The following is a 57,671-nucleotide window of genomic DNA, read 5'->3' as shown; positions in this document are numbered from 1 at the left end:
GGCCTATTTTGGCTGGCCGCGCGCAAGCGAAGATGCGGCAGAGCAAGCTGTCCGGGCGGGACTTGCGGTCGCAACAGCGGTCAGCGGCCTGTCGTCAGGCGCAGGAGGCCTGCTGGCAGCACGCGTCGGCATCGCCACCGGGCTTGTCGTGGTGGGTGATCTGCTCGGGGAAGGTGCTGCGAAGGAGGAAGCGGTCACTGGGGAGACGCCTAATCTCGCGGCCCGTCTGCAACAGGTTGCGGAGCCCGGTACGGTCGTTATCGCCGACAGCACGCGCCGCCTGGTCGGCGATCTCTTCGAATTTGTTGAGCTCGGTTCCCTTCGGCTCAAGGGGTTTGCCGAGCCGGTGCAAGCTTGGCGGGTCATCGGCGAAGGCCGGGTAGAGAGCAGGTTCGAGGCTTTGCACGGAGCCCACGTCACGCCACTCGTCGGGCGCAGCGAGGAGCTCGATTTGACGCTGTCACGGTGGCGGCTTGCCAAAGGACGGGCTGGACAGGTCGTCCTGATTTTTGGCGAGCCAGGAATCGGAAAATCACGATTGGTGCTCGCGCTGCGCGAACGGCTACAGGCCGAACAAATCACGCTCGTTAGCTACGCCTGTTCGCCGCATCACCTAAACAGCCCGCTCTTTCCCTTCATCTCGCAGCTCGAGCGCGAGGCACGGTTCGCAGCTGAGGATGCCGCGGAAACACGGCTCAAGCGCCTCGAATTACTCCTTGGCGAAAACGGCGAAGGGCTGTCTAGCGATGCAATCCGGCTTCTTGCCGATCTGCTCGGCATTCCAACTGAGAGGCCGAGTACCCAGCCAGAGATGTCGCCGCAGCAAAGGAAGGCGCTCCTGTTCCGCACATTCCTGGCCCGGCTCAATCGACTTGCCGCTCGTGGCCCGGTGCTGATGGTGCTTGAAGACGCGCACTGGCTCGATCCCACCTCGCGCGAGCTGTTCGATCAGATCGTGGATCGTCTTCAGGACCTGCCAGTGCTGGTCGTCGCCACATTCCGCCCGGAACTCCCACCGCCATGGACCGGGTTTCCGCACGTCACGTTGCTCATGCTAAATCGCCTGCCACAGGCGCAGGTGGTTGTACTCGTCGACCGGATCACCGAAGGCAAAGCGCTTCCCGCCGAGGTCCTCGACCAGATTCTGGCGCGGACCGAGGGTGTGCCGCTCTTTACCGAGGAGCTCACGAAGGCCGTTCTTGAAGCCGGGATTCTCCGCTACACCGGCGCTCGCTACGTGCTCGCAGGGGCATTCCCGTCCTTGGCGATCCCGGCGACGCTCCACGATTCGTTGATGGCGCGGCTTGACCGTCTTGCCCCAGTCAAGGAGGTCGCCCAGATCGGAGCCTGTATCGGCCGTGAGTTCGATCACGAGCTGCTTGCTGCGGTCGTGTCGATGCCAGGTGGGGAGCTCGCTGCGGCGCTTGACCGCCTGGTAGCGGCAGAACTCGTTTTCCGGCGCGGCCTCGCGCCTGCCGCTACCTATGTCTTCAAGCACGCCCTGGTGCGCGATGCCGCCTACGAAAGCCTGCTCAAGCGGCGCCGCCAGGAGCTGCACACGCGGATTGCCACATCGATCGAAGCGCTCTTTCCGCAACTTGTCGAAGCACAGCCGGAGCTCGTCGCCCGTCACTTTGGCGAGGCGGGATCGGGCGAGAAGGCCATTCCATACTGGCTGAGGGCCGGCCGCCTCGCGGCCGCCCGATCGGCGAATATCGAGGCAATTGCCCATCTGCGATCGGGGCTCGAGTGCACCAAAGCACTTCCTCCTGGAGCATCACGCTCGCGCTTCGAACTTGCCCTGCAGCTTGGGCTTGGCGGCCCGCTGATTGCAACAAAAGGATTTGCTTCACGCGAGGCAGAAGCGGCGTTCCAGCGCGCACAGGAGCTCAGCCGCGAACTGCAGAGCGAGGCTGATCTCTCCGCCGCGTTGAAGGGGCTCGGCCACGTCTATCATGTGCGCGCCAACCTGCGCGAGGTCACAAGCCTCGTCGAGGAGACGGAGGCGCTAGCGAAACGAAGTGGTGACCCCGTGCGTCAAGCCGAAGCCGATCATCTTGCGGGAGTGCTCTCGTTCCACCTCGGCCAGTTTCAATTCTCGCGCGACCGGCTCACAAGAAGCGCCCAAGCCGGCGAATATCGCGGTCGCTATTATTCCGAGGTTTACGGAATCGATATGAGCGTATTTTGCCGTGCCTACATGAGCCATTGCGACTGGCATCTCGGCTATCCCGTTCGCAGCCTTAGGATTGCTGAGGAAGGGCTCGCCGTGGCGCGTGAGATTTCACATCCATTCAGCGTCGCGCTCGCGCTCAACTATCTGGCGATGCTATATCAATTCCGGCAAGAGCCCGATGCCGCACTGAAAGCCGCTGCAGAGTCACGCGACATCTGCGCCGAGTACCGCTTCGACTACTATGGCGCATGGGCCAACCTCGTTCGCGCCTGGGCCATCGCTGAATCCGGCAGGCTTGAGGAAGGTCTTGCGGACTTTGATGCTGGGCTTGAGGATTTCCGGCGTACAAGTGCGGGGCTACGTATTCCGCACCATCTTGGCTTGCTCGCGGCGCTTCATCGCAAGGCCGGAAACGCCATGGCCGGGCTTTGGGTCATCGACGAAGCGGTCGCAATTGCGGACGCAAGTCTCGAGAGCTGGTGCGCCGTCGAACTTCACCGGGAGCGCGGTGAACTGCTGTTGCTGGCAGCCGGGGAGGAGGCCGAAAATCAAGCGGACGCGGAGTTCGAGGCCGCGATTGAAATTGCCGCTGCCCAGGGAGCAAGGCTGCCCGAGCTTCGCGCAAGCGTTGCGCGCGCCAGACTCCAGGCGGCACGCGGCATGCGGCGAGAGGCGCGCGACGCTCTTGTGCCGATCTACAGCTGGTTCAGCGAGGGCTTGGAAACACGCGATCTCATGGAAGCTCGCAAGTTGCTGGCAGACTTGTGACGAAGTTACCGCAATAACCACTCGATCTAGGTTCCGGACAAGATAGAGCTCTCGCAGGTTGGCTTTGGGGTCAAAGGGCTATCTGGCCGAACCGGCCCGTCGCGGTGCAAACCGGACATTCGGTTCCAACCCCGCATCGCGGAACGGCTCAATCAGCCGAGATTAGGCGACCGCCTTGCCATTACGTCGCGATCGGCAGTGCAACGTATACAAGACCGAGAAGCCTAGCCAGATTTCACGCACGGCCCTATCATTGAGGTCACCGCTCAGAGAAACATTAGGGCTGACGACCAGGAGGAGTTAATCATGCCAATGACGTTACGGCGTTCTTTGCAATTCGCTCTTGCTCTCGTCGCCTCGGGTTTCGCCGTGAGCCAGATGCTCCCACAGACTAAAGCCGAGGAAGCCGGCTGGATCACGCTCTTCGACGGCAAAGACCTCGAACAATGGGATCAGGTCGGACAATCCAACTGGCATCTGGCGGACGGCACGGTGACGGCCGACAAGATGGAGGGCAAAGAGGCCGGGTATCTCGTCAGCAAGAAGCCGTACAAGGACTTCACGCTGCGCGTCGAATTCTGGCCGAGCGACGATGCAAACAGCGGCATTTATTTCCGCTGCCTCGATGCCAAGAAGATCACCGATCGCACCTGCTATGAAGCGAACATCTTTGACCAGCGCTCCGATCCGAGTTACGGCACTGGCTCGATCACACGCTACGTCGAGATCAATTCGATGCCGAAAGCCGGCGGCAAGTGGAATACGTTCGAGATCACGGCGAAGGGTCGCGACATCACGGTCTTGCTCGACGGAGAGAAAACGGCCGAACTGCGGAACGGGATGTTCGATGAAGGCTTGATCGCCCTGCAACACGGGGCGGGAACGATCAAATTCCGCAAGGTGCAGATCAAAACTTTGTAAGGTGGACTCCGCGCTATGGATAATCGCTCTCGGAATCGGATGCGCGACGCCCTCACGCAAAGCGAGCGGTTCGTATATCAGCGGCTTAATCCTCTTCAGGTCAAAGCGCGAGCAGGTGTGGAAGGCAGCTCTTGGCGCAAACCGGACCACCTTTGATTGGCTTCGATTTTCTCGTCCGTAGTTAGCTCAAACTTGCCCATGATGGATTGGACCGAGAGTTCAATTGTTTCAATTGGTTAGAAGGCGGCGTGTGCACCGGGAGATCAAGAAAAATCTTGCGAAAGACAATGTGGGCAGGTCTTCCCAGTGGTGGGGCCGCATGTAGTCAGCGGACGGGAGCGGCCGAAATTTTCTGAGGGCAGGGGAGACAGGCGAGCACTGATGGGTAGTCTCAGCTATCCGACGTGGAAATTTCACTCCTTCCCTGCGCGTCCGCGCCGGAGCGCGCAGACAACCGGACCCGCCCACCGTTTCCGGCCGGCAGCGTTGACGACACCACGCGGCGGGACACGAACCGGCTTGGACTGACGCTGGGAGGTTATTACGGCCTTATCGGGCTCTTCATGTTCTCATGCTGGACGTTGGCCGATCTTTGGAATTGAGCCGATTTTGCTGGACGAGCCCGCGAACGGCGCGCCGCCTTCTATGATTTCTCGCTGAACCATCCAGACGGCCGTGTGCTCGACGGACCTGCGCGCGCCAGGCATGCGACGATCAATCATAACGGGAGAGTTCGAGGTCTGCGGTCTCGATCTCGGGTATTCGGTCGGAGATCAGATCCGCAATAACTCGCGCCGAGCCGCAGCTCATCGTCCAGCCCAATGTGCCGTGGCCCGTATTGAGAAACAGATTGCGGATTCCCGTCCGTCCGATGATCGGTGGCCCATCGGGGGTCATCGGCCTCAAGCCAGACCAGAAAGTTGCGGTCTTGGGATCCCCGCCGGGGAACAAGTCCATCACGGAGCGCTCGAGCGTGCGCCGCCGCGCCAAACCTAGGTCGCTGGTGTACCCTGAGACCTCGGCCATTCCCCCCACCCGAATGCGCTCCCCCAGACGGGTGATTGCGATCTTATAGGTCTCGTCCATCACGGTTGACTGAGGCGCGCGCGATGCGTCACTGATCGGAATCGTCAGTGAATAGCCCTTGATGGGGTATACCGGAAGTGAGATTCCGGCCTTCTTGAGCAAGAGCGGCGAATGACTTCCGAGCGCGACGACTATCGCCTGAGAACGAATGACGCCCCTGTTTGTGAGAACCCCACGCGCTTGTCCGTTCCCGACTTCCAAATCCTTGATGGTCTCACCGTAGCGGAAGGTCACTCCGAGCCTGGCAGCGGCTTTCTCAAGTCCATTGGTGAACTTGAAGCAATCACCGGTTTCGTCGTTTGGAGTTCGAAGCCCACCGACAATGCGATCGCGAGCATGATGCAGTGCCGGCTCGATCCGGATACAACCGTCGCAATCAAGGACCTCATAGGGAATGCCGTCTGCTGAAAGTCTCTCGATGTCCTTCGCTGAGGCGTCGAATTGCCGTTGAGTCCGAAAGAGCTGCAGCGTTCCCTGCATGCGATCGTCAAAAGTCAGCCCGGTCTCTGCCCGTACCGCAGCAAGCGCCAGGCGGCTATACTCCGCAAGCCTCAACATCCGGCTCTTGTTACGCGCATAGCGACCGGACGTGCAGTTTGAGAGCAAGCGAAGCAGCCAAGACAGCATCGCGCGGTCGAGTTTCGGGCGAAGGATCAGCGGTGAGTGCTCCATTAGCATCCACTTGAGGGCTTTCAGCGGAATCCCCGGAGCCGCCCAAGGTGAGCAGTATCCAAACGATATTTCGCCCGCATTCGCATAGCTTGTTTCCAGCGCTGGTCCTGGCTGGCGATCAACGACTGTTACTTCATGTCCGGACCTTGCAAGCTGATATGCGGTCGTGACGCCTATCACCCCCGCACCCAACACTGTGACTTTCATGAATCCACTTACTCGCTTTGCGATAATCCGGTGAGGTCAGTGTTCAAGCTTTGCAGGCGCTATCGCCTCGGCCGATACCACTCAGACATTGGCTTCCACCACTCAGAAATCCGAAACCTTTCCGACCGCAAAGCCAGCGAAGCGATCTGGTCGGTAGGGCTTCGGATCAACGATTGGCGCCGCCCCAGTCACGATATCCGCGACCAGGTGCCCGGAGCCCGGCCCGATACCAAACCCGTGTCCGCTGAAGCCCGCGGCCAATATCAAGCCGGGGAGGGTTGAAACCTCTCCGATGGCCGGCACGCCGTCGGGTGTCGAGTCGATATAGCCGGCCCATGCAGCGGTGATTTTCGTGTCCCTCAGTGCCGGTAACAAGTCGAGGGCGCGCCGGTGCGTGAGTTGAATCGTGCTCCGATCGGGAGCCGGATCCAGAATGCGAACACGCTCCATCGGCGTCGGGCCGTCGAGCCGCCAATGACGGAGCGCTTCATGTCCCGACCTTACACCCTCGAGGCCGCCGGGGAGCAGGCTGCGCCAGCGTCGCAGGAACATCGGGAGGAATTGCGGAGCGAAGCGGAGCTGCTGCGCGGTCGGATCGACGCGGCCTCGACCACTGATGGCGAGCGTATATCCGCCATCGCCGCGCTTCGTCACGGAAACGCTGGAGGTATGCATTGCATTGGGTAAGCCCCTCGCGCCCTGCGATACCGAAAGGATGGACGAGCGGATCGATGCGAGCGGAAGACGGATGCCCAACTGGTGGCAGAAGGACGAGGACCACGCGCCACCTGCCAATATGGCGACCTTGGTGCGGATCGTACCGCGCTCGGTCACGACCGCGCTCACGCGGCCGCCCTCTGTCTCTAACCCACGGGCCGCGCACATCTGGTGCACGGTGCTTCCACCCCTGAGGATGGCCCGCGCCACCGCAGGGGCTGCATTGACGGGATCGGCGACACCGTCGGTTGGCGAGAAGACGCCGCCCGTCCAGGCTCGCCCGGTGGCTGCCCCTCGCGAATTGGCTTCGGTCGCATTGAGGAGGCGAGTATTGACGCCGACGCCTCGGGCGAAGTCGCACCAGCGCGCCCAGCCCTCAAGTTCGGTCTCATTGTTGCTCAGGTAGAGGAGGCCGCAGCGCGAGAAAACGGTGTTCTCGCCGCTTTCAGCGCCAAACCTCTCCCACAGGTCTAGGCTCTTGGTTGCCATCGGCAGCTCTCGGGCATCGCGGTTTTGCTGCCGGCACCAGCCCCAGTTTCTGCTGGATTGCTCGGCTCCGATCCGCCCCTTCTCAACGAGAGCGACGTTGAGGCCACGCATGGCGAGATAGTAGGCGGCGAACACACCGACGATGCCGCCTCCGATGATCACCGCGTCGGCGCTGTCGGGGAGATCCGGCGATGTCTCGATGTGGCTGAGTGGCGCGGGCATCCTGAGTTCCTGATTTCGATATCCGCATCCTAAGCCGCGCGTCGCCGTGGACGGCACCGGATTCGATAGTAGCCCAGCATTTTATGCTGTATCCTCGGTGGGCTACAAAATGCCGTTCTGCCCCAACCGTACTCGTCAGTGATGGATAACGGCCGAAGGAGAAGTAAGCTTTTAGCTCACGTTACCAAATTTTCTGCTGTGCGTTGCTCAAGGAGGGGTGAATGGAGGGGTCAATGAAGCTGGATCGGATCGACATCAAAATCCTCCACGAACTCCAGAAGAACGGGCGCATCACGAACGTCGAGCTTGCGGAGTTGGTCAATCTGTCGCCCAGCCCATGCCTCATGCGCGTGAAAAGATTGCAGAACGAAGGCTACATCGACGGTTACTCCGCCCAGATCAACATGCGTAAGCTGGGCCAGACGCTCACTGTATTCACGGAAGTGACGCTGAAGAACCACCGACAGATTGATTTTGCCCGCTTCCTGAGTGCGGTCGAGAAAGTCGACCAGCTGATCGAATGCCATCTGGTCTCGGGAGGTTACGACTACATGCTCAAGTTCGTGGCGGCTGATATCGGCGAGTACCAGACGATCATGGAGCGCCTCACGGACATGGATATCGGCATCGACAAGTATTTCAGTTTCGTCGTGCTGAAGTCGCCGATCGTACGCTCCCACATGCCGCTAACCAGCCTCTTTCCGCTTTGATTTCAGCCAGCGGATCAATCTCTTAGCGATGACAATAGGTTCGCACCTGCTCGGCGTCCTGATGCAATGTGTCGAGCCAAGCCGGGTCTAGCTTGGGTACCGAAGAGAACAAAAGCCGACTATAGGGATGCTCCGGCGCCTTCAACCGAGCCGGCGCGATCTCCTCGACCTTCTGACCGCGATACATGACGATGATTTCGTCGCAGATCGCCTGAACGACCGAAAGATCATGGCTGATAAAGATGTAGGACAGTCCGAGCTCCTGCTGCAGGTCCTTCAAGAGCTGGATCACCGCGGCCGCCACCACGGTATCAAGCGCCGAGGTGATTTCGTCGCACAGGATAAGGGTTGGTTCGGCAGCGAGCGCGCGCGCGAAGTTCACGCGTTGCTTCTGACCGCCTGAAAGCTCTCCCGGCCGCCGATGGCGTATCGACTTGGGGAGCCGGACAAGGTCGAGAAGCTCGCCGATGCGCGCATCGCGCGCTTTACCCCTCGTGCCATTGTAGAAGGTAAGAGGTCGCCCCAGAATGTCTTCCACCGACTTCGCTGGATTGAGTGCGGTGTCGGCATGCTGAAATACGATCTGTATCTGGCGAAGTTCGTCGCGCGTGCGGCTGCGGCCGGCTTTCCCCAATTCCCGGCCATTGAACATGATGTCTCCGGCATGGGCTGGCAAGATGCCGGCGATTGCCCGAGCAAGCGTCGATTTCCCGCAACCGGACTCGCCGATGATGCCCAGATTTCGACCGCGATCCAGCCTGAGGCTCATTGATTTGACGGCGCTGACCAATGGTTCCCCGTCACCTAGACGAGAGCCGTAGCCGACCGTCAGCTTGTCCACCCGAAGCAACACCTGCTCTGTCGCCTCCTCGCTTTCTGGTGTTCGCTCTTGCGCCCTCGGCCTGAACGCGGCCAGGAGCTCGCGCGTATAGGGGTGGCGCGCATCTTCAAGAATCTGGTTGGTCGAACCCGTTTCCTGGATTTCACCGTTTCTCAGCACGACGATCCTGTCGGCGATCTGGGCGACGACGGCCAGATCGTGGGAGACATATACGCCTGCAATCTGATGTTGCGTCGTGACAGCCTTGAACGCGCGCAGCACCTCAACTTGTGTGGTGACATCAAGCGCTGTCGTGGGCTCGTCGAAGATGACGATCTTGGGCTGGCCGATCAGGGCCATGGCGGCGGCCAGGCGCTGCAACTGACCGCCCGAGACCTGGTGGGGATAGCGGTTGCCGATCGTTTCCGGCTCCGGCAATGACAGCGCCTTGAACAGCAAAATGGCTTTTGCTCGTGCCTCGGTGGCCGTCATGAGGCCGTGAATTCGCGCCACTTCGGTGACCTGATCCATGATGGTGATCGCCGGATTGAAGGCGGCGGCAGCGCTCTGCGGCACGTAGGCGACTGCCGTGCCCCGAAGGCTGGCCCGTTCGGACTCCGAAAGGCTGACCATGTCGACGCCATCCAGCCGTACTTGGCCGTCCGTTATTCTGCAGCCCTGCCGGGCGTAGCCCAGGAGCGTCATGGCAATTGTCGTCTTGCCTGAGCCGCTCTCGCCGATCAGAGCGACGATCTCGCCCTCCGCGATATCAAGGCTGACGCTCTTGATGATCTCGATCTGCCTGCCAGAGTCGGTCGTCGCTTCAACCCTCAAGTTGCGGATCTCGACGAGATTTCGCGTCATTCGACACTCCGATCGCGGATCCTGGTCGGCAGATTGTCGATCAGAAGATTGACGCTGATGGTGAGGCTCGCGATGGCGAGCGACGGGAAGATCACCGCCGGCGCCGCAAATGGCAGGCCTCCGATATTCTCTCGCACCAGCGCGCCCCAGTCGGCGTAGGGCGGTTGCACGCCGAGCCCGAGAAAGGACAGACCGGAGAGCAGGAGCACGATGAAAACGAAGCGCAGGCCGAGATCGGCCAGCACGGGGCCGAGAATGTTGGGTAGGATCTCGGAGGCGATGAGATAGGCAAGGCCTTCGCCTCGAATACGGGCGACCACCATGAAGTCCATGGTGTTGACGTTGACCGAGAGCGCGCGGGCGAAGCGATAAGCGCCGGGGATGTAGATTACGGCCAGGGTCCCAATCAGCGCCGGGATCGACGAGCCCACCGCGGCGACCACGACGAGGCCGAACAGTTTGCTTGGAATCGAGTTCAGCGCATCGAGGAACCGGCTCAGCATCGTGTCTAGCCAGCCTCCGGCAACAGCCGCTGTCATACCGAGTGCGACGCCGGAAAAACAGGCGATGGAGACAGCGGCAAGCGAGATGCCAAGCGTGTAGCGCGCGCCCATCAGGATTCGCGAAAAGATATCCCGCCCCAGATAGTCGGAGCCGAACCATAATTCTTTGCTCATCGGCCCGAAATAATCCGTATCGACGATCTCGCCAACGGAATGCGGGATCAACTGCGGCGCGAAAAGCGCGATGACACCCCAGAGAAGGATTACGCCCAGGGCTGAGAGGCCCACAAGATTGACGCGATAGCCAAATCGAATCGGACTCCGGTCGGACGAAATGGATTTGGTCATCGGAGCCTCGGATTGGATAAGACGGCGATGATGTCGGCCGCCGTTATCAAGGCCAGATAACCAACGCAGAAGATCATCGCGCAGGTCTGGATCAGTGGCAGGTCGCGGGTGGAGACGGCATCGACCATCAGCTTTGCTATCCCAGGATAGTTGAAGATCGTCTCCACGATGATCACGCCGCCGAGCAAATACGACAGCGAGAGCGCGACCGAGTTGACGATCGGGCCAAGCGCATTGGGCAGCGCATGTTTCAGGACCAGTCTCGGGCGCGAGGCTCCCTTGAGGAGCGCCATCTCCACATAGGGGGTGTTCAATGTCTCGACCACGGCGGCGCGGGTCATGCGGATCATCTGCGCGGAAACGCCGAATGTGAGCGTCACGACCGGCATCGCATAGGCCCGCAGCAGGTCATGGAATGACTTGATCTCGTTGGTGAGGGACAAGGCCGGCAGCCATTTGAGGTAGACTGCGAAGAGCAGGACGGCGAGGGTCGCGATCATGAACTCTGGTACCGAGATGATGCCGATCGTGGCGACGGTCACAAACCGATCGTAGAGTGTGCCGCGCCAGATCGCGGCAGTGATGCCGAGCGTCAAGGCGAGAGGCACGGAGATCGCGGCGGTCAATCCGGCGAGCTTCATCGTATTGGCAAAGCGTCCGCGTATCAGGTCGGCGATCGGCACGTTGTTGGCATAAGACCTTCCGAAATCGCCCTGAAAGAGGCCGGCGACCCACCTCAGAAATCGAATGATTGCCGGATCGTTGAGGTGCATGGCATTGCGCAGACCCTCGACGGCTTCTGGCGTCGCCGACTGTCCGAGCAGGATCGTGGCCGTATCGCCAGGCAACAATGCGGTGGCAGAGAAGACCGCAAAGGAAACGATCACGAGTGTGATCAAGGCGATGAGCAGCCGCCTTATCACGAGCGCTGAAACCTGTTTTCTCACATTCGCGCTCCCGCATTCCATCAGCCCGCGGTTCCGTTATCACGACCGAGGGCAGGGACTTCGCTAAAGGCCGATCAAGTGGTTAGCCAGACATATTCGGCGAAGGCATAGCCCATCATACCGCCGAGGGGGCTGGGCTCCAGACCCTTCAGCTTGGTCGTGATAGCGTCCACACTGGAGATGTAAGCAGGGATGATGGTGCCGGCTTGTTCCGAGATCATGGCCTGCATTTCGTTGTAGATCTCGCGGCGCTTGGCCTGATCCAGCGAGCCACGGGCCTCGACCAGCATCTTGTCGAATTTCTCCGAGCTGAATCGGCTCTCATTCCATGGAGCATCCGACTTGTAGAGCAGGGAGAACAGGATGTCCGGCGTTGGACGCGGGTTGATGTTGCCGAAGTGGACCGGCGCCTTCAACCAGTAATTGTTCCAGTAACCATCGGTGGGTACGCGTTTCACGTCGAGCTTCATGCCGATCTGAGCGGCAGTCGCCTGAACGATCATGGCCATGTCGATCGCCGAATTGGCTGCATCGGAGGTGATGATCTCGATGGACTGGCCGAGGACACCGGCCTTCTGGAAATGGAATTTGGCCTTCTCCGGGTCGAACGCTTTCGGTTTGAGGGCTGCGTTGTGAAAGAAGTTGGCGGGCGACACCGGTTGGTCGTTGCCGACTACACCGAAGCCGCGCAACGCGGACTTCACGATCTGCTGCCGATTGACCAGGTATTTCATGCCCTCCACGAAATCGCGGTTGTTGCCGGGCGCCATGTCCATACGAATGTTCAGGTCGGTGTAGACGCCCGAATTGCTCGTAGACAGCGCGAAGCCATTCACGCCGTCGAGGAGACGCACCGATCGCGGGTTAATCGCGGCAGCGAGATGAATGTCTCCGGAGAGCAGCGCGTTGATGCGCGCGTTTTCATCCTGAATGGCGAAAAACTCGAATGAGTCGACATTCGGGCCTTCCTTGAAGTAGTTGGGATTTCGTACGCCGATAGAGCGCACGCCAGGTTCGAACTGCTTGCATTTGAAAGCGCCGGTCCCGATTCCAGACGAAAAATCGGTCGTGCCGTCGGCCACAATCATGAAGTGATGCATCGACAGGATCGTCGGAAGATCTGCGTTGGGGCTCGCCAGCGTGATCTCAACCGTATTCTTGTCGACGCCCTTGAAGCCGGTCATTTGTGCGGCGATCGTTGCGACTTTCGATCCCGTTGCTTTATCCTGATGACGCTTCAGCGAGAAGATGACGTCATCGGCGGTAAGCTCCTTTCCATCATGGAAGGTAACGCCTTTTTTCAGCTTGATCGTCCAGCTCTGGGCATCGCTGGTCTCGATCGACTCGGCGAGCTCCATCTGGGGTACGCCGGCCTTGTCGAGAAATGTCAGGCGGTTGTAGAAGGAGCAGCAGCGCACATAGTCGGTCGAGAGCGAGGCTTTGGCCGGGTCGAGCGTGTCGGCGGTCGAGGAGGACCAACCCGCTGCCTTCAAGGTGCCCCCTTTGACGGGCGTCGCGGCTATCGCGTCTGACGCGCGTCCGACAATCGCGCTGGCGGCAGTCAGCGTCACGCCGCTGACCAGCATCAGCTTCAAGAGATCGCGCCGCGACGCCCCCCTGCGGATGACGCTCTCTACCATTGCATCGTCTGAAGAGGACCAGTTCGTCGTCTTGTGGCTCATGTCAATCCCCTCGTTGCTGGCCGACGGCTGATGCTGCGGTGAGCGGCAGATTATTCTGCCGGCCATTGTGGTGGACGCCGCCTGTCTGGTCGAAACGATCAGGTTGCGGCGTCTCTTCTGGCTTACATTCCTTCCCGCGGTCGGAGTTTCGCACGTTGGCTCCTCGGCGGCGGCCGAAAAGGGCGGGCTTGCGGCACAAAATTGCGAAGATGCGGCGATTTGTGGTATTTCAGACCTGTCGTCAGCTGGGCGCTTGTGCATGCCTACTAATGTTGCAGTGCGGCGCGCACATCGGCATCGGCCAGTGTTTCGTCAAGAGTCTTGGCGGTGCGCTCGATGATGGCTTCGATGTCGGAGTCGGAGCAGCAGAGTGGCGGGGCGTAACCCAGCACGCCCGTCTGGAAGGCCCGGATGATAAGGCCGTGTTTCCAGGCGCGGTCGAAGATGCGCCTTGCGGGTTCGGCCGCGGCCGGAAGCGGCGTCTTGCGCTGCTTGTCGGTGACGAGTTCGATGGCGGCCAGCATGCCGCGGCCGCGCACGTCGCCGACGAGCGGATGATCCTTTAACGATTGAAGACCTGCGATCAGGCGGGCACCGGCTTTTTCGCCATTCGCGAGCAGGCCGCTCTCGTAGAGACGCAGCACCTCCAGGGCGACTGCGGCACTGACGGGATGGGCGGAGTAGGTGTATCCGTGCCCGACAGCGTTTGAGCCCGCCCCGTCGGCGATGGTGTCGTAGACATCATCCGACAGGAAGACAGCACCCATCGGCACATAGCCTGAGGTCAATCCTTTGGCGACCGTCATGAGGTCCGGCACGATTTCGTCCTCGCTGCACGCAAAAAGCGGACCCGTCCTGCCGAACCCGGTAATGACCTCGTCCGCCACGAAGAGGATGCCGTAACTCTGGCACTGCGCGCGCATCGCTTTCATCCAGCCCTTCGGCGGCACGAGCACGCCGCCTGATCCCTGAATCGGCTCGGCGTAGAATGCGGCGACGCGCTGCGGGCCTCCGATCTCCGCAATTTTCGCATCGAGCGCCGCCAGCGAGGCCGCGATGATGGCGTCGCCATCCTGTCCGGCAGGATTGCGATAGACATAATGCGAGGGGATCTTGTGCTGCCAGCTGAGCGGCACGCCAAAGCCGGCATGGAAGGCGGGTAGCGCAGTCAGCCCGGCGCCGACCGTCGAGGACCCATGATACCCTTGCTCGATGGAGATGAATTGGTCGCGCTGCGGCTCGCCTCGTGCATGCCAGTAGTAGCGAATGAAGCGTACGGAGCTGTCGACTGCGTCCGAACCGCCGAGGGTGAAGTAAACGTGGTTCAGGTCGCCCGGTGCCCGCTGCGCCAATTCCGCCGCAAGCCGAATCGCCGGCTCCGAGCCAAGGCTGAAATAGCCCGTTGCGTAGGGAAGCTCGCGCATCTGCTTCGAAGCAGCCGCAACGATGCTCTCATGACCAAAGCCGGCGTTGACGCACCAGAGACCGGCGAAGCCGTCGACGAGTTGGTGACCGGAGGCATCCGTCACCGTCGCGCCTATTGCCGATTTCAGCACCTTGACGCCGGCTGCCTCATGGCCCCGATAGGAGGTGGCCGGGTGGATGAGATGGGCCCGATCGAGCTCGATGAGTGAATTGCTGAGCATTGAGGTCTCCAGTTATCCGAAAGCCTGGCTGGCAAGGGCGAATGTGGTGAACGGGGCGGCGCCGGATCGCCGAACGACAGGGCGCTGCATGGCAATGCCCTCGTCTACGCGGGCGAGTCCCTGATCCGCCAGCCAAGGCCCGAGCTGGGCGGGCTCGGCTGTATCCACACGAACGAAATGGCCTTGCCGGCCGGCCATCAAATAGGCGAGCAGAGCCTTGCCATCCTCAGCGCTCGCGGCCACCACAGGGCCGATTACCTCACCCCTGCCAAAGCAGCGCAAAGCAGCAAATCCAGCAATCCCCGAGTTGTCCCCGAGCACCGCGAGACGGCCGACCTTCGCAACAACACGAAGCAGTTCTTCCCGGTCTGCGCCGAACGCCCTTCTGTCGAGATCAACGATCGCGGATATCTCCTGCGGCTCTGCCGGCCGGACGTTGGGGGGAGGCTCGACATGTCGGACCTGACCCTGATGCTGGACAATGCTGCCGGTTTGGCAAAAGCCGAGCTTTTCATAGAGTGGCAACCCTTCGGGGGTTGCAATGAGCCGCAACGCGCGCGAACCCGCCAGCGCGATGGCTGCCTCCATAAGCTTGCGGCCCAATCCGTGCCCGCGGGCAGCTTCATCGACGATCACCATGTTGATGGTCGCGACATCTTGCTTGTAGGGCGTCATCAAAATCGTCCCGAGGACAGTCGAGGCCATTGCGTCCACGGCGACGATCCCCGCGCTGAGATAGAGCGCCATTTCCCAGTCCTCGCGGCGGTGTGGCCAATTGGCTTGACGCGAAAGGCGTGCGGCACCTGCAAGATGCTCGGCGCGGAACGTGGTGAGCGAGATGGCGCTCGTGGTCATCGACTCGTTTCCTCTGTCCGGCTCCAGTCTCGCGTTTCAGCGGCGAGCAGATCGTCTGAAGCGCATGGCGCGAACGGTATCTTCCACCGCAGCCGCCGGAGAAACCGCATCTTATGCCGCGCGGCCGCTCTATCATTTGCAGTCGTGACATCGCGCAAGCGCGCCAGGATGAGGATGATGAGCCACTTTCGCCCGAAATATGTGACTTTCGACTGCTACGGCACGCTAACGAATTTCCAGATGGCAGAAGCAGCGCAAGATCTCTATGGTGCGCTTCTAGACAAGCCGCAGATGAGCGCTTTCATCAGGGATTTCGCGGGCTATCGGCTCGACGAGGTTCTCGGCGACTGGAAGCCCTATGCCGAGGTGGTCCACAACGCGCTCGAGCGCGCTTGCAAGCGCAACGGCGTCGCGTTCAAGGTCCAGCATGCGCAGGCGGTCTACGATCGCGTGCCGACCTGGGGACCGCATCCAGACGTTCCTGAGGGTCTTGCCAAAGTCGCCAAGGAGATTCCGCTCGTCATCCTCTCCAACGCCATGAATGCGCAGATCCCGTCCAACGTCGCGAAGCTCGGCGCGCCGATCCATACGGTGATTACGGCCGAACAGGCCAAGGCCTACAAGCCCCGCATGAAGGGCTTCGAATACATGTTCGATGCGCTGGGCTGCGGGCCGGAACACGTGGTGCACTGTTCCTCCTCGTTCCGGTATGATCTGATGACGGCGCATGACCTCGGCATCAAGAACAAGGTGTGGGTCAATCGTGGTCATGAGCCCGCCAACCCCTATTACGGGTATGTTGAGATCATGGACATTGCCGGCCTGCCGGGCGTGTTCGGCCTCTGACGTCACGGGATCTGCGGTGAAATACGTCTCTTACTGGCACGACACCGCAACAGTCTTCGGCGGTGGCGCTGAAGGTCCTGTCGAGGGGCATTACGACGTTGCAGTGATCGGCGGCGGCTTCACGGGCCTCGGAGCTGCGCGCCAGCTCGCGAAGGCGGGAACAAGTGTCGTTGTGCTCGAAGCAGACTGTGTGAGCAGCGGAGCCTCAGGCAGGAACGGCGGTCATCTCAACAACGGTCTGGCGCACAGTTATCTTGCCGCGAAGGCGGAATTGGGCAGGGAGCGAGCTATCGCGCTCTACCGTGCGTTCGATGCCTCCATCGACACGCTCGAGGCGCTGATCGCGGAAGAAGACATCGATTGCAGTTTCCGTCGCGCCGGCAAGCTGAAGCTCGCCTCCAAGCCGAAGCACTTCGATGCCATCGCGCGGAACTACGAAGCAGTCCATCGCGAAGTGGATCCGGAGACTGCGTTGCTGTCTGCTCAGGATCTGAGCTCCGAGGTCGGCTCGCCCTTCTTTGGCGCGATGCTCTCGAAGAAGAGCGCGATGATGCATATGGGGCGTTATGGCGTCGGGCTCGCCGAGGCAGCCAAGCGCCACGGTGCTGTCATCTTCGAGAAGGCGCCCGTCACCGCGCAGGCCCGCGAAGGATTGCGCCATCGCCTGACGACCTCGCGCGGCAGCGTCACCGCCGATCAAGTGTTGCTGGCGACAGGCGCCTATACCACACCTAATTTCCGCTACTTCCGTCGGCGCATCGTCACCGTCGGCAGCTTCATCGTCGCGACACGGCCGCTGGACGCAGGCGAAATCGCGGCCACGATGCCGGGCAACCGCACCTGCGTCAATTCGATGAACGTCGGCAATTATTTCCGACTTGCTCCCGACAACCGTTTGATTTTCGGTGGACGCGCGCGATTCTCGGCGACATCCGATCAGCGCTCCGACGCAAAGAGCGGTGCCGTGCTCGCGGATGGTCTCGCGCACATCTTTCCGCAACTTGCCGGCATTGCGATCGACTATTGCTGGGGTGGGCTCGTTGACATGACCAGCGACCGCTATCCGCGCGCCGGCTACCAGGACGGACTTTGGTATGCGATGGGCTATTCAGGTCATGGTGCGCAGCTGTCCACCCATCTTGGCATGATCATCGCCGATGCGATGCTCGGACGCGACGATCAAAACCCGATGAAGGGCCTCGACTGGCCTGCGGTCCCCGGTCATTTCGGCAAGCCGTGGTTCCTGCCGCTCGTCGGTATGTATTACAAGATGCTCGATCGCGTTCAGTAACGCGAGAACGAGATCTCTCCGACTCACCCTTGGACACGATCCGGGAGCATCGCCGGCTGAGTACGTGTCGCGCGGCTGGCTGTCGGCGCGAGAGGGCGCAAGCGGCGCGCCCTTCAGCCCGCCACCGCTAGCCCAGCCCGCCGATATGGAAGGTTTTCATCTCCAGATATTCCTCGATCCCGACCTGCGCTCCTTCGCGCCCCAATCCGGATTGCTTGACGCCGCCGAAGGGGGCCACTTCCGTCGACACCATGCCCGTGTTGAGACCGACCATGCCGGCCTCGAGTGCCTCCGCAACGCGCCAGGATCGCTTGAGGTCTGTGGTGTAGAAATAAGCGGCGAGCCCAAACGGCGTTGCATTTGCGATGGCGATCGCATCCCCGTCGGTCTCGAAGCGGAAGAGCGGCGCGACCGGGCCAAATGTTTCTTCGTGCGCCATCACCATCTCGGTATTTGCGTTGGTGAGGACGATCGGGGCTGTATATTGTGCACCTTCGGGCAGTGCAGCCGGTCGGGTGGCGATACGAGCGCCCTTGGACAGCGCATCGGCGACATGGCGGTTGATCTTGCTGATCGCCGCCTCGTTGATCATGGGTCCAATCGCCACACCCGGCTCGAGGCCGGGGCCCACCTTCATGCTGTTGACGCGAGCGACGAGCTTGTCCGCGAAGGCATCGTAGATGCCCGCCTGCACGAGGATCCGATTGGCGCAAACGCAGGTCTGGCCACCGTTGCGGAATTTCGACGTGATCGCGCCCTCGACCGCAAGGTCGAGATCGGCATCGTTGAAAACGATGAAGGGCGCATTTCCGCCAAGCTCGAGGCTGATGCGCTTCACGCTATCGGCGGCGCCGCGCATCAGCAGCGAGCCGATGCGGGTGGAACCTGTGAACGAGATCTTGCGGACGGTTTCGTTGGCCATGATCTCGGCGCCGATCTCCGTCGGCTGGCCGGTGACGACGTTGATCACGCCCGCCGGGATGCCAGCGCGCTCGGCGAGAACCGCGAGAGCCAGCGCCGAATAGGGCGTGAAATCGGAGGGCTTGATCACGACCGTGCACCCCGCCGCGAGCGCGGGTGCTACCTTGCGGGTGATCATGGCGTTCGGGAAATTCCAGGGCGTGATGATGCCGCACACGCCCACCGGCTCCTTGAGAACGACGATGCGTCGGTCGGCCGTTGGTGATGGGATCGTCGTGCCGCCGATGCGTCGGGCTTCCTCCGCGAACCATTTGATGAACGAAGCACCGTAGCGGATCTCGCCCTTGGCCTCATCCAACGGCTTGCCCTGTTCGAGCGTCAGAATGCGCGCGAGATCATCCAGATGCGCAATGATGAGTCCATGCCAGGCCTCAAGAAGCGCGGCGCGCTCGGCGTTCGTTTTTGCGCGCCAGGCGGAGTAGGCCTTGCCGGCAGCCGCAATCGCGGCCCGGGTGTCATCCCGCCCCATGTCCGGCACCGTGGCAAGAACCGTCTGCGTCGCCGGATCGGTCACGTCGATTGTCTTGCCCGAGAGCGCTCCCTGCCATTCACCACCGATCAAGCCCTGCTGGCGGAAGAGCCCGTTGTCGCTCAGCTTCTGCATGTTCCGATCCTCGTCTGTTAGGAGAGCCTTGAAAGCACTGCGGCGGTAATGGCATCGGTCCGCTCTTTGCCTTGAATCGTACCGATGCCGTCGGATGTGGTCGCCTCAAGCGCAGCCATGACGCGAGCCGCAGCTTCGCGCTCGCCGAGATGATCGAGCATCATCGCCGCGGACCAGATGGCTGCGATCGGGTTGGCAACGCCGAGACGGGCGATGTCGGGTGCTGAGCCATGAACGGGCTCGAACATCGAAGGAGCGCTCCGGCCCGGGTTGATGTTGGCCGAGGCGGCAAAGCCGAGTCCGCCCTGGATGGCCGCGCCGAGATCGGTCAGGATGTCGCCGAAGAGATTGGAAGCGACGACAACGTCGAGGCTCTCCGGCGCGAGGACCATGCGGGCGGCGAGCGCGTCCACGTGGTAGCTTTTGACTTCGACATCCGGGTACTCGGCGGCAATGCGCCGCGTCATCTCGTCCCAGAAGACCATCGAGAATTTCTGTGCATTCGACTTGGTGACCGAGGCAAGCTTTCCGCTTCGCTTGCGCGCCTGATCGAATCCGAAGCGCAAGATCCGCTCCACGCCGGCGCGCGTAAACACGGCCGTTTCGACGGCCACCTCGTCGCAGGTCCCCTGATGCACGCGCCCGCCCGCGCCCGCATATTCGCCTTCGGTGTTCTCGCGGATGCAGAGGACATCGAACTCGGTCGCTTTCAGGGGGCCGTTGACACCGGGGAGCAGCCGGTGCGGCCGAACGTTGGCATATTGCGCAAACTCTTTGCGAATCGGCAGCAGGAGCCCATGCAGCGACACGGCGTCTGGAATTTCCGCCGGCCAGCCGACCGCGCCCAGCAAGATTGCGTCGAACTTCCGAAGGGTCTTGAGGCCGTCGCCAGGCATCATCATGCCCGTGTCCCTGTAGAAGGCGCACGACCACGGAAATCTGGTGCCGTTGAGCGCGAAGCCCGAATGCGTGGCGACAGCTTCGAGCACCGCCCACGCGGCGTCCGTCACATCGCGGCCAATACCGTCGCCCGGAATGAGTGCAATTGCGTAATTCTTCATGGAGCTTCTACAGGTGGATCAGCACGCTCTTCGAGCGGCGGTTGGCGTGATAGGCCTCGCGGCCAAGGTCCTTGCCGATGCCGGAGTGCTTGTAGCCGCCCGTTGGCAGGATGTGGTCACGCGATCGGCCGTAGCCGTTGACCCACACTGTGCCGGCGGAAAGTGCACGTGTGATGCGCAAGACGCGTGAAAGATCGCGGGTGAAGACCCCGGCGGCGAGACCGTAGGTCGGGTGATCGGCGAGCACCAATGCCTCTTCCTCGGTCGTGAATGTCTGCAGCGTCAGGACGGGTCCGAAGATTTCCTCGCTGATGGCGGGAGACGATTGCTTCACATTTGCAAGAACCGTCGGCGCATAGAAATAGCCGCTGCCTTTCATCGGTTCGCCACCCGCAAGACACTCGGCGCCCTCCGCGCATGCTGCCTGCACGATTGCGTGAATCCGCGCGCGCTGCCTCTCTGAAATGATCGGGGAATAGGTCGTTGCGGCGTCCCAGGTAGGGCCTGCGCGAACGGCTTTCATGCGGGCGAGGATAGCTTCAACCAGCGGCTCGGCTACCAAGGCATGCGCGATCAGCCGCGAACCGGCGACACAGGCCTGGCCGGCGTTGGCGAGCATGCTGCCGGCAATCGCGGCCGCTGCCTGCTCGAGATCGGCGTCCGCAAACACGATCTGTGGGCTCTTGCCGCCGAGCTCGAGCGTCATCGGCTTGACGCCGGTGCGCGCAACGTTGGCCATGATCGCCGCGCCTGCGCCCGTCGATCCCGTGAAACTCACTTTGGCGATGTCGGGATGTCCCGTAATGGCGGCGCCGGTCGTCAGCCCGTCGCCGAGCACGACGTTGATGAGCCCCGCAGGCAAACCGGCCTTGACCGCCAATTGGGCGAGAAAAACGGACGAGAACGGAGTCATTTCGGAAGGCTTCAGGACGACCGCGTTGCCCGCAGCGAGGGCCGGTCCGAGTTTCCAGCCCGCCATCGAGATCGGAAAATTCCAGGGTGTGATGGCGCCGACGACCCCGAAGGGCTCGGTCATGATCATGCCGAGATGCTCGTCGTCGGTGGGCACGAGATCGCTGCCCTCCTTGTCGGCGAATTCAGCAAAGAAGCGAATTTGCTCAGCAGTGACCGCGATGTCTCCTGCAACGAGCTGACCGACCGGGCGGGTGGATGAAACCGCCTCGAGCTGGGCGAGTGCCTCGGCCTCGCTCTCCATCAGATCGGCCCATCGCCGCAGCACGTTGGCTCGCTCGCGCGGCCGCCCGCCGCCCCAATTGCTGGTTTTCAAAGCCTTCGTGGCGGTCTGGACCGCCTCGTCCACGATCTCCTCCGAGGCGATGGGGCATTCAGCGTGGAATGAGCCATCCGACGGCCGGCGCATCGGAAGCAGGCCGGGAGCTTCCAGCAGCCGATCACCGATGAAGTGGCCGACGGGTAGCGAGATCTGCTCGGGGTCGAAGCTGAGGCTCATGTGACGGTGACGTAGATCTTGCGGATGGTCTCGACCGTCTTCCACACGCCGATGAACCCGGGCTTCATGACGAAGCTGTCGCCGGCTCTGAAGGTCAGAGGATCGCCGCCGTCGGGCGTGATCTCGACTATGCCCGAGATGATATGACAGAACTCGAAAGTCTCGCCCTTGATGGAGCGTGTCTCGCCTTGGGTCGCCTCCCAGACGCCGGTATGCACGCGTTCACCCTTGGCCACGTCCTGCGCCCAGGTCTTGAAGTGGGGCGCGCCAGCAATGAGCCGCTCCGGCAAGGGCGTGGATTCTTTGGGGGCGAAGGTCGGATTGGGATCAATCAATTTCAGCAGCATTCGAGTTCCTCTCAGTAACCGCGAGTCCGATCCACGAGCCCGATGGGATCGAGGCCCAACTCGTATCGGTTGATGTTGTCGATGACCGCACGTGCGGCAGTTTCCGCCTGAGTTACGCCTGCCACATGCGGAGTGAGCAGCGCCTTCGGATGAGCCCACAACGCATCATCGGCGGGCAGAGGCTCAGGCTCGGTGACGTCGATGATTGCGCCGGCGAGCTGACCTGAGTCCAACGCAGCGAGCAGTGCGGGGTGATCGAGTTGGGCTCCGCGCCCTGCGTGGACGAGCGCAGCTCCCTTCGGCAGCCGCGCAAACAGGTCCCGATTCAGGATCCCGCGCGTCTCCCCGGTGAGAGGCAGCAGGCAGACGAGGATATCGGTCTCCGCGAGCATTTGGCCGAGACCGGCTTGCCCGCAATATGTCGTGACGCCGTCGATCCTCTTGTCCGACCGGCTCCAGCCGCTCAAGCGAAAGCCGAAAGGGACCAGGCCCTCCAGCACGGCGCGGGCGAGCACGCCAAGGCCGAGCAGCCCGATCCGGCGGTCGGCAGCCTGCTTCTGCGGCAGCGCCCGCCATTCGCGTCGCCGCTGCAAATCAATATAGGCCGGGAGGTTGCGGTGGAGCGCCAGCACCGCCAGCGTGACATACTCTTGCATCATACGAATGATGCCGTCTTCCACCATCCGCACCACCTTCACCCCGGACGGAAGCCCCGCCAGCGGAAATTGGTCGACGCCGGCCCCAATCGAGAACAGGATTTCAAGGTTACGGTAACGATCAAGTGCTTCTGGCACCGTCCAGCTGACCACATACCGCACATGGTCGGGATCAACGGTGGCCGGGTCGATTGAGAAGGGAAGGTGCGGGAGCTCGCGGGCGAACGCACTGCGAAACACCGCCCCACGCTGCGCGTCGGAATTAAAGAGAAAGGTCATGGATCTATCTCGAGACGCAGAGAATGGCGAGGTTCGCTGGACGGAGCTATCGTAACGGGCGGCGCTCTAGTTTCATGCCGAATGCGGTGGCGATTTGGTGGATTGTTTGGTGTGGCGGCCGTTCTGAAATGTATTCTGCCGCGACGCTTGGTTTATGCTGAGATTGGCTGATGCCTTGGAACGAGTCCGAATTGCTACCATTCGAGCGGCGTCGAACGCCGATCAGAGGAACGACATGAAAAGTCGCGTTTCCACGTCGCGGACGATCGATGCGTTCCAGGCGCGGGCGGTCGACATCGACACGGTCGACCTGGACCAGCTTCATGCGCTCTCGATCGGCGTCGGCTGGCCGCACCGCGCTGAGGACTGGCAGTTTCTGCGAGACGTCGGCCACGGCATCGTCGCTCACGATGAGATCGGACGGGTCCTGGGCTCGGCGATGTGGTTTCCCCATGGCTCGGATTTTGCCACTGTCGGCATGGTCATCACCTCTCCCCGGCTTCAGGCGCGAGGCACCGCACAGTGGCTCATGAAGCGCGCTTTCTCCGAGTGCAAGGGACGCAATCTCCGCCTCAACGCCACGCGGGCAGCGCGGAAGCTCTATGTCTCACTCGGTTTCCGCCCTGAGAGCACTGTCTTCCAACGTCAGGGCGAGGCTCGTCGGTCCGATGAGATGCCAAATCCTCCGGAAGGAGCAGATCTACGCCGTCTGGGCGACGCGGATCTCGGGGCTATCGCTGAGCTCGATGCGCGCCCGTTTGGTGCATCGCGTGTGGAACTGCTCACGGCCCTCTTCCATCAATCCATTGGGTTTGGGCTCTACCGAGACGGTCGCCTCGAGGCCTTTGCACTCTGCCGTCCGTTTGGGCGAGGCCATGTCGTGGGTCCCGTCGTGGCGTCAAACGACAAGGACGCGATCGTGGTGGTTGCGCCGCATGTGACTGCTCATGAGGGGGAGTTTCTGAGGGTTGATACACATCTCGCCGACGGCGAGTTCTGCACTTTCGTGGCTTCTTCGGGCCTCGCCCTCTTCGACACCGTGACGACGATGTCGCTGGGGGGAACCTTCCTTGATCCCAATGAACGTTCTGGAGGCATGCCGCGAACCTACGGCCTTGCGAGCCAAGCGCTTGGGTGAGCCCCAGATCGGGTGTTGGCAATCTTCGATCCCATTGCGAAGCGGGAATCCCGGCGCCGGCCAGAGTGTTTGCGCCGCGGCCTTCTTGATCTCGCTCGGCGCAGGAGGATCCCGACCCTCCACCCATATCCACAAACGATGCTGGTCGTTGGCGTCTCGGTTCTCATTTTGCCGACGGATCGGCTGACCGATCCGCCCGCTCAGGCCGCTGCCTCAGATAGCAATTGAGATGGTTGCAGGTCCCTGATTTGAACCTAGTCGCCACGTCCTCACGCTGTACCAACCCGCGCCGCAGTTAGACTTCCTACGACGATGATTCCTTACGTTAGCTCAAATTGGCCGATGATGGATTGGAGCGATTCATGAGCCCGCATAGAAGCGTCGAATTTTCAACGCGCCGGGCTCCCGATTGATCCTGCTCAATTTGAGTAACCGGCCGGACTACACCTTGCCTTCTATCGGAAGCCGCCCGTTGGGTTGCTCGTCGGCTACCACCTCTTCCGAGCCAATCCTGCAACTATGACGTATTCAGTTGGGCCCGGCGCGCATGGATCAGACTCTCGACCCTGTTCGCGGCAACGTTCAATGTCGCCATATCGGCGGCATCTTGGTCTCCGCTTGCAATCTTGAGCCGCTGGTCGCTCAAGATGTCATCGATCCGGCTCTCAATGTCGGATAATTCATCCTCGTGCTGGGCCTTGCGAACCCGGCGAGCCAGGGCATAGAGCGCGTCGAGCGCCGATTCATCAGGTTTCGACGTCCGCAAGCCGATAAACCTCCAGGCTGCGGCAAGGACCGAAGCCAGTCCGCCAAGGATCATCGGCGTCAGGTAGATCGCATTGCTCCATTCGTCCAAAAAGCTTTCTTGGGTGCCGTTGAAGTATTCCGCTGCACCAGCGTGGACCGGCAGGAAGGCGTCTGGATCCGTATCAGGGGCGGTGACCTGCGCCAGGATCGGCAATTCGCCGATGAGGTCCCGGCGCGCGGCGAGAAGCGATCTTGTCAGGTCGGCTATGGTGTCGGGATTGAGCTTTTTCTGCGCGACCAGGTAGAAAGGCACCCGCAGTGTCGTCAGGTCGTCATCCGGGACTGCCGGCGAACCGCGGAGCGTGCCTTTCGGCACGTCGAAGCTTTCGTAGGCGCGATGACCTTCCGCAATCGCGCCGGCTGCTTCAACGGGAATGAGCACCGGCAGGGATTTCGGATTTTGCGGGAAGAGGCTGCGCGCGAGCGACAGGTATTTTGGGGTCAGGGGAATGACGAGCAGAAGCGCGTCCACGCTTCTGGAGTCGACTGCCCGGCGTGCCTCAGGCAACGAGACATCCTTGAATTTCACGTTTGCGCGGTCGAGATCATATTGCTGACGCAGTGCGTTAACGACGGCTCTGTTGATCTCTCCGCCGACCACGCCAACGCGGTGGCCTTTTAGGCTCGCCATGTCGGTCAGCGGCGAACCGGGAGGGGCCACAATCAGCACGACCGCGTGTGCAAGCACCAGGACTGCCTGGGCTTGCGACAGGTCACCGACGTCGCCGCGGACGACGGCGAGGTCGGCCTTGCCGGATGAAAAGGCATCGGCGGCTTCGAGCGCACCCGATTGATTGACGATCCGCAGCCTCACCGGCGCTGACGTGGTGGTCAGGCGACCTGCGATGGCCGACAGGACCTTAGCGGCTTCGCCATCAAGCGATCCAACTGCAGCGGTCAGCGTGACCGGTCGGATGTACCAGAGATAGGCGAACAGCCCCGCGCCAATGGCCAGCAGGAATGCGCCGCTCACCATCACGATACGAAGCCAGGCCGGTAGTCTGACGGCGCTCATCGCGTAATTCTCCGACTAAAGCTAAGGCTTGCGCTGAAGCGTGATCAACGGCACCTCTCTGACACAGCCGTGTCTTGTCTCTGAATTGTATTCCGTTCTGTCGCGGGTCAGGTAATGGATCACGGCATGAAGCTGTTCGAGCGCTGGCGCCGCCTCAGAGTTACAGGAATATCAAGCCCCATTCGACGCGGTGAACCGACTTTTGGCTTTGCTTATGATGTGTGATCTCACGCGGCGATAGGCGCGCCTCGCGTGCGGTCACCGGCGAGATGACCTGCGAAATGACCTGCGACAGGTGCGGGGCTGACGGAGTATCAATCTGCATTGAATGCTTTCCTCGCGAACCGACCAAGTGCGCCGCCACGCCCTCAGGCCTCGGGGCGAACGCGCGCAATGGATGTTATTAGAGAGCACTTTCACCGATCCGCTATGCAATTTCTGCCCAGGCGCGGATTCCGTTGGCAGCATGCCGTGAGAAGTCCCTCGCAGTCGCACCGAAGCTGATCCATCGTCCATTGGTCCGCGACCAAAGCTCGCGGTTGCCGAATTCGCATAGCGGGCCGCCGAGTCCTCCGTAAGTTGGTAAGCGGACGAGAAGTGGCTGGTATGCCAGCTCGCTCAACAATGGCAAGTGAGCATTTGATGCAAAAGCGATTGATCCAGAGCGTACGCACTGATGAAGCGCGAACTTCTTCGGTCGGATCCTGGAAGTTAAATCGTTGTCGGCCCCACTCGCCAATCGTTTGAAGTCGTTTCAATCAGGTGCCAAGGAGAAAAAAATGGAGATCACTCGTCGTAATCTTGCGCTGGGAGGCATGGGTCTGCTGGCAGGCGCGGCTGCAACACGATCAGCCCTTGCGCAGGATTCCTTCTTTGGCGTGGGGCAAGGCCTGGAGGAGTTTTGGCTCGCGAGCGACGCCTACGTTTTCGGCTATCCGTTGGTGACGATGGAGATGACCCGCCGGGTTCTCACCAATGTCGCCGAGCCCGTGGGCACGAAGGCGCCGATGGGGCAGATCATCAAGATGCGCCAATATCCGGATGCCTCGTTCAAGGATGTCACGGCACCGAACGCGGACACGCTCTACACGACTTCCTTTCTGGATGTCGGGAAAGAACCGTGGGTTCTCAGCATTCCGGACATGAAGGGACGCTACTTCCTGATGCCAATGCTGGACGGCTGGACTACGGTGTTCCAGGTGCCGGGCAAGCGCACCACCGGCACCGGCGCACAGACCTACGCAATCACCGGACCTGGCTGGAAAGGCACACTGCCGGATGGCGTGAAGGAATACAAGTCGCAGACCAACATCGTGTGGCTGCTCGGCCGGATCTATTGCACTGGCACGCCAGAGGACTACGCGGCCGTCCACAAGCTGCAGGACGAGTGCAAGCTCGTTCCGCTCAGCGCCTATGGCAAGCCGTACACGCCACCTGCGGGCAAGGTCGATCCCTCGATCGACATGAAGACGGCTGTCCGCGAACAGGTCAATCGCATGGACGCGGTGTCGTATTTCAAGCTGCTCTGCGAGCTCATGAAAACCAATCCGCCATACGAAGCGGACGCCCCGCAACTTGCCAAATTGGCCCGCATCGGCATCGTCCCCGGACAGGATTTTGACGAGAGCAAGCTCAAGGCGGACTTCCTGAAGCGTGTACCGGAGGTGTCGTTCGACAGGATCATGCTTCAGTTCAAGGTCAACAACGCCGTTAAGGACGAGAACGGCTTTGCCTTCACAACGAGAACCGGCATCTACGGCACCGACTATCTGATGCGGGCCCTTATCACCGCGATCGGGCTCGGCGCCAATCGTCCGCAAGACGCGGTCTATCCGACCTCGCAAAAGGACGCGGATGACCGAAAGTACAATGGCGCGAACAAGTACGTCATGCGATTCCCCAAGGGGCATCTGCCCCCGGCGGAGGGCTTCTGGTCGCTCACGATGTACGATAGCGGCTACTTCTTTGTGAACAATCCGCTCAATCGCTACTCGATCAGCGCGCGGCAAGACCTCAAGCAAAATCCGGACGGGTCCACCGATCTCTACATTCAGAAGGACTCTCCGGGCAAAGACAAGGAGGCAAACTGGCTTCCCGCACCTGAGGGAGATTTCATCCTCATGCTGCGCATGTACTGGCCGCAGGAAACCGACCCGTCGATCATCAACGGTACCTGGACGGTTCCGGCCGCCAAGAAGGTCACTTGAGAAAACTCGAACGCATGCCGGCCCTCGGGTGGGCCGGCATGGCCGAATGACTCGTGATCCAACTGCACCGTCGCCAACAAGAAAGGTGAGCGACGGTGCAGAAGCACGAATCTCGACGAGAGGCGTAACGGGGCAATCGTGTGAAGCGCCTCCGGTGGACCAGCGGCTTTTGCATCTGCGGAGGATGGCGCGCCTCGGCCGATGGAGATGAGCACTATTGGTTCGCGGTGGCGCTATGAAGCCGCCAGCGCTCTGCGCGCTCCGATCTCCAAATCCGCGATAGGCTGCGATTTTCTCATTCTACCTCGGGACGCCTGATTGTTTTGGCGGCTAGTCTGCCCAGCTAGCAATTCTTCGACGTTCTCTGCAGCGGACGCCGGCGTGCCCAACATGGCAGCATGAACGCTGCGTATGGTGGCGTAGAGGAAGGCCGTGGTCAGCCCAAACAGCAGCATGCCGTTGAGAGCTTCGAGCGCCCCCAACATCTACCAACGGTCAGAAAGATGGAGGCTTGCATGGCCGAAGGTCGTCATCGCACCAATTGAATACAGCATCGCCGAGCGCTCGTCTGGAAGAGCGCCGAGCCAGAGGTAGGCTCCGGCCCAGACAGCGGCCCCTATAGCGCGCAAGGCGGTGGCCGACAGCACGGTCGCTCCCGCCACCGCTACAAACGTCGCCAGATGGCCACGAACTCTTTTCGCGCGCCTTAAACTTCGCTCAATGCCAAGTTCAATCGCTCCGAGACCGATGACATGCATGACGGATACAAGGACGATCAAGGGGAGTCCCCACAGCCAGTCCGTGATCCACGCTTCTGACGCGAGAAAACCCATGTTTCTGCTAGCCTCGAGCCGAACTGTCGGCGTCGAGCGAGTCAGGAACGCGCACGACGATCAGCTACCATAACTGCGCCACTTCGGCGCGCGGCCGCATGCTGTGGGCGGCGGCAATCACGCTCGCGCTCCGTGGCGCGTTGACGCTGAGGACGAGACGAGTGGAAGATACAGGTACTACACCTGCTCGACCAAGGCTGCTGCAAGGGCCGGACCGGAACGGGCGGCAGCTACGTGCCGCCCGGCACGAGACGCATTCAATAACAAGGAGGATAGGGATAATAGCCGCAATAGGGCCGGGCGTAGGCGGCTCCGATGGCGGCAGCTCCGACGGCGGCGGCCCCGGCATACATCGCGCCCCGATATGCAGTGCGCCGCGCGACGCCCGCAAAGGAAAGCGGTGTAAAGGGGCGCCCGATAATATCGATGAAGATCGAGGCTGCGCCATCGGCACCGGTGAGATCGCCCTCGAGTGTCTGGACGGTGAAGATCAGCTTGTCCCCATCCAGCTTCGGATTTTTCAGGACGACCACGGCATCCTTGACGGAGCCATCCTTGGCGTTGAAAGCCGAAACAGTCGCGTTCGGAGGATCACTGGCAAAGCTGTCCTTGCCCGTGCTCCAGTCGGCGATAATGTCAGCCGTGAGCTGATGGCCGGCGGCGCGCACGGGCCGGTCTGCGAATATGATCGAGTTCGGCGTGACGCCGGTCAGCACGAGGCTGTCGCCTTGCAATGTTGCGCTACGGGAATTGAGAACGATGAGCGATGGCACAATTTGAGCATGTGCAGAGGAGGGCGCGCCGATCGTCTTCAGTTGTCCGTTGGGCGCGCTCTGAGCCCGCGCAGTCCCGGTGTCGAGCAGCAACGTCGCCGCCAGCAATGCCATACAAATGTGCACGGTCTTCTTGTTTCGCATCTCGTTCTCCTTGCGATCCGCCGGGGGCTTCCGGCACGTTGGTCGGTACGGACCGTAGGCACCCCAAAACCGGCCGCCTATGCAAAATCGGCAAAACGTGCCGCTGTCCAACTATAGCTTGTTCAGCACGGCCCGGCGCATGCTCTCGCCCCTGCTCGCGGCAACGTTCGACGTCGCCATGTCGGTTTCATCCTCGTCCCTACCTGCAATTTTAAGGCGCTAGTTGCTCGAGGTGTCATCAATCTGGTCTCGATCTCGGATAACTCGTCCTCGCGCTCCGCCTGCTGTCATCGAGCAGCTCTTCCGAACACAGCTGCTGAGCCTTGCGCTGAAGCGTCGTCAGCGGCGTTTCTCCGAAAGCTGCACGGTAGGTCGCAGCAAAGCGTCCGAGTTCAACGAATTGATGCTCCCGCGCGATGCTGGCGACACTTGCAGTGGAGGCATCGGCGCGCCGTAACGCGGCGCGGGCCTTGTTCAGCTTGCGCAACAGGAGATATCGCATCGGGCTGACGCCGAGAAACTCGTGACAGCACATCCGCAATGTGCGTTCGGCTACGCCGATTTCGGCGCAAAGATCGGGCAACGTAATCTTCCGGTCGACGGATTTGCGCAGCGCTGTTTCGAAGCGGGTCATCAAGGCTGTGTGGTTGGAGCGCGTCCTGGAACTGTTTTCCGTCCCGTCGCAGGTGAGGCAATGGATCACGGCGTGAATCATGTTCTGTTCGAGCGCCCTTGCCACGTCGGGCTGTTCAATCAGTTTGTTTGCGGGAGTCGCCAGGTAGCAGGCGTGTCGGAACAGGCATTGAAAACGAGACAGGTCCGCGCCGAAGGGATGGAGAAGTCTGGTGGAGCGCGGGGGCAGGATCGGCAGACCGGTCAATGCCGCACCACTGCTTGCGAGTTGATCCAGGGGCAGGGATATCAGGCCCCAGTGGCATTTCCCGCTCGATAGCTGGTGCATCTGCTGGCCTGGGCCATGAAACGCGATCTGGTCACTTTGGAAAGCAAACCCGTCGCATTCCAGGCTCGTTCGGCCAATCGGAAAAGACAAAAAGACCCTATCGGCTGCGAGCGAAATGCAGGCAATGCGCGGCAGCGATTCGCGCAGCCGCATGATGACGAGATGGTCCAGTTTCAGCCGCAGCAACTCCGCTCCGAAATCCCCGGGACCAGTGATCGTGAGAGTGACACCGATATCGCCAAATCCGGCCTCGTACGCTCCGGGATCGTCAAACTTTGAAATGGAGCGTTCAGCCATGTCCCCTTGTCCCATCGGACGGGCGGAAGGCTCTTGCGACCATTTGAAGCTCACGGGGCCCGTCGATGAGGCACCATCAGGCAATCGATAAGATTCGACTATGCAATTCCGGCGCCATGAGAAAAATGGGCGCTTCAAAGAGCGCAGAAGGATATTTCGATCGCAAGCTTCGCTGGCGCAATCGGCCGGTCGATTTGCGCGATCAGGTAAGGCAAATGCTGCGCTAGAGCATGATCCGGACCCGAAGGGCCGCGTTAGTGCAAAGTGTGCAGCGGTTTTCCCTCGCGACAAACGCGGAACGCGTTCGCGCGGAGATCATGCTCAAACAACAACCTGAAGCGCGATGACGATTCATCCCAATCTCATTGCGCCTTAGTGAAGCCGTCCCACGATGACATCGACTGGCAGTGTTGTGGGACGCATGAGATGGACATGGGGATCCTGCGCGGGCCGTCGCAGTGTTTCCGACGGTAACTCTCCGAACAGCGTGCGATAGGCGACCGAGAAGCGCCCGAGCTCCCAGAACCCGTAGTTGGTCACGATATGGGTAACGGTGGCCTTGGATGCGTCAGCGCGCAGCAGCGCGCGCCGGACCAGATGCATTCTTCGCAGCGTGAGATAGCGGATGGGAGCCATGCCAAGATGTTCTTCGCAAGCTGATCGCAGCGTCCGCTCGGAAACGCCGGTCGCAGCGCAGAGTTCAGTCAGATAGATGGCGCGGTCCGGGTTTTCAGCCAGATAATCCTCGAGCCGCGCGATAATCGCGTCGTGACGCCGCCTGCCGGCGGTAATCTCGATGCCGGCGCCCTCGGCAAGGCATCGAACCATCAGATGAGACAATTGTTGTTCGAACCCGCGACGCAGCTCCAGCGAGTCCAGAGCGTCCGGTGTGTGGGCCAACTCGCCGACGGTCTGATGCATCTTCAACAGGCGTGACATCAACTCCGGGCGAGGCCGAACCACGCGGGTTGTCAATTTCTCCAGAAAATCAGCTCCGATGACGGTCGCGAGGGTTGCATTCATATCCTCCTCGGAGAGAGACATCCCGCCCTGGCGAAGGTTCGCGCCGGAACGCTTATGCGACACGTCGAACTTGTCGATGATGATATCACCCGGCGAGACGTCCATGCCGCAGTGTTGAATTGGAGGGCCTTCCAATTGCGTCAGAAAGCTGATTGACCTGCGGCCCGGCCGGACGGCTAGTTTGTTAACTTGAGGCAGATTTACCTCGTATCGACTCATCCAAAGCCGATTCAATCCAATCTGTTCTATCTTCAGATCAAACTCGCCACGCTTTGTCGGAAATATGTTGAGCTCGCATCCTCGAACGGCACTCGGGCAAAGCTGGGGATCTTCGATCCTCATCGTCCTAATCCAAAACACTTGCTACTCCCGCAAAATTTAGATTTTGTTAGAGAGATCGTTTGGAACGTAACGCCGTCTTCAAGAGTAAACTACGATTAATATCACGCACAACCTCTGATCAATGTGACAAAAGGGCCAGCTTTCGTCGAGTGTCGCCGCATCCGGTCACCGATAGATTTCGGCTATCGTGGGGGATCATGGATGGTCGGAGTCAACTGACCGAGGTCGGGCACTGGAGTTCTAACGCGGTCCTTTGCTAAGCATTTGATGCCTTGGGCCGGTGTTGCCTTTGTTTGTGGTGGCTGAGGTCATGCAGTGAAAGGCGAGCCTCGCGGACCAGATCCACCAGCGAGATCGTGAAGAAGCTGAGTGCAATAACGAAGAGCAGGGCGACCCCGTATTCATGCCGAAACTGGAAGAAGCTGCAGACAAACGCCAGGATCACCAGCAGCGAGGTGACGATGGCGCTGATCGACGAGAGAATTATCGCTTTGTTCAAAAGCACGGCCCGGCGCTGGAGATGCGGCACGTCGGGGTGAACTGCGGAAATGTCGTCGTCGATTGTAGCGTGCAGTGCCTGTAGCCTGTCGACGATGCGGTTCATCCGTCCGATCAGAACCGAAACGAAAGCTGCAACTGCGCCAAGGAGAAACGCTGGCGCCGTCACCTGCGAAATGACCTGCGACAGGTGTGCGGCAGTCGGTGTGTCGGTCAGCATCATGATGCTTTCTACCGCGAACCAGGTACGCGCGGCGCGACCTGCAGGCGCTGTGGGGACGTAACGCTTGGATTGAAAACCGAATAGCGCGCGCCATCAGGGTCGACTATGCAATTTCGGCAAAGTTGCCGCTGGCTGGTCGTAAGTTCTTGTCCGGCCTCGCCGTTCCCGACTACGCCAGGTAAACGCGTATGTGTGCAAAGCGGTTCTGCCATGGCACCCAGTCATTCAGCCGTTGAAGGCGCGATTTTTCGCTTACGGCAGGTTCAGCGCGCCGATTTTGCATAGTCTCATCGGCTTCGCGCATGCTCAGCTACGAAAAGCAGAGGGCGGCTCAGGACCAAGCGCCTGCCCGCGATCAACGAGGTTTTGCGAGATGATCAGGAAGCGAATGCGTGCACCAGCTCTGGCTGTCCTCTGCGTCTTCGGCGCATGGTCTGGCTCTGTGTCTTCCGCAGGCGCCCAACAGGCATCGTGGACCCAGATCGGCATGCTGGCGTGCAAGGTCGACCCCAGCATCGGGTTTGTCATATTTGGCCATCAATCGATGTCATGCCGCTTTACGCAAAACCCGCCGTTCCCGATTCAGCTCTATGAAGGCGCACTTAACACCGTCGGAATCGATATCGGCGTTTCGGCCGGAGGCGCACTTGCTTGGGCGGTTCTTGCCCCGACGGCAGGCCCTCGAGTCGGAGCTCTCGCCGGCGAATATGTCGGGGCGTCAGGTGATATCGGCCTCGGCTTGGGCGCCGGCGTCAATGTTCTTGTCGGTGGCTCGGGGCGGTCATTTGCGTTGCAGCCCGTTTCCGTAGAGGGATCAGTCGCCATCAATGTCACCGTCGGCCTTTCCGGCCTGCAGCTGCGTCCGGTCTATTGAATCTCCGCGCCTCTTGGTGTGACGGATGGGACGCGGCTCCAGTTCGTGCCGAAAGCGCATGCGGGGCGAACTCGCAGAGATAGGCGACCCCACAGGGAAAACAAATCGGAAAGACCGGTGCCAACTGACCTCTTGAGAACATGGTATGTTTCGTTTGAGGTGCCGAAGACGGTGCGCAAAGCATCGGCGCACCGACGTTCGAGACAAAGTGAGAGCTTTCCGACCGAGCTCGACGCCCAGAGGTTTGCTCGCCAGAAATTCGAGCAAGGATACATCGTGACCGCGGGCACCATCAATCCCTGCACGCCACGACGGGCAATACCCCCGACGCTCATTCGCGATTGGCTTGCGGAAATGTCCGAGCCGCCATTTGTCGAGCCGGCCTCATTCGAGGACACCAAAGAGGCAGATCTGCCGTAGGAGCCGCTGCGATGCGGTGCCCTATGCATTGACAGATTTTGCATAGACCGTTCCGGCGTATTGTCGGCGCGCTGAACGCGCGCCATTGCAATCGTTTCCAGGGACGCGCCGCTCTGATTGTCTTCTCCAGCGGAATTGCCTGTGCTGGCGACAATGACCCGCCGAAGACGCCGCTGCATTTCGCACGCAATTGGGCTGCCCGTCACCATGATGCGTTCGGCAGCGTTGAACAGGGCCGCGAGCGCCCGGTCGTCGCTCAACATCACCGGATTGTCAGAATTTGCATATTCGTCAACCCGCACGCCTTGCACCAATAGACCATTCGCGAAGGTGGGGTTCCGGTCATCATCGATGGCGCGATGCGTCGGCTGCGGCAGCTTCGCCACAGCCGGAAAAATTGAAAGCAGGCGTCAGATTCTGCATAGCGGGTTGCGCGCGCCTGATGCGATTTGATGCTGCACGAATTTCTTCAATCACTCAGGTGGGCAATGAACAAGATTGGTAAGTTTGCAGTTGCAATCGCGGCTTCGGGAATGATGGGCGGCTACGCGGCTGCGGCAGACTTGCCGGCGGCGCCCGCCTACAAGGCGCCGGCTTCGGTTGCCGCAGTCTATAACTGGACGGGAGTCTACGTCGGCGTCAACGGCGGGTATGGCTGGGGCAATCAGGACCCGCTGGTGCTGTTCTCCAACAGGTTCGATCGTGCCGGCTTCGACATCAGTGGCGGCATGATTGGCGGTACGTTTGGCGGGCAGATTCAGCAGGGATATGTCGTGCTCGGCTTGGAAGGTGATTTGGACTGGGCCAACATCAAGGGTTCGTCCGTCGTAACACCCAGCATTCTCGGCATCGGGCAGGGCGTTACGCTGAACACCTCGTCGAATATCAGTGCGCTGTCGACGGTGAGGGCGCGGATCGGTGTGGCGATGAACAATGTGCTGCTCTACGCCACGGGTGGCGCAGCTTTCGTCAAGTCGACCGCCAGCGCATCGACCGTCGCTGGCGTACCCTGTGGCACGCTTGGCGTCCTGCCGGATTGTTCGGGCTCGTCCTGGCGTCCGGGCATCTCGGCAGGTCTTGGCGTGGAATATGGGTTGACGCCGAATTGGTCTGTGAAGGGCGAGTATCTCTACACGAAGATCGTCGGCACCGGAGTGAGCTCGGATCGAGTGAACATCGTGCGTGGCGGCGTCAACTACCGATTCTGAACAGGGCTCTATCGATGATCAGACCCGGTCTTGTTCGGCGCGTCCTCGCGCCCGGCGTTATCCTCTGCGCAGCAAAGTATCTCCACATCAGAATCGTTCCAACAGGAGTCCCCCAATGCGCTCGAAACTGCTGCTTTCCGTCGCACTGCTTGTCGCCACCATGGCGTCGGTCAAGGCCCAGGTGCCGCTGTCGTCCTATGTCGATGCGAATGGATTCATTGACGTCCAGAAGCTGACCTGCGCGCAACTCGCGGGGACCTACCAGGAAGACGCTGACGCGCTGACGGCCTGGTACAGCGGGTGGTACAACGGCCTTGCCAAGAAGCATTTCCTCGACCTGCGCAAGGGCAAGATCGCGGAGCATGAAGTCATCGTCTACTGCAAGGCCAATCCGGAAAAACTCATCATCGATGCCATTGCTGTCGTGTTCAAGGCAGAGCGGGAGATGATGGGCATCCAGATGAAGTAGATCGTCTGCGAGCGGGTCGGTCGCTCGCTGTGGACCGATCCGCTTGTGCAGTTTGGCGGTCCGCTGAGGCTCCCATCTACTTCTCCTGAGCTGCCGCTCTGACGGGGCGGGATCTTGGATTTGAATGATTTCGGGCAATACACCGACGCCATCCAGGGCGCGACGGTGACATTTCTGAAATCCGCTCCGTCCTCGCACCGTTGGGGGGTGAAGTATCTCACATTGAATCGCACGATTCTTCAATTCGGCGCCGATGGCGGCCCGGGGATCGTCCATGGCGTCACTGAACCGACTTTTACGACGCTGATCATCCAGTCGTCCAACTTCGACAATCGCGTCGTGCTCGATGGCGCGCCATGCCAGGCTTCGGACCTGGTCATTCTCCCTCCGGATAGTCACTTCACCTTTGTTCGTTCCGGTCATGTCGAATGGGTAGCGTGGTCGCTGCCGAGGGAAGAAAGTATCGCGAGGAAGATCCTCCCCGCCGCCACAAATCAGGAATCGCCGAAGACTGCCAAGCATCTCGTCCGGCTACCAGAGCCGATCGCATCGAGACTGATCGAAGCATCGAAGCAGGCTCTGCGTTCCATCTGCAACTGCGCTCCTGCTGACCGGCCCGTCATGGCGCGGCATATGGAGCGCGCCTTGATGGATGAGCTGGCTTACGTTTGGGACAATCGTTTGAGCGAAGCTGTCCTGCCCAACAAGTACACCCTCTCGTCAGAGCGAATCGTTCTGGAGACACTTGAATTCGTACGGAAACGGTCGACGGAAATCATCAACATCACGGATATCGTGAAAGCCACCAAAGTCGAGTACCGAACCTTGCTACGCGCCTTTGAGCGCTATCTCGGCTTCTCGCCAAAGCACTATCTGAGGCTACGGCAGTTAAACCTCGTTCATCATGAGATCCGTCGCGGGAATGGCGCATCGGCCAGTCTCGCAGACATCCTGGCGGCCCATGGCGTCACCGAGTTTGGCAGATTTGCCGGGCACTACCGGTCGCTGTTCGGAGAGTTGCCATCCGAGACATATCGCCGGCCGCGCGCAGTGAAGTCTGGCAAGTCGCTGTAAGCTCGGAATGGTGTTTTTGGTGCAACACTGCGGTGAAATGGTCCGAGGTGACAGTTTCTGCATATCGAGTGAGACAAGGTCGATGGCAAATGGCCCGGGTGTTCTCCAATTCTATGAGGCTTGCAGGCAATGAAGAAAATTAGCTTACTGACCGCGGCAACGGTGATGTCCGTTTCGCTCACGGGTATTGCAAAGGCCGCTGACCTTCCGTCGCGGCCCGTCTACAAGGCGGCGCCGATCGCGGTGGCGATGTACAACTGGTCCGGCTTTTACCTCGGCGTGAACGGCGGGTATGGCTGGAGCAACCAGTGCGTCGATATCACCGCCATCAACGGGATTGGCGGCATCTTCGCTGAAGGCTGCAAGAGCGCCGGCGGCGGCGCCATCGGTGGCCAGGTTGGCTATCGCTGGCAGGCCGGACAGTTGGTGTTCGGTCTGGAAGGACAGGGCGACTGGACCAACATCCGCAACACGCGCGTCAGCCTGCAGAACCCGGCCAATACCTACAGGTCTACCCTCGACGGCTTGGGGCTGTTCACGGGGCAAATTGGCTATGCGATGGACAATGTCCTGCTCTACGCCAAGGGCGGCGCCGCGGTTGGTAGCCAGAATTTTGGTCTATACGACACCGCAACCGGCACGGGCCTCGACTTTGCGAAGCGCACCCGTTGGGGTGGCGTCGTGGGTGTCGGCTTCGAGTACGGCTTCTCCCCGAATTGGACGGCCGGCCTCGAGTACGACTATCTGTGGCGGGTGAGCGACAGCAGCACCTTCCTGACGCCGTCGCTGGCGCGTGTCAATTCGATCACCACCAACACCAAGACGGACGTGAATTTGCTCACGGTGCGCGTCAATTACAGGTTCGGCGGCTACTGATGAAGAGAGGAGGCCGGCCGATTCAGCCGGCCTCCATTCTTTCCCATCATGCTTCGGCCTGGATGGTTCCTGATCTTGGAGTTGAAATATGCTGTCGAATACAATGCGTGCGCTTGCGTTTCTCGGTGCTCTGACGGTCACAAACATGGCCTTGGCGCAAGACGCAGCGCCCCATGCGCCGCTAAAGACGATCGGGGCCACCAAATCCCCGGTCGTGCCATCGCTGATCGTCGTCAACTCCAGAGGCGCGAACCTGCAGCCGGGCAAGCTGGTCCTCGCCGGCGTTGCGCCAAATGCGATCATATTTGCAGATCGGCCAGTTCGTTCGGCCGGCCACGATCTGACCAGCCATATCGTCGAAGATTGGGGGGCGGGCAGCGACAATTTTGCAAAGAATCCGCCTAACGCCACGGTGTCCGTATTTCAGAAGGACGGCAGCAGCGTGCAGGATGTCGTTGTCACCTTGAAAAATCCCGAGCTCGAAGGCGATAACCTTGCGTTCGATGTCGACGTTCTCGAAGGCGACATCAAGGGCGCTGATGGCCCTGCCTCTGTATTTATCGACATCATCGGCCTTCCATTTACGCCGCTTTCATTCGCAGGCGTTGCGCGACGCACGGCCTATCGGGGTGCATATTATGCCGGAGCCGCTGCGGCGGCCGGTGCTGTGGCTGCGGCAGCCTACGCGTACCATCCGTATCCGTATTACTATCGCCCGCCGGTTTGCGGATATTATCCTTATCCTCCGTGCTACTAACGAAGCTGCGAGAATTGGCCCGGCGTCCTTCGCCGGGCTAGGGCGTGAACCCATAAACTTGGAGCGGCCGGCGGACGTCTGCTTTGGTGCGCATAACGGCCTCAAGTCGGACATCGCGCCATGTCCGAAAAGGGCCAAAGGCGGACATCCAGGCGGATCTGGATTAACCGTTTTTGCATAGCCAACCATCGCACAGGGCGCTATCAATTTCCTGCTACCCAAACGCGCATGATCACAAGCTGTGAACCGGAAGGAATTGTTCTGATGTTTACGAAACGCGATCTGTTTCGCTCTGGTGCAATGACCGCGCTCGCCGTCGTGGTGGCGAAGTCCACCCCGGCAATTGCGCAGAACAACGCCAATTGGCCCAGGCTGTTAGAGGCCAAGGACATCGCTGAAGAAGGCTTCATCTACGGCTTGCCGCTCGTGATGAATTATGCAGTCATGCAAGAATATGCGGTGGACAGGAACTCGGGGCAGTTCAAGGCACCGTTCAACGAAATTTACAACATGCACCACGTCGCCACCCCGGCGGACACGGCAATCATCACGCCGAACAGCGACACGCCTTACTCATTCGTTTGGCTGGATTTGCGCGCTGAACCAATGGTCATCTCGGTCCCGACGATCGAAAAGGAGCGCTACTACTCGGTCCAGCTCATCGACGGCAACACGTACAATTTTGGCTACATCGGCAGTCGAGCCACGGGGACCGAGGCTGGCGCGTATCTGGTGGTCGGCCCCGACTGGAAAGGTGGAACGCCCAGCGGGATCAAGCAGGTCTTCCGATCGACGACGCCGTTCACGTTCGCGGCTTTCCGCACCCAGCTCTTCAACCCCGGCGACATGCCGAACGTCGAGAAAGTCCAGGCGGGTTACAAGGCCCAACCGCTTTCCGCCTTCCTCAAACAGCCCGCCCCGCCCGCCGCGCCGAAGATTGATTTCGTTCCCGCCACCACGGCTGGGATCAAGGATAACTTCTTCCAATATCTTGACGCAGCCCTGCAATTCGTCCCCGAGACGCCGAGGGACAAAGCGGTCCGTGCGAAACTTGCGAGAATTGGCATCGGTCCCGGCAAGACCTTCGCGTTCAAGGATCTATCGCTCGAACACAAGGCCGAAATCCTGGTGGGCATGAAGCAGGGTGACGACAAGGTCGACAAATGGCTGGCCAGCGGAAACAAAAACATCAACGGCTGGAATGTCGGCTCGTTCTTTGGCGACGAGGCCTTCTTCAACGGCGATTGGGCGATGCGGGCCGGCGCCGCCAAGGGCGGTCTCTATGGCAACGATGCCGTAGAAGCGATGTACCCATATACCCGGAAGGACGCGACCGGTGAGCTGCTCGACGGCAGCAAGCACAAGTACACCATCACCTTCGCGCCCGGCCAGTTGCCGCCAGTGAATGCGTTTTGGTCCGTTACGATGTACGACGGCAAGAGCCAGTTTTTGGTCAAGAACCCGATCAATCGCTATCTCATCAACTCTCCGATGTTGCCGGCGATGAAAAAGGACGCAGACGGCTCGCTGACGCTGTACATCCAAAAAGACAGCCCCGGTGCGGACAAGGAAGCAAACTGGCTTCCGGCGCCGGATGACAAAATCTATCTCGTGATGCGCCTATACTGGCCGAAGCCTACGCCACCTTCGATCTTGCCGGCGGGCGAAGGGACATGGCGTCCACCCGGCGTGAAAAAGCTCTCATAGAAGACGCAGATCTCGACGCCTCCCGTCACGGAGGCGTTGCGATCGCCGGTTCTCGTGCTGTCCGCTGTGGGTCATTCGCGTCGATTTTGGCATGTCCGGGATATGTCCGCTTACAGGGTAATCTCGGAAGTACCGGTCCTCCGGTTTTCGCCGGTTGAAGGCATCGGGTTGGACGTGATTCAAGCGTCCAAACCGGAGCCTCGAATCGTGCGGTATGAACTCACGGACTTTGAATGGGCTGCCATCCGGTCGTTTCTGCCGAACAAGCCGCGTGACATTCCCCGTGTTGACGACCGGCGCGTCCTAAACGGCATCTTTTGGGTTCTGCGCTCAGGCGCTCCCTGGCGCGACCTGCCGGCATACTATGGTCCCCGCACCACTTGCTATAATCGCTTTGTCCGTTGGCGGCAGGCCTGCGTCTGGGACCGGATCATGGATGCACTGGCCGCAGGTCACGACGCGGCGGTGCAGATGATCGATACCTCGGTCGTGCGGGTGCGCCAGCACGGAGCCTGCATCGCAGATAACAATCACCAAGATATAGGGCGCTCGCGAGGGGGCCTAACGAGTAAGATCCACGCGGTGGTGGACACCAATGGCCTGCCGGTCCATCTCGCCCTCACGCCTGGTGAAGCGCATGACAATCGGCTGTGTTCGGTTCTGCTCAGCGCGTTGCTCCCACAAACAATGTTGCTCGCGGATCGTGGATACGACGCGAACTGGATCAGGGAGCTTGCCCGACAGCAAGGAGCTTGGGCGAACATTCCGCCGAAACGAAATCGGAAAGACCCAATCTGCTTTAGTCCCTATCTGTATCGTGCGCGCAACTTGATCGAACGGTTCTTTAACAAGATCAAGCAATGTCGGCGTGTTGCGACTCGATATGACAAGCTCGCAGCTAACTATCTCGCGTTCGTCAAACTCGCCTCAATCCGAATTTGGCTGCGTGCTAATGAGTCCACGCCCTAGTTACGGGCTGATGCGCCTGCTCTAGATCTGTCTGGCGCGCGCACCACGGGTTCGAAGACCGAACGCAGGCAATAGATTGGACGCCGCTGCAGGCCATTGCTCCGCGGCCGGAGGCCGCGCTTGCCGAATCTGCATAGCGGGTCACCTCGTCTTCGGCAAAATGACAAGCGGACGAGGCGCTTGGCGAGCGATACCCGTCCACCACGGAAATGGAGTATTTTTGATGCAAAAGCGATCGATCCAGAGCTCTTACCTGCTGACCAAGCGCGGTCTTTTGCGATCCGCCGCATTGGCGACCGTCGTCGCGGCTGGAGTCAAATCGAGCCACGCCTGGGCCCAGTCGTCCGAGCGTCCCGGCTTCTTCAAGGTCAAGGACATTGCCGAGGCCGGCTTCATCTATGGCCTGCCGATGGTGATGGCCTATGGCGTCATGAATGAGTATGCTGTCGACAAGTCGTCGGGCCAGTACAAGGCGCCGTTCAATACGCTGTTCAACGAAGCGCGCGTCTTCACCTACGAAGATACTGCCGTCATCACGCCCAATAGCGACACGCCGTATTCGCTCGCATGGCTTGACCTGCGGGCCGAGCCCATTGTCTTCTCGGTGCCGGCGATTGATCCCAAGCGCTACTACGCGCTGCAGCTGAACGACCTTAACACGTATAATTTCGGCTATGTCGGTACACGCGCCACCGGCAGCGATGCCGGGAGCTATATGGTTGTCGGCCCGCGATGGACCGGCGTGACGCCCCCCGGCGTCAAGAAGGTGTTCCGTTCGACCACCGATTTCTGCCTGGCACTCTTCCGGACACAGCTGTTCGACCCGGCCGATATTGAGGCCGTCAAGAAGGTTCACGCCGGCTACAAGGTGCAGCCACTTTCCAGCTTCCTGAACCAGCCTCCGCCCGCGCCTGCGCCGGCGCTTTCTTTCCCCAAATTCGAGAAGGACCTCGTCCGCACCGAGTTCTTCGAATACTTGGATTTCGCGCTTCAATTCGCACCGGCGCTGCCGGAGGATCGCTGGATTCGCGAGCAACTGGCGCGGATCGGCGTGGGACCGGGCAAGAGCTTTGACTTCCGCAGCCTGTCGCTCGAAGACAAGGCCGAGATCCTGCTCGGCATGAAGGAGGGCGAGCGCAAGGTCACCGAGGCCGTCGCGACCCTCGGCAAGGACATCAACGGCTGGCGCGTCGGCGCGTCGTTCGGCGATGCCGCATTCTTTCATGGCGACTGGCTCTTGCGCGCGGCAGCCGCGAAGGCCGGCATCTATGGCAACGACGCGGTGGAGGCCATGTATCCTCTCAGCAAACTGGACGCCGATGGCAAAGAACTCGACTGCTCCAAGTCGAACTACGCGCTGACCTTCCCGGCGGCACAGCTGCCGCCGGTCAATGCCTTCTGGTCGGTCACGATGTATGACGGCAAGACGCAGCTGCTGGTGAAGAACCCCATCAACCGTTACTTGATCAACTCGCCGATGCTGCCGAACATGAAGCTCGGCGCCGACGGCTCGCTGACGATCTACATCCAGAACAAGTCTCCGGGAGCGGACAAGGAGGCAAACTGGCTGCCGGCGCCGGATGGTCCGATCTATGTGGTAATGCGGCTGTACTGGCCGAAAACCACGCCGCCGTCGATTCTGCCGGCTGGTGAGGGGACGTGGAAGCCTCCCGTCCTCAAGCGCGTCTCGTAGAGACCGGATTTGCGCCGGTGTCGTGGATGCAAGCATTTGGCCGATACTGCCGTGCTACCGGGCTTGTTAGTGTGCAATCCCGGTGCACGGCAGATAGAGGAATTCAGTCGTGCTCATCATCCTGACGGTGTACTTGATCCTGGTGTGGCTCGTCTTCTTCAGGTTCAAGCTGGTGCGACGGGGTTGGGCGTCCGGCACCGTCGCAGGGCTGTTCGGTGCATTCATCCTCGCGGTGTTTCTCGCGATGTTCAACTATCTCACCCCGTCGGGAAGCTTTGTTGTGATTTCCCGCGTCATGGAGGTCACGCCGAATGTGTCCGGCGAGGTGATCGACATTCCGGTCAAGCCTAACGAACCGGTGAAAGCCGGCGCCGTGCTGTTGCGCATCGATCCGGCGCCGTTCCAGTACAAGGTCGACCAACTCGAGGCCTCGCTCGCCCAGGCGCGTCAGCAGGTCAAGCAATTGACTGCCAGTTACGAGCAGGCGACTGCCAATGTCGAGGGGCTGTCCAAGCAGCTCGCCTATCACACCCAGCGGCTTGCCGATTACCGCAAGCTCGTCAGCGAGGACGCGCAGACCGAGTTCCGCCTGCAAGACATCCAGGTGCAGTACGAAACGGCCGGGTTTCAGCTACAGGCAGCCAAGGCTGCGCAATTGAATGCGCGGCTGGCTATGGAATCGGAGGTCGGCGGGGTCAACACGACCGTCGCGCAGATCCAGGCCCAGCTTGACCGGGCCAAATGGGAGCTCGAGCAAACAACGATCCGTGCCGTCGGCGACGGCGTTGTTACGATCATGGCCCTGGCGGTTGGAGACCGCGCCATGCCGGCGCGATCGGTAATGTCGTTCGTCGTCACGGACGATATCCTCATCACGGGCATGTTCCCCCCAAACGGATTCAAGACCATCAAGCCCGGCGCGCGCGTCGAGCTCGTGTTCGACGACGACCCCGGCCGCATCCACGAAGCGACGGTCGGGACCATCCCGCAGGGCGTGGGGCAGGGCCAGATCGCGGTCTCGGGTACGCTGGCGCGCGTCGGCTCGATCGGCGGCGCCAAGGGTTGACTTGACCGCTGTCCCACCTTGGGCGGCACGAGCATGACTTCCTTCAAGCGGTCGCCACTGGCGACGACGACCACGAAATTGAGTTTGCCGTCCTGTTTCATCAACCCACCGGCGAGCGCGGTTCCCCCCGCTATCGCGTGCGCACGGTCAACTCGCCGCGGCGGCTGCGGCCTGGACCGCCTGAGCGCGGCTCTCATCACGATCTCCCAGCGACATGAACGCAGTCCGCTGACGTATCGCGCATTTTGTAGTTAGCGCCTGTGCCCCAGCGGCATACTGAGCGCCATCGCTTTTTGACGAAGAGACGCTTCAGTTCTCTTCATCGCTTTTGCGATCTTCGCCACAGGCGTCCTAGCCTTCGAATGAGCGCGCAATTCCTTGACGTCGGCCGCAGTGTATTCGCGACGAACGATCTCCTTCGATTTTTTTGCCATTGCCGCTCCATTTGTTGAGCGGCGCTTCTACCCCCTACGTTGGCTGAAGAACAGCCCCTTAGGCCGATGTCCGCTTTTATTGCAGCCCGGCGATGTCGACCCCTCCGAAGGAGGCAGGTTGCGACAGCTGATACTTAACGACGTACGACATGGATCAAGCCGCTGTCGTCCAGCGGCGCGCATGTGATCGTGCGAAATCCATGGCAAAGCGAAACTTGTAACTTTCGTGAAGCCAAAACCAAACAGAACCGCGCCCGGAGGGCCGGTCATTCATCTTCGATCACGAAAACAGAAAGGTCCCAATCAGCAGGCCCGCAGCGAAAGCGAGAAGCCCCAAAGTGCAGGCTGAAACGATACGGACGAGGGTGCGAACTTGCTCCTCGTACTCCTCTTCTGCGGTCTTGTGGGACTGAGCCGTCATTGCAACTGCCCTGCCATCGCCCAGATTGGGCAAATGTAAACTCGAAATCATGGTCAACGCGAGGCATCTTAGCCCCGCCGCGATACCCTGTTCGATCTGGCGCGCATCTCTTCAACGGGAGGATCATTGAAGTCTCCCTTGAGGTCCGTTCAATGGGGCTTAGCGGACTGAATTTGCTCTCGTTGAGTTTTTCGCGTTTTGACCCTTACCCGGAACATCCGGTTGAAGTTGCGCTGTTCTGGTCGAAGTCGGTTGCTACCCGTTCAACAAGCGCTCTGTTCGCTGCTATTTCCGCAGCATCACTGTATCGCTGCAAAATGGATTCACGATGAAGCGTGTCAGCCCTCCGTAGGTTTCGGGATAGCGCTCGACATACGGCAGCAAGATTCGCAGGGCATCCACCGCCACCCAATGCCTCGACGAACTCGTCGGCCGGTGCCGCCGATGACGACGATCTTCATTGTTGATCCTCCATTGTCGTTTACCAGCTTCGCTCCTGGGTTGCTGTGGCGATCGCCGAGTTGAGCTGAGAGGCTAACCTACGTCCTGCTGGCGTTTGTTACTTCCGACCACTTCGAAACCGCCGATTGGCCACCAGCGCACCGGCCAGAGCCGTCCATCCGGTCTGATGCGAAGCGCCAAGTCCTTCACCGGTATCGCCGTGAAAGTATTCGTAGAATACCAAAGAATCGCGCCATGCCCCATCGCGCTGGAAGCGTGAATCCGATCCCAGTGCTGGTCGTCGGCCGTCTGAGTCTCGGAGGAACAATCTGAGCAGTCGGCGCTCGAGTTCTTCGGCCACTTGCTCGAGACTTGCCTGCCTACGCGATCCTGTCGGCAGTTCAACGGTAAAATCTTCGCCAAGGTTGGTATGAAGATGTCGTAGCGACTCGATCGCGAGAAAATTGAGCGGAAACCAGATCGGTCCGCGCCAGTTGGAATTGCCGCCGAACAGAGCGGTCCGAGATGCGCCTGGCTCATAGTCGAGACGAGCGACATGTCCGTCCATGTTAACGACGAGCGGATGCTCGCGATGGTAACGCGACAGCGAGCGTAGCCCGTAAGGTGAGAGAAACTCCGATTCGTCGAGCATACACGCGAGAATCCGCTTCATGCGCGACTTGCCCACCAGCGAGATCAGCCGAGGGCGTTCATTGGTCGCAGGCGTGTGCAGGAATTCTGTAAGGCCAGGCTTGTTCTCGATGTACCAGCGCGCGCGCTTGCGGAACATCGGCAGTCGGTCCCACAGCGCCGCATCGAGCTGGACGGCCGCAAAGATTGGTAACAGTCCAACCATAGAACGTGCGCGCACCGTGAAAGTCGAGCCGTCGCGCTTGCGAAGCCGATCATAGAAAAAGCCGTCTTGGTCGTCCCACAGCTTGTTCATAGCGGCCGCGATTAGGGCGAAATGCTCGAAGAACTTTACCGCGACGTCCTCGTAGCTAGGCTCGTGGTTGGCAAGCAGGAGTGCCATCTCCAGCATGTTGAGACAGAACTTAGCCATCCAGGCGGTGCCATCCGACTGCTCCAGTACATCGCCGTCAGGGTGCATTTGCGAGCGGTCGAACGGGCCGATGTTGTCGAGCCCGAGAAAGCCGCCCTCGAACACGTTGTCGCCACACGCGTCTTCTCGATTTACCCACCAGGTGAAATTGATCAAGAGCTTTTGAAACGCGCGAGCCAGAAAGTCGAAATCGGTGCCACCATCGATCCGGAACACCGCAAGCGTGGCCCACGCCTGAACTGGCGGATTCACGTCTCCGAAATTCCATTCATACGCCGGCAACTGGCCGTTCGGGTGCATGTACCATTCGCGTGCCAGCAGCAGCAGTTGATGTTTCGCTGCTGAGGGGTCGATGTGCGCCAGCACCACGCAATGGAAGGCGAGGTCCCATGAGGCATACCATGGATATTCCCATTTGTCGGGCATGGCGATGATGTCGTGGTTGTTGAGATGGCGCCAGCCCGCGTTGCGACCGGACGCACGTGGTTCGGGCGGACCTATGATGTCGCCGTCGAGCCAGCGCGCGACGTCGTAATGGTAAAACTGCTGGCTCCACAGCATGCCAGCGAACGCCTGCCGCATTACTACGGCCTCCTCCTCACTCGCGTCGTCAGGAGTCAGCGCGGTATAGTACTCGTCGGCTTCGCGCCTCCGGTCGGTATGGATCCGCTCGAAGTCTGCTCCGAGGTTCGCGGCCTGGTCGCGTCCATCACGTGCCAGGCGAAGCCTGAGCTCGACCGTTTCGCCGCCGGCGACTTTGAGGCGATACCAGCAGGCCATTTTTGTACCCCGCCTCGCAGGATTTACGGTCGCCGCACCGTGAACGACATGGTCGTTGATGCCGTCCTTTGGATAGGGCGTCTGCTCAGTGGTGACGCCATACAGGTATCGGGCATTGGTTTCGTTTTCACAGAACAGTAGCGACGGCGGCTTTCCGGCCGAATCCGCCCCGGCAGTGAAGCGCCAGCGGCCAAGCAGTTCTTCTTCAGCGATCGCGCCGACGTTGCCAGTCTCAGTAGCCGCCTGGATAATCGGCTGTGCGATGCCAGCCTCCCAGGACCAGCGATTGCGGAACCACAGTGTCGGAAGCACCTGAAGCTCAGCCGGATCGGGGCCGGCGTTTCGAACGCTGATGCGCATGCATATGTCGTCAGGTGATGCTTTGGCGTAATCCGCCGTGATCTGCCAGTAACGATCCCCTTCGAAAATACCGGTATCCAGGAGTTCAAATTCGGGCTCGTCCCTGTTGCGCCTTGCGTTCTCCTGCCGAAGCAAGGCGTAGGGAAACTCCGCTTGGGGGTAGTGGTAACGCCAACGAAGCCACGAGCTGGTCGGTGTTGCGTCGATATACCACCAGTACTCTTTAGCGTCCTCGCCGTGATTTCCTTCTGGACCACTGAGACCGAAGATACGTTCCTTCAGGAAGGGGTCACGTCCATTCCAAAAGGAGAGAGCAAAACACAGGCGCTGCGATCGATCGCAAAGGCCGGCAAGACCGTCCTCGTTCCACCGATAAGCGCGCGAGCGCGCGTGTTCGTGGGGGAAATATTGCCAGGCTTGTCCATCGGCACTGTAGTCTTCGCGCACGGTTCCCCAAGCCCGATCACTGACGTAAGGCCCGATCGCTTTCCAGTCGCCGGGAGTATCGGGCGAGGAGTCGGCAAGCCTTGCATGCTCAGCCGAAGGGGGCGGACCGGTTTGCCCGACATCGTCCATGCTATGCGGCTTTCGAGGGCTGCAACAGCGCCTTAACCGTTGCGATGATATGATCCACGGTGAATCCGAACTCCTGCTGCAACGCCTTCAGCGGAGCGGAAGCGCCAAAAGTGTGCATGCCAATGACTCGGCCAGTCCTCCCGACGTACCGCTCCCAGCCGAACGTGGACGCCTGCTCGACCGCAACGCGGGCCGTGACCTCAGGTGGCAAGACGGCATCGCGGTATTCCTGGGTCTCGCGTTCGAAGACATCCCAGGACGGCATCGAGACCACACGCGAGCGGATACCATCCAAGCGAAGTCTCTCATGAGCGTCGGCCGCGAGGCTCAACTCGCTGCCGGTGGCAATCAAGATTATGTCCGGCTTACCCTCAGGAGGATCGGCGAGCACGTAGGCGCCTCGCGCCGCCCCGGATGCCGATGCGTACTTGCTGCGATCGAGGATCGGTAATGGTTGGCGAGACAGCGCCAACAAGGCTGGCCGATGACGAAGCTGCATGATGTAGCGATAGGCCTCAACCACTTCGTTGGCATCCCCGGGCCGGAACAGCGTCAGACCTGGCATTGCTCGCATTGAGGCGAGATGCTCGATCGGTTGGTGCGTTGGGCCATCTTCACCATCGCCCATGGCATCATGGGTAAAAACAAACACCACCGGTAACTCCATCAGCGCAGCGAGTCGCATCGCGGGCCGAGCGTAATCGCTGAAGATCAGGAATGTCGCGCCGAACGGCCGCAGTTTCGACAGTGCGAGACCGTTCAGGATTGCCGCCATCGCATGCTCGCGGATGCCGAAATGCAAATTCTTGCCATCCGGTGTGGCGGCCTGAAGATCGCCTGCGCCTTCATAGGTCAAGAGCGTCTTGGTCGATGGACCCAGATCGGCCGAACCGCCGATTAACCAGGGAATGTTTTGCGCCAGAACGTTCAGGACCTTTCCCGACGCCTCACGACCCGCAACGCCCTTCGAATCCGGCTGGAATACCGGCAGGTCGCGGTCCCAGCCTTGCGGAAGCGTGCGCTGTTGCATCTGGTCGATCTCAGTCGCCAGGGCTGGATACTTTGAACGGTAATCGGCGAACAGCTCCCGCCACTTGCGATGGGCTTCTGCGCCTCGCACGCCGACGCCGGCGGCGAATTGTTCGAGAACGCCGTCAGGCACCAGGAAATTCGATTCTTCGGGCCAACCATAAGCGCGTTTAGTGAGTTTGACTTCTTCAACACCGAGCGGCTCGCCATGTGCCGCAGCAGTATCGTGACGATGTGGCGAGCCATATCCGATGTGGCTACTGAGTATCACCAGCGTCGGCCGGCCTTTCGTGTCGCGGAACGTCGTCAAGGCCCGTTCGATGCCCGCGATATCGTTGGCATCACTGACGTACAGGATGTTCCAGCCATAGCCAGTGAAACGGACGGCTACATCTTCCGTGAAGGCCAGCTGTGTGCTGCCTTCTATCGTGATATGATTGTTGTCGTAGATCCAGCACAGGTTATCGAGGCCGAGGTGGGCGGCCAGCGACGCCGCTTCCGAGCTGATGCCTTCCATCAGGCAGCCGTCGCCGCATACGGCGTAAATATCGTAGTCGAAGATGGCAAAGTCAGGCTTGTTGTATCGCGCAGCGAGCCAGCGCTGCGCAATTGCCATACCGACGCTGGTCGCAATGCCTTGTCCGAGCGGGCCACTGGTCGTTTCCACGCCGGACACCAGGTGGTATTCGGGATGCCCCGGCGCGTGACTCCCAAGCTGGCGAAAGCGTCGGATATCGTCGAGGGTGACAGCGGGCCTGCCCAGCGTTTCGTACTCGGCATTCACGGCCTGCATGCCCGTGAGGTGGAGCACCGACCACAGCAGCATCGACGCGTGGCCGTTCGACAGCACGAAGCGGTCGCGGCCGGGCCAGATCGGATCTTGTGGATCGAAGCGCATGACCCGGTTCCAGAGCGTATAGACAAGTGGAGCAAGCGCCATCGGCGTGCCGGGATGACCGGAGTTCGCGGCCTGCACTGCATCGATCGACAGCGTGCGGATGGTGTTGATCGCGAGTTGGTCGAGTTCGACGTCGGTCATGGTTGATTTCCTCCCGCGGGTGTCGATTACATGGCCGCTGGCGCGCCAACCGGCGTGCGTGCATCGTCAGCGAGCCGCCGCCATCGAGCAACAGAGCCGGGATCGAGGAGCACTTCGATCTACATTCCTCACCTCCGCGCTACAGTACCGTCGGGTTGTGCCAGCCGCCCGGCGGCGCGACATTCTTGTCCACTTCGTGAGGCCCCCAGCTTCCGGCATGGTATTCGTAGACGGGTGTCGTCTTCTTCAAGACCGGATCGACAATCCGCCAGGCTTCTTCGACGTAGTCCTGTCGTGCAAACAGCGTCCGATCGCCGTTCATCGCGTCGCCGAGCACGCGTTCATATGCATCCATCTCCTCTGGGCCAGGGCGCCGGCTGGCCAGCAATTCGACAGGCTCCCCGATTTCTCGATCATCCTCGTCCATCACCATCGTGCCGAGAGCAATGGCCATGTCGGGATTGATGCGAAACCGCAAGTAATTCGGTATTGCGGCGCAATGGGGGAAGATCCGCGGCGCCTCACGAAGGCGTACGATCACCTCCGTGCAAGTCACGGGAAGCGATTTCCCGGCACGGATGTAAAATGGTACTCCCTGCCAGCGCCAGGAGTCGATCTCCAGCCGGAGCGCGGCGAACGTCTCCACCTGCGACTCCGGAGCAACGCCCGGCTCCTGCCGGTAGCCGCGAAACTGTCCGCGCACCAATTCGTTCTCAGCGATCGGCGGGATCGATCTGAGAACCTTGGCCTTCTCGTCACGCAGCGATTCGCTGTCCGATCGCGCCGGTGGCTCCATCGCGAGATTGGCCAAGACCTGAAACAGATGATTTTGGATAACGTCGCGAATTGTGCCGGTTTGGTCATAGAACGCGCCGCGACCCTGCACGCCGAAATTCTCCGCCATCGTGATCTGCACGCTACTCACGAACTTGCGGTCCCAGAACGACTCCAGGAACGCGTTTGCGAAGCGAAAGAAGACCATGTTGTGAACAGGTCGCTTTCCAAGATAGTGATCGATGCGGAAGATGTGATCTTCGTCGAACCTGGCGAGCAGAATCCTGTTGAGGTTGCGTGCGGAGACGAGATCATGCCCGAATGGCTTCTCCACAATCACGCGCGCGCCGTTTGTGCAATCGGCAGTGTCGAGCCGCTCCACCACGGTTGCAAACAATGCGGGTGGGATCGCCAAATAATGTGCCGGCCGCTGCGCCGAACCGAGCTGCTTGCGAAGGGCGTCGAACGTAGTCGGATCGGCATAGTCGCCGTCTACGTAACGTAAAAGACCGGCTAGCTTGTCAAACGCAGCGGCGTCGAGGCCGCCGTGCGTTTCGAGGCTATCTCGTACTCGGGCCTTGAGCTGGTCGAGGGTCCAGCCGGCCTTCGCGACGCCGATGACGGGCACATCGAGGTGGTCCCGCTTCAGCATGGCTTGCAGCGACGGAAAAATCTTCTTGTAGGCAAGATCGCCGGTTGCGCCGAAAAACACCAATGCGTCGGATCTGGGTTCGCTCAAGGCCATCTGGGTCTCTCACTGGCTGCCTTTTTCCAGGTGTCCACCGAACTCGTAGCGCATCGCCGAAAGCAGCTTGTTCTGGAAATCGGCTTCGCCGCGAGAACTGAAGCGCTCGTAAAGCGCCGTCGTCAGCACCGGAGCGGGGACCGCCTCGTCGATCGCTGCTGCGATGGTCCAGCGTCCTTCGCCGGAGTCGGATACGCGCCCTGCGAATTTGGAAAGCGCCGGATCTTCCAGCAACGCCGTTGCTGTCAAGTCGAGAAGCCACGAGGCAACCACGCTGCCGCGCCGCCACACTTCTGCGATCTCGGGCAGATTCAGGTCATACTGGTAGTGCTCGGGAACGCGAAGCGGCGTTGTTTCGGCGTCCGATGCGTGCGTCTGCTTGCCAATGTTCGCCGCGCGCAGGATACCAAGCCCCTCGGCATACGCCGCCATCAGCCCGTACTCGATACCGTTATGGACCATCTTGACGAAATGACCGGCTCCGTTCTGCCCGCAGTGGAGGTAGCCATGCTCGGAGGTGCCGGCGGCGGCGCGCTCTCGTCCCGGCGTGCGCGGGATTTCGCCCACACCCGGAGCAAGGGTCTTGAAGACCGAATCCAGCCGCTGCACTGCCTGGTCAGGGCCACCGATCATCATGCAGTAGCCGCGCTCAAGACCCCACACACCGCCGCTGGTACCGACATCTACATAATTGACGCCCTTCTGCGCCAGTTCCTTGGAACGCCTGATGTCATCGATGTAGTAGGAGTTGCCGCCGTCGATCAGCGTGTCGCCGGCTTCAATCAGCGGCAGCAGATCGCCGATCGATTTATCCACGACGGCCGCGGGAACCATCAACCAGATCGCGCGCGGCTTTTCGAGCTTCTTCACGAAATCCGAGAGCGAGGAGCTTCCCGTCGCGTTGTCTTTCACCAGTTCCGAAACGGCGTTCGGCGACATGTCGAAGACGACACATTGGTGACCATGCCGGACAAGTCTTCGCACCATATTGGCGCCCATTCGGCCGAGGCCGATCATTCCGAGTTGCATGAGTGGCTCCTGTTTTTTTGCTGCGGCGTTATTATCTCTCCCCGTGCGCTGTTAACGTGGCGTGTCGAGATCAGTGTCTAGTGCAACTTGTCCCTGAATGCGCGATGTCTGCGGATCAACGCATTGGTCGAGCTGTCATGGCCGAATTTGGGTTCGGCTTCGCTGGTGAGTTCCGGAATGATGCGCTGCGCCAGCACCTTGCCGAGTTCGACGCCCCATTGGTCGAATGAATCGACCTGCCAAATTGCACCCTGAGTGAAGACGTTGTGCTCGTACAGTGCGACGAGTTTGCCGAGCGCCGCGGGTGTCAGCTGTTCCAGCAGTATCGTATTGGACGGTCGGTTTCCCTCGAAAACGCGATGTGGAACGAGCCAATCGGCAGATCGCTCTGCCCTTACTTCGTCACGTGTCTTGCCGAATGCGAGCGCTTCGCCCTGCGCGAAGACGTTGGCGAGCAACATGTCGTGTTGCTCTCCAAGTTGGTTGAGGGTCGTGTGAAAGGCAATGAAGTCGCAGGGAATGAGGCGGGTGCCCTGGTGAATGAGTTGGTAGAACGAATGTTGACCGTTGGTCCCGGGCTCACCCCAATAAATCGGACCGGTGTCGTAGCTGAGAGGATGACCCTCGAGCGTGACGTGCTTGCCGTTGCTCTCCATCGTCAACTGTTGGAGATAGGCCGGAAACCGTTTCAGGTATTGCTCGTAAGGCAGCACCGCTACGGTCTGCGCGCCGAAGAAATTATTATTCCAGATGGCAAGCAGCCCCATTAGTACCGGCAGGTTGCGCTCGAACGGCGCGGTGTGGAAATGCTCGTCGATTTCATGGAAACCGCCGAGCATGGCGCGAAAGTTGTCGGGACCGATGGCAAGCATCGTCGAAAGTCCGATCGCCGAATCCATGGAGTATCGACCGTCAACCCAGTCCCAGAAGCCAAACATGCTGGAGGTGTCGATGCCGAACTTCGTCACTTCCTTCGCGTTTGTCGACACGGCAACGAAATGCTTCGCGACCGACTCCTCGTCGCCCCCAAGCCCCGCGAGCGACCAGCTGCGCGCGCTCCTGGCGTTGGTCATGGTCTCAAGGGTTGTGAAGGTTTTGGAAGAGATAATGAACAGCGTCTCCGCTGGATCGAGATCGCGGATCGCTTCCGCAAAATCGGTGCCGTCCACGTTGGAGACGAACCGGAACGTCATGGCGCGGTCGCTGTAATGCTTGAGCGCCTCGTAGGCCATCACCGGCCCCAGATCGGAGCCGCCGATGCCGATGCTGACGATGTTGCGGATTGGCTTCCCGGTGTGGCCGCGCCACGCACCGCCGCGTACGCGATTGGAAAAATCGGCAATGCGGTCGAGCACCGAATGGACCTGGGGCACAACGTCCTCGCCATCGACCGGGATCGATTGCCCCTTCGGCGCGCGGAGCGCGACGTGCAGGACGGCCCGCTTTTCGGAAACGTTGATCCTCTCGCCTGCGAACATCGCATCGATCCGCGCGCGGAGCCCGGACTGTTGGGCCAGTTGCAACAGCAGAGCCAGCGTTTCGTCGGTAATCCGGTTCTTCGAATAGTCGAGATAGAGTCCTGCTGCTTCGACCGTCAAACGCTCGCCGCGTTTGGGGTCTTGAGCAAAGAGCTCGCGCAGGTGCAAGCGGTCGATCTTCCGAAAATGGGCGGACAGGGCCTGCCAGGCAGGAAGCTCGGTGGCCGTATTCGTGGCCGTTGCCATTCATCGCTCCTGTCTAACGCGCCATCGCGGCTTGTGCAGTTTGTTTGCGCGAGCGAGTGATCTTTCCCTTTGGCGGACCGTCCCACAGCTGGAATCCACCCTTGAATGCGTTGGCATTGTCCCCAAGCCGGCATAATGGCGGCAGTGTTTTCAATAGTTTGGCGTTGCCGCCGCCCAGCACGACGTCCTCCGGTTGGAGTGCCGCAACCAGATATTCAACGACATCTTCGACGTGCTTCCGCCATGCTTTCTTGCCAAGTTCCTCCAGCGCGTGCGCGCCGACATAGTCTTCATAGATCCCCTTCTTGTACGGTAAGTGTCCAAGCTCCATCGGCTGCACGATGCCATCGACGATCATCGCCGAGCCGAGTCCCGTCCCTAGCCCGAGAAACAACATTTTGCCGCTCTGGTAGCTGCCGAGTGCCTGCATCGCCGCATCGTTGATGACTTTCGTCGGTAGTTTGAATGCCGCAGCGAAGTCGAAGCCCGTCCAGCCTTTTCCCAGATTGTGAGGCTCCGCCATAGGACGGTCATGCACGACCGGGCCCGGATAGCCAATCGAGATCAGGTCATATTCCCAGCCATCGGCCAGCTTTTTGACGCTCGATACCAACTGCCGGGCTGTCATAGTCGACCCGGAGTCAATTTCTCGCTTCACTTTTTCGCCGGAGGCAAGGATCTTGACGTGGGTGCCGCCCACGTCAATGACCAGTATGTTCATGGAAGACCTTTGTCCCGCTTGGAATTTAGCTTGCCTTCTTGAGTACCTCGGTCTTGGCGGAGATGACACTCATCAACTCGTTCCAGGATTTGACAAACGATTTGGCGCCCTCATCCTGCAATGTCGCTGCTAGCGCTTCGATGTCGACGCCGGCCTTCGCGAATTGCGAGAGTGCCTCTTCGGAATCACCGCCATCGGACGGCAACATCTCTCCAATCTCGCCGTGATCGGCCAGGGCCTTCACCGTACCTTCCGGCATGGTGTTCACCGTGAGCGGCGCGGCCAGCGCCTTGACGTACAAAACATCAGACGCTGCCGGATCCTTGGTTCCTGTGCTCGCCCATAACAGGCGCTGTGGCCGCCCACCCTCGTTGTAGATGCGCCGCGAACGAGCCGAGGAGAGCAACTCGCAAGCCGACTTGTAGGTTCGTTTCGCGATTGCAATACCGAGCTGATTGCGCAATTGCGCGGGCACTTGGTTCGCTACGGCGGCATCCCAGCGACTGACGAAGACCGACGCAACGGATCCAACATTTGGAGTTAGACCGGCTGCGATCCGCCGCTCGATGCCGCGCAGATATGCCTCGGCGGCAGCGAGATAGTGCTCCCGGCTGAACAATAGCGTCACATTCACGGGCACGCCGGCAAAGATCGTTTCTTCGATGGCGGGCAATCCTTCTCGTGTACCGGGTATCTTGATGAAGAGGTTGGGGCGTTTCGCCTGCGCATGCAGTTCCTTGGCCGCCGCGATTGTGCTGGCCGTGTCATGCGCGAGAAGGGGCGAGACCTCGAGCGAGACCCACCCGTCTACACCGTTGGTGCGGTCCCAAATCGGACGGAACAGGTCTGCTGCCTGGGCTAGATCGTCGATTGCGAGTTCGAAGAATAACGTCTCGCCCGACTTTCCCTCCGAGAGCTTGCTGCGGATAGCTGAATCATAGTGAGAGCTGTTCTTGATCGCATGGTCGAAGATTGTGGGGTTAGATGTGAGTCCCGTCAGCGACAAGTCGGTGATGTAGCGCCTCAAAGTGCCGCTGTTCAGCAGGTCGCGGGTGATGTTGTCGAGCCAAACGCTCTGTCCGAGTTCGTGGAGTTTTTGCGTTCCCTTCATCGCTTCACCTCCGCATGGCTTCGAGTCGTGGGGCTGGCGCAAGCAGACGTCCCAGATCACAGTCGAGGAGATCTCCGATCCGGTCCACCGTCACGTCGGGTGTAGCGAAGGAGGCGAGGGCGTTCGCGTCATGCGCATATTGTCCTTGTCGGGGAAGGACGGTGGTGACGCGGTTGCCCCAAGCCTCTTTGACCGCGGCAAGGATACGCGGCTTATCATCAACCAGAACGTAGTGCAGCGCCGGATAGCGAGCCTCAACATTTTCGAGCGCGAGTTCCTTGTGGATGTAGATCAGCACGTGTGAGTTGACTGCCTCCGAAAGTCCGGAGCGCTCGACCTTCCGGGGTTGAAAGACGACGTCGCCATCGGTGAGAAGGACGGTTGGGCCCCACTGACGTAGTCGTTCGAGCACATCCAGGGATCCCGGGTACAACCGATTGGCGAACGGGTAATCGACCAGGAATGACGACATGGACAATAAGTGCATGTCCTGCGGGTGTTCAATGCGGTACCGCTGGAGCGCACCGAGATAGTCTCGATAGCCCAGTTCTTCGAACAACTCCTCGAGAATTGCCCAGTACCGATCGCGACAGGGGGCTCCGAACCGGCGCTCGAGGTAGGCCTTGATATCAGCCTGGATACGATCGTTATCGAGAAGCGTATTGTCGACATCGACCAGAAAGACGACCTGGTTCATCGGTCTTACCCTTACGCTACTCTCTGCAATATGCTCACCCTGCGCGCCTTGCACGCACGCGCATATTCAAGTCTATGTTACTCCGACTGGAGCTATCGCCAAATTTTGGTGACGGCCGGAGCCGGTCAGGCGGCGGCGGTTATGGGCTGACGGTCGGTCGGCTTGGCGATGACCTCGATCCCAT

47 protein-coding genes (1 of these 47 running past the window's edge) are annotated in these 57,671 nt (G+C 60.3%); 17 read left to right on the top strand and 30 right to left on the bottom strand.

Annotation, left to right across the window (positions count from 1 at the left end; all coding sequences use genetic code 11):
• Positions 1 to 2,944 carry the 3' portion of an adenylate/guanylate cyclase domain-containing protein gene (locus tag ABIB99_RS40715; protein ID WP_354181342.1) on the top strand. It extends 386 nt beyond the left edge of the window, so the window shows 2,944 of its 3,330 coding nt (coding positions 387–3,330); its start codon lies beyond the left edge, outside the window; the stop codon is at positions 2,942 to 2,944.
• Between the two features lie 378 nt (positions 2,945 to 3,322).
• Positions 3,323 to 3,865 carry a 3-keto-disaccharide hydrolase gene (locus ABIB99_RS40710; protein ID WP_354181340.1) on the top strand — a complete coding sequence of 181 codons (543 nt, stop codon included), beginning with the start codon at positions 3,323 to 3,325 and terminating at the stop codon, positions 3,863 to 3,865.
• Between the two features lie 714 nt (positions 3,866 to 4,579).
• On the opposite strand, the gene ABIB99_RS40705 is transcribed toward ABIB99_RS40710, so the two are convergent.
• Together ABIB99_RS40705 and ABIB99_RS40700 are read right to left on the bottom strand one after the other, a co-directional pair.
• Entirely contained in the window at positions 4,580 to 5,830 is a 1,251-nt protein-coding gene (locus ABIB99_RS40705; RefSeq protein ID WP_354181338.1) for a D-amino acid dehydrogenase, read from the bottom strand.
• Between the two features lie 102 nt (positions 5,831 to 5,932).
• Positions 5,933 to 7,258: an NAD(P)/FAD-dependent oxidoreductase gene (locus tag ABIB99_RS40700; RefSeq protein WP_354181336.1), complete on the bottom strand. Its 1,326-nt coding sequence runs from the start codon at positions 7,256 to 7,258 to the stop codon at positions 5,933 to 5,935.
• Between the two features lie 233 nt (positions 7,259 to 7,491).
• Here ABIB99_RS40700 and ABIB99_RS40695 point away from each other — a divergent pair, with 233 nt between their 5' ends.
• Complete coding sequence (locus ABIB99_RS40695; RefSeq protein ID WP_354181334.1) at positions 7,492 to 7,968, top strand: Lrp/AsnC family transcriptional regulator; 477 nt, start codon at positions 7,492 to 7,494, stop codon at positions 7,966 to 7,968.
• Between the two features lie 22 nt (positions 7,969 to 7,990).
• Here ABIB99_RS40695 and ABIB99_RS40690 read toward each other — a convergent pair whose 3' ends face one another.
• From ABIB99_RS40690 to ABIB99_RS40665, 6 genes are all read right to left on the bottom strand, one after another.
• On the bottom strand, positions 7,991 to 9,652 hold the full coding sequence (locus ABIB99_RS40690; RefSeq protein ID WP_354181332.1) for an ABC transporter ATP-binding protein: 1,662 nt from the start codon (positions 9,650 to 9,652) through the stop codon (positions 7,991 to 7,993).
• Positions 9,649 to 10,503: an ABC transporter permease gene (locus ABIB99_RS40685; RefSeq protein ID WP_354181330.1), complete on the bottom strand. Its 855-nt coding sequence runs from the start codon at positions 10,501 to 10,503 to the stop codon at positions 9,649 to 9,651. The genes ABIB99_RS40690 and ABIB99_RS40685 overlap by 4 nt, the downstream gene beginning before the upstream one ends.
• A complete protein-coding gene (locus ABIB99_RS40680) occupies positions 10,500 to 11,471 on the bottom strand; it encodes an ABC transporter permease (RefSeq protein WP_502917553.1) in 972 nt (323 codons plus the stop codon). Before ABIB99_RS40680 ends, ABIB99_RS40685 begins: the two co-directional genes overlap by 4 nt.
• A gap of 53 nt (positions 11,472 to 11,524) precedes the next feature.
• Positions 11,525 to 13,132 (bottom strand): ABC transporter substrate-binding protein, encoded by a 1,608-nt coding sequence (locus tag ABIB99_RS40675; RefSeq protein WP_354181326.1) that lies wholly within the window; start codon positions 13,130 to 13,132, stop codon positions 11,525 to 11,527.
• A 266-nt stretch (positions 13,133 to 13,398) separates the two neighbouring features.
• Positions 13,399 to 14,778, bottom strand: coding sequence for an aspartate aminotransferase family protein (locus ABIB99_RS40670; RefSeq protein WP_354181324.1), 1,380 nt, complete (start codon positions 14,776 to 14,778; stop codon positions 13,399 to 13,401).
• Between the two features lie 12 nt (positions 14,779 to 14,790).
• Positions 14,791 to 15,633, bottom strand: coding sequence for a GNAT family N-acetyltransferase (locus ABIB99_RS40665; RefSeq protein ID WP_354181322.1), 843 nt, complete (start codon positions 15,631 to 15,633; stop codon positions 14,791 to 14,793).
• Positions 15,634 to 15,810: 177 nt separating this feature from the next.
• Here ABIB99_RS40665 and ABIB99_RS40660 point away from each other — a divergent pair, with 177 nt between their 5' ends.
• Together ABIB99_RS40660 and ABIB99_RS40655 are read left to right on the top strand one after the other, a co-directional pair.
• A complete protein-coding gene (locus ABIB99_RS40660) occupies positions 15,811 to 16,479 on the top strand; it encodes a haloacid dehalogenase type II (protein ID WP_354181320.1) in 669 nt (222 codons plus the stop codon).
• Positions 16,480 to 16,495: 16 nt separating this feature from the next.
• Positions 16,496 to 17,770: an NAD(P)/FAD-dependent oxidoreductase gene (locus ABIB99_RS40655; RefSeq protein WP_354181318.1), complete on the top strand. Its 1,275-nt coding sequence runs from the start codon at positions 16,496 to 16,498 to the stop codon at positions 17,768 to 17,770.
• A gap of 127 nt (positions 17,771 to 17,897) precedes the next feature.
• On the opposite strand, the gene ABIB99_RS40650 is transcribed toward ABIB99_RS40655, so the two are convergent.
• The 5 genes from ABIB99_RS40650 to ABIB99_RS40630 are packed head-to-tail and all read right to left on the bottom strand — an operon-like array spanning position 17,898 to position 23,169.
• Positions 17,898 to 19,355 carry an NAD-dependent succinate-semialdehyde dehydrogenase gene (locus ABIB99_RS40650; protein WP_354181316.1) on the bottom strand — a complete coding sequence of 486 codons (1,458 nt, stop codon included), beginning with the start codon at positions 19,353 to 19,355 and terminating at the stop codon, positions 17,898 to 17,900.
• A gap of 17 nt (positions 19,356 to 19,372) precedes the next feature.
• Complete coding sequence (locus ABIB99_RS40645; protein WP_354181314.1) at positions 19,373 to 20,416, bottom strand: tartrate dehydrogenase; 1,044 nt, start codon at positions 20,414 to 20,416, stop codon at positions 19,373 to 19,375.
• 7 nt (positions 20,417 to 20,423) lie between these two features.
• The gene (locus tag ABIB99_RS40640; RefSeq protein ID WP_354181312.1) at positions 20,424 to 21,887 is read right to left on the bottom strand and encodes an aldehyde dehydrogenase family protein; all 1,464 of its coding nucleotides are present in this window, start codon (positions 21,885 to 21,887) and stop codon (positions 20,424 to 20,426) included.
• On the bottom strand, positions 21,884 to 22,234 hold the full coding sequence (locus ABIB99_RS40635; RefSeq protein ID WP_354181310.1) for a cupin domain-containing protein: 351 nt from the start codon (positions 22,232 to 22,234) through the stop codon (positions 21,884 to 21,886). Before ABIB99_RS40635 ends, ABIB99_RS40640 begins: the two co-directional genes overlap by 4 nt.
• Positions 22,235 to 22,245: 11 nt before the next feature.
• Entirely contained in the window at positions 22,246 to 23,169 is a 924-nt protein-coding gene (locus ABIB99_RS40630; RefSeq protein WP_354181308.1) for a 2-hydroxyacid dehydrogenase, read from the bottom strand.
• Between the two features lie 235 nt (positions 23,170 to 23,404).
• Between ABIB99_RS40630 and ABIB99_RS40625 the strand changes: the two genes are divergently transcribed.
• Positions 23,405 to 24,307 carry a GNAT family N-acetyltransferase gene (locus ABIB99_RS40625; protein ID WP_354181306.1) on the top strand — a complete coding sequence of 301 codons (903 nt, stop codon included), beginning with the start codon at positions 23,405 to 23,407 and terminating at the stop codon, positions 24,305 to 24,307.
• Positions 24,308 to 24,824: 517 nt separating this feature from the next.
• Here ABIB99_RS40625 and ABIB99_RS40620 read toward each other — a convergent pair.
• Both ABIB99_RS40620 and ABIB99_RS40615 read right to left on the bottom strand, forming a co-directional pair.
• Positions 24,825 to 26,129 (bottom strand): TAXI family TRAP transporter solute-binding subunit, encoded by a 1,305-nt coding sequence (locus ABIB99_RS40620; RefSeq protein ID WP_354181304.1) that lies wholly within the window; start codon positions 26,127 to 26,129, stop codon positions 24,825 to 24,827.
• A 160-nt stretch (positions 26,130 to 26,289) separates the two neighbouring features.
• Entirely contained in the window at positions 26,290 to 26,454 is a 165-nt protein-coding gene (locus tag ABIB99_RS40615) for a hypothetical protein (protein ID WP_247345175.1), read from the bottom strand.
• A gap of 454 nt (positions 26,455 to 26,908) precedes the next feature.
• On the opposite strand from ABIB99_RS40615, the gene ABIB99_RS40610 reads away from it, so the two are divergent.
• The gene (locus ABIB99_RS40610; RefSeq protein WP_354181302.1) at positions 26,909 to 28,336 is read left to right on the top strand and encodes a DUF1254 domain-containing protein; all 1,428 of its coding nucleotides are present in this window, start codon (positions 26,909 to 26,911) and stop codon (positions 28,334 to 28,336) included.
• A 485-nt stretch (positions 28,337 to 28,821) separates the two neighbouring features.
• On the opposite strand, the gene ABIB99_RS40605 is transcribed toward ABIB99_RS40610, so the two are convergent.
• The 5 genes from ABIB99_RS40605 to ABIB99_RS40585 form a co-directional block, all read right to left on the bottom strand.
• On the bottom strand, positions 28,822 to 29,169 hold the full coding sequence (locus tag ABIB99_RS40605; protein ID WP_354102791.1) for a hypothetical protein: 348 nt from the start codon (positions 29,167 to 29,169) through the stop codon (positions 28,822 to 28,824).
• A gap of 257 nt (positions 29,170 to 29,426) precedes the next feature.
• Positions 29,427 to 30,086 carry a hypothetical protein gene (locus tag ABIB99_RS40600; protein ID WP_247345186.1) on the bottom strand — a complete coding sequence of 220 codons (660 nt, stop codon included), beginning with the start codon at positions 30,084 to 30,086 and terminating at the stop codon, positions 29,427 to 29,429.
• A 238-nt stretch (positions 30,087 to 30,324) separates the two neighbouring features.
• Positions 30,325 to 31,344: an AraC family transcriptional regulator gene (locus tag ABIB99_RS40595; RefSeq protein WP_354181300.1), complete on the bottom strand. Its 1,020-nt coding sequence runs from the start codon at positions 31,342 to 31,344 to the stop codon at positions 30,325 to 30,327.
• Between the two features lie 372 nt (positions 31,345 to 31,716).
• Positions 31,717 to 32,709 (bottom strand): AraC family transcriptional regulator, encoded by a 993-nt coding sequence (locus ABIB99_RS40590; protein ID WP_247345192.1) that lies wholly within the window; start codon positions 32,707 to 32,709, stop codon positions 31,717 to 31,719.
• Between the two features lie 256 nt (positions 32,710 to 32,965).
• Entirely contained in the window at positions 32,966 to 33,430 is a 465-nt protein-coding gene (locus ABIB99_RS40585) for a DUF2721 domain-containing protein (RefSeq protein ID WP_247345195.1), read from the bottom strand.
• A gap of 373 nt (positions 33,431 to 33,803) precedes the next feature.
• Between ABIB99_RS40585 and ABIB99_RS40580 the strand changes: the two genes are divergently transcribed.
• A complete protein-coding gene (locus tag ABIB99_RS40580) occupies positions 33,804 to 34,304 on the top strand; it encodes a DUF992 domain-containing protein (RefSeq protein WP_354181297.1) in 501 nt (166 codons plus the stop codon).
• Here ABIB99_RS40580 and ABIB99_RS40575 read toward each other — a convergent pair.
• Complete coding sequence (locus ABIB99_RS40575; RefSeq protein WP_354181295.1) at positions 34,298 to 35,110, bottom strand: hypothetical protein; 813 nt, start codon at positions 35,108 to 35,110, stop codon at positions 34,298 to 34,300. The genes ABIB99_RS40580 and ABIB99_RS40575 overlap by 7 nt on opposite strands.
• 66 nt (positions 35,111 to 35,176) lie before the next feature.
• Between ABIB99_RS40575 and ABIB99_RS40570 the strand changes: the two genes are divergently transcribed.
• The 9 genes from ABIB99_RS40570 (at position 35,177) to ABIB99_RS40530 (ending at position 44,543) form a co-directional block, all read left to right on the top strand.
• Complete coding sequence (locus tag ABIB99_RS40570; protein WP_247345204.1) at positions 35,177 to 35,932, top strand: outer membrane protein; 756 nt, start codon at positions 35,177 to 35,179, stop codon at positions 35,930 to 35,932.
• Between the two features lie 115 nt (positions 35,933 to 36,047).
• A complete protein-coding gene (locus ABIB99_RS40565) occupies positions 36,048 to 36,401 on the top strand; it encodes an HdeA/HdeB family chaperone (RefSeq protein ID WP_247345212.1) in 354 nt (117 codons plus the stop codon).
• Between the two features lie 114 nt (positions 36,402 to 36,515).
• Positions 36,516 to 37,475: an AraC family transcriptional regulator gene (locus ABIB99_RS40560; RefSeq protein WP_354181292.1), complete on the top strand. Its 960-nt coding sequence runs from the start codon at positions 36,516 to 36,518 to the stop codon at positions 37,473 to 37,475.
• A 129-nt stretch (positions 37,476 to 37,604) separates the two neighbouring features.
• Entirely contained in the window at positions 37,605 to 38,351 is a 747-nt protein-coding gene (locus ABIB99_RS40555; protein WP_247345217.1) for an outer membrane protein, read from the top strand.
• An 88-nt stretch (positions 38,352 to 38,439) separates the two neighbouring features.
• The gene (locus tag ABIB99_RS40550; protein ID WP_502917551.1) at positions 38,440 to 39,108 is read left to right on the top strand and encodes a hypothetical protein; all 669 of its coding nucleotides are present in this window, start codon (positions 38,440 to 38,442) and stop codon (positions 39,106 to 39,108) included.
• A 264-nt stretch (positions 39,109 to 39,372) separates the two neighbouring features.
• On the top strand, positions 39,373 to 40,815 hold the full coding sequence (locus tag ABIB99_RS40545) for a DUF1254 domain-containing protein (protein WP_354181290.1): 1,443 nt from the start codon (positions 39,373 to 39,375) through the stop codon (positions 40,813 to 40,815).
• A 204-nt stretch (positions 40,816 to 41,019) separates the two neighbouring features.
• A complete protein-coding gene (locus ABIB99_RS40540; protein ID WP_354181389.1) occupies positions 41,020 to 41,784 on the top strand; it encodes an IS5 family transposase in 765 nt (254 codons plus the stop codon).
• 253 nt (positions 41,785 to 42,037) lie between these two features.
• Positions 42,038 to 43,477 (top strand): DUF1254 domain-containing protein, encoded by a 1,440-nt coding sequence (locus ABIB99_RS40535; protein WP_354181387.1) that lies wholly within the window; start codon positions 42,038 to 42,040, stop codon positions 43,475 to 43,477.
• A 109-nt stretch (positions 43,478 to 43,586) separates the two neighbouring features.
• A complete protein-coding gene (locus ABIB99_RS40530) occupies positions 43,587 to 44,543 on the top strand; it encodes an HlyD family secretion protein (protein ID WP_354181288.1) in 957 nt (318 codons plus the stop codon).
• A gap of 251 nt (positions 44,544 to 44,794) precedes the next feature.
• On the opposite strand, the gene ABIB99_RS40520 is transcribed toward ABIB99_RS40530, so the two are convergent.
• The 9 genes from ABIB99_RS40520 to ABIB99_RS40480 all read right to left on the bottom strand — a co-directional run bounded on the left by ABIB99_RS40520 (position 44,795) and on the right by ABIB99_RS40480 (position 57,487).
• Complete coding sequence (locus tag ABIB99_RS40520; RefSeq protein WP_354181286.1) at positions 44,795 to 44,977, bottom strand: hypothetical protein; 183 nt, start codon at positions 44,975 to 44,977, stop codon at positions 44,795 to 44,797.
• Between the two features lie 980 nt (positions 44,978 to 45,957).
• Positions 45,958 to 48,618, bottom strand: a complete 2,661-nt coding sequence (locus tag ABIB99_RS40515; RefSeq protein ID WP_354181284.1) for an MGH1-like glycoside hydrolase domain-containing protein — start codon at positions 48,616 to 48,618, stop codon at positions 45,958 to 45,960.
• A 1-nt stretch (position 48,619) separates the two neighbouring features.
• Positions 48,620 to 50,686, bottom strand: a complete 2,067-nt coding sequence (gene tkt / locus ABIB99_RS40510; RefSeq protein ID WP_354181282.1) for a transketolase — start codon at positions 50,684 to 50,686, stop codon at positions 48,620 to 48,622.
• Between the two features lie 139 nt (positions 50,687 to 50,825).
• Complete coding sequence (gene zwf, locus ABIB99_RS40505) at positions 50,826 to 52,199, bottom strand: glucose-6-phosphate dehydrogenase (RefSeq protein ID WP_502917554.1); 1,374 nt, start codon at positions 52,197 to 52,199, stop codon at positions 50,826 to 50,828.
• A 15-nt stretch (positions 52,200 to 52,214) separates the two neighbouring features.
• A complete protein-coding gene (gene gnd / locus ABIB99_RS40500; RefSeq protein ID WP_354181278.1) occupies positions 52,215 to 53,234 on the bottom strand; it encodes a phosphogluconate dehydrogenase (NAD(+)-dependent, decarboxylating) in 1,020 nt (339 codons plus the stop codon).
• 77 nt (positions 53,235 to 53,311) lie between these two features.
• Positions 53,312 to 54,958: a glucose-6-phosphate isomerase gene (gene pgi, locus ABIB99_RS40495; RefSeq protein WP_354181276.1), complete on the bottom strand. Its 1,647-nt coding sequence runs from the start codon at positions 54,956 to 54,958 to the stop codon at positions 53,312 to 53,314.
• Positions 54,959 to 54,971: 13 nt separating this feature from the next.
• Entirely contained in the window at positions 54,972 to 55,679 is a 708-nt protein-coding gene (locus tag ABIB99_RS40490) for an ROK family protein (RefSeq protein WP_354134481.1), read from the bottom strand.
• Positions 55,680 to 55,704: 25 nt separating this feature from the next.
• On the bottom strand, positions 55,705 to 56,790 hold the full coding sequence (tal, locus tag ABIB99_RS40485) for a transaldolase (protein WP_354181274.1): 1,086 nt from the start codon (positions 56,788 to 56,790) through the stop codon (positions 55,705 to 55,707).
• Between the two features lie 4 nt (positions 56,791 to 56,794).
• Positions 56,795 to 57,487 carry an HAD family hydrolase gene (locus ABIB99_RS40480; protein WP_354181272.1) on the bottom strand — a complete coding sequence of 231 codons (693 nt, stop codon included), beginning with the start codon at positions 57,485 to 57,487 and terminating at the stop codon, positions 56,795 to 56,797.
• Positions 57,488 to 57,671: the final 184 nt, after the last annotated feature.

The sequence above is a fragment of the Bradyrhizobium sp. LA6.1 genome (assembly GCF_040547805.1).
Taxonomy (GTDB): Bacteria; Pseudomonadota; Alphaproteobacteria; order Rhizobiales; family Xanthobacteraceae; genus Bradyrhizobium; species Bradyrhizobium barranii.
Note: the sequence above shows the minus strand (reverse complement) of the source record. Positions and strands in the feature narration are given on the sequence as shown.

Excerpts from the sequence above, each read along its gene's own strand:
- ABIB99_RS40640 (WP_354181312.1), bottom strand. The coding sequence starts at position 21,887 with ATGAGCCTCAGCTTCGACCCCGAGCAGATCTCGCTACCCGTCGGCCAC.
- ABIB99_RS40630 (WP_354181308.1), bottom strand. The coding sequence starts at position 23,169 with ATGACCTTTCTCTTTAATTCCGACGCGCAGCGTGGGGCGGTGTTTCGC.
- ABIB99_RS40580 (WP_354181297.1), top strand. The coding sequence starts at position 33,804 with ATGATCAGGAAGCGAATGCGTGCACCAGCTCTGGCTGTCCTCTGCGTC.
- ABIB99_RS40555 (WP_247345217.1), top strand. The coding sequence starts at position 37,605 with ATGAAGAAAATTAGCTTACTGACCGCGGCAACGGTGATGTCCGTTTCG.
- ABIB99_RS40680 (WP_502917553.1), bottom strand. The coding sequence starts at position 11,471 with ATGGAATGCGGGAGCGCGAATGTGAGAAAACAGGTTTCAGCGCTCGTG.
- ABIB99_RS40625 (WP_354181306.1), top strand. The coding sequence starts at position 23,405 with ATGAAAAGTCGCGTTTCCACGTCGCGGACGATCGATGCGTTCCAGGCG.
- ABIB99_RS40545 (WP_354181290.1), top strand. The coding sequence starts at position 39,373 with ATGTTTACGAAACGCGATCTGTTTCGCTCTGGTGCAATGACCGCGCTC.
- ABIB99_RS40600 (WP_247345186.1), bottom strand. The coding sequence starts at position 30,086 with ATGCGAAACAAGAAGACCGTGCACATTTGTATGGCATTGCTGGCGGCG.
- ABIB99_RS40650 (WP_354181316.1), bottom strand. The coding sequence starts at position 19,355 with ATGCAGAAGCTGAGCGACAACGGGCTCTTCCGCCAGCAGGGCTTGATC.
- ABIB99_RS40595 (WP_354181300.1), bottom strand. The coding sequence starts at position 31,344 with ATGGCTGAACGCTCCATTTCAAAGTTTGACGATCCCGGAGCGTACGAG.
- ABIB99_RS40605 (WP_354102791.1), bottom strand. The coding sequence starts at position 29,169 with ATGGGTTTTCTCGCGTCAGAAGCGTGGATCACGGACTGGCTGTGGGGA.
- ABIB99_RS40550 (WP_502917551.1), top strand. The coding sequence starts at position 38,440 with ATGCTGTCGAATACAATGCGTGCGCTTGCGTTTCTCGGTGCTCTGACG.
- tkt (WP_354181282.1), bottom strand. The coding sequence starts at position 50,686 with ATGACCGACGTCGAACTCGACCAACTCGCGATCAACACCATCCGCACG.
- ABIB99_RS40480 (WP_354181272.1), bottom strand. The coding sequence starts at position 57,487 with ATGAACCAGGTCGTCTTTCTGGTCGATGTCGACAATACGCTTCTCGAT.
- ABIB99_RS40710 (WP_354181340.1), top strand. The coding sequence starts at position 3,323 with ATGCTCCCACAGACTAAAGCCGAGGAAGCCGGCTGGATCACGCTCTTC.
- ABIB99_RS40490 (WP_354134481.1), bottom strand. The coding sequence starts at position 55,679 with ATGAACATACTGGTCATTGACGTGGGCGGCACCCACGTCAAGATCCTT.
- ABIB99_RS40515 (WP_354181284.1), bottom strand. The coding sequence starts at position 48,618 with ATGGACGATGTCGGGCAAACCGGTCCGCCCCCTTCGGCTGAGCATGCA.
- ABIB99_RS40685 (WP_354181330.1), bottom strand. The coding sequence starts at position 10,503 with ATGACCAAATCCATTTCGTCCGACCGGAGTCCGATTCGATTTGGCTAT.
- ABIB99_RS40705 (WP_354181338.1), bottom strand. The coding sequence starts at position 5,830 with ATGAAAGTCACAGTGTTGGGTGCGGGGGTGATAGGCGTCACGACCGCA.
- ABIB99_RS40645 (WP_354181314.1), bottom strand. The coding sequence starts at position 20,416 with ATGAAGAATTACGCAATTGCACTCATTCCGGGCGACGGTATTGGCCGC.
- ABIB99_RS40565 (WP_247345212.1), top strand. The coding sequence starts at position 36,048 with ATGCGCTCGAAACTGCTGCTTTCCGTCGCACTGCTTGTCGCCACCATG.
- ABIB99_RS40665 (WP_354181322.1), bottom strand. The coding sequence starts at position 15,633 with ATGACCACGAGCGCCATCTCGCTCACCACGTTCCGCGCCGAGCATCTT.
- ABIB99_RS40635 (WP_354181310.1), bottom strand. The coding sequence starts at position 22,234 with ATGCTGCTGAAATTGATTGATCCCAATCCGACCTTCGCCCCCAAAGAA.
- ABIB99_RS40675 (WP_354181326.1), bottom strand. The coding sequence starts at position 13,132 with ATGAGCCACAAGACGACGAACTGGTCCTCTTCAGACGATGCAATGGTA.
- ABIB99_RS40620 (WP_354181304.1), bottom strand. The coding sequence starts at position 26,129 with ATGAGCGCCGTCAGACTACCGGCCTGGCTTCGTATCGTGATGGTGAGC.
- ABIB99_RS40520 (WP_354181286.1), bottom strand. The coding sequence starts at position 44,977 with ATGGCAAAAAAATCGAAGGAGATCGTTCGTCGCGAATACACTGCGGCC.
- ABIB99_RS40695 (WP_354181334.1), top strand. The coding sequence starts at position 7,492 with ATGAAGCTGGATCGGATCGACATCAAAATCCTCCACGAACTCCAGAAG.
- ABIB99_RS40570 (WP_247345204.1), top strand. The coding sequence starts at position 35,177 with ATGCTGCACGAATTTCTTCAATCACTCAGGTGGGCAATGAACAAGATT.
- ABIB99_RS40670 (WP_354181324.1), bottom strand. The coding sequence starts at position 14,778 with ATGCTCAGCAATTCACTCATCGAGCTCGATCGGGCCCATCTCATCCAC.
- pgi (WP_354181276.1), bottom strand. The coding sequence starts at position 54,958 with ATGGCAACGGCCACGAATACGGCCACCGAGCTTCCTGCCTGGCAGGCC.
- ABIB99_RS40610 (WP_354181302.1), top strand. The coding sequence starts at position 26,909 with ATGGAGATCACTCGTCGTAATCTTGCGCTGGGAGGCATGGGTCTGCTG.
- gnd (WP_354181278.1), bottom strand. The coding sequence starts at position 53,234 with ATGCAACTCGGAATGATCGGCCTCGGCCGAATGGGCGCCAATATGGTG.
- tal (WP_354181274.1), bottom strand. The coding sequence starts at position 56,790 with ATGAAGGGAACGCAAAAACTCCACGAACTCGGACAGAGCGTTTGGCTC.
- ABIB99_RS40585 (WP_247345195.1), bottom strand. The coding sequence starts at position 33,430 with ATGATGCTGACCGACACACCGACTGCCGCACACCTGTCGCAGGTCATT.
- ABIB99_RS40690 (WP_354181332.1), bottom strand. The coding sequence starts at position 9,652 with ATGACGCGAAATCTCGTCGAGATCCGCAACTTGAGGGTTGAAGCGACG.
- ABIB99_RS40700 (WP_354181336.1), bottom strand. The coding sequence starts at position 7,258 with ATGCCCGCGCCACTCAGCCACATCGAGACATCGCCGGATCTCCCCGAC.
- ABIB99_RS40660 (WP_354181320.1), top strand. The coding sequence starts at position 15,811 with ATGAGCCACTTTCGCCCGAAATATGTGACTTTCGACTGCTACGGCACG.
- ABIB99_RS40615 (WP_247345175.1), bottom strand. The coding sequence starts at position 26,454 with ATGCAGATTGATACTCCGTCAGCCCCGCACCTGTCGCAGGTCATTTCG.
- ABIB99_RS40590 (WP_247345192.1), bottom strand. The coding sequence starts at position 32,709 with ATGAGGATCGAAGATCCCCAGCTTTGCCCGAGTGCCGTTCGAGGATGC.